The organism is Ignavibacteriota bacterium (genome assembly GCA_016212665.1).
GTDB lineage: Bacteria > Bacteroidota > Ignavibacteria > UBA10030 > SZUA-254 > FW602-bin19.
In genome coordinates, this window is the sequence record JACREZ010000016.1 from 1 (window position 1) to 57671 (window position 57671).

A 57671-nucleotide genomic window follows, 5' to 3' on the forward strand; every position below is an offset into this window, starting at 1 on the left:
ATAATGCTGTTCTGTCCTTCACCGAGAATGTATTGTGTAAACGTGAAGTCGTGGCTTGTCGTGTCTAACGTTGTCACATGAAGTATTGTGCCGCGCCCCGCTTTATATGTGTAAGTATGTTTCGGCAACAATTCTTCATCATAAATTACTGTATCAATTGGAGGGTGGAGAGTGGTAAGTAAACTATCATCCCGGTGTACCGTAAAATCATCGCTGCCGTTACTCATTGTAACACGGAGCCATAGTTCTGTTACACCGTTCTCCTCTAAGGTAAGTTGCGGTATTGGTATTATCTCTATTCCCGTTTCATTGCACGAAATACCAAGTATTGCAAGAGAGAGAAAAAGAAAAAGTATAGTAGGTCGAATTTTCATTTCAACCGTATCAAGTCGCCTCATGTTTACAAATCCCTTGGAGCAATTACTGTTATTCATTGTTCACCTATGGTTATGGATTCTCCTGTAAACATACGGACTGAATAGCACATTATCAATTTTATTTTTCTGCATTGTTCAAATTCGTTAATGACGCGGAGCGTCAACTTATTTCATTCCCACGCGCTGATAAATGATAGGAGCGTGTGAACGAGATTTCAAAAATTACGTTGCTTTACACTCATTATTCTTCACACAAAAGAAAGCGGTGAGCGTATCAACAGACTCTGTCAATCCACCGAATCCCCACGTAACAGAGTTGATGAAGTTTCCCTTAACCACTAATGTTCTCACCGCTATCAGGAAATGAATTCTTATCAAACTAAACCACCCCGGCATCTCCCAAAATTACCGGGGCGATAAAGAAAGGTGAGCCGACTTTTCCTAACCAGCTATAAGATAGGAATGGCTCACCTTTTTGGTTGTTAAAACCCCCTGTCCGGGCTCGCGTTAGTAGTGAAGTTTAATCCACGAAAACTTCGGTAGATGATGGTCTGGGGAGCGCTAATTTGGACAGTGTAAAGGAACGGAAATTCTGCTTGATTATCAATACGTAAACTACCCTATTTTTGGGTAGTAAATTACCCTCGCGTAGTAAAACTACGATATGAGGATAAAAGAGGAAGTGGAATAAAAGAGGGGGAAAAGAGGAAAAAACGAAAAATGCCGCTCCTGAGCGAGCGTCGTTACACTATAATGAGGCCTTTTTTGATTGCGTATTTTGCTAATCCGAAGCTGGTATGAATATGTAATTTGTCCATGATGTTCTGCCTGTATTTTTCGACCGTTCTGGGGCTTAAACAAAGTTTGTCGGCAATCTCTTTTGTACTGAATTCCTTGACAAGGAGTATCAACACTTCCTCTTCCTGTTGTGTCAGTGTTGGGTCTACCTCCGAGGGTTTTTTCCGTTCACCTGTTATTTCCTCTAACAGTACTTTTGATACCTCGGGGCTAAAAAAGGCATCTCCTCTGAAGACGGATTCGATGGCTTTTAGTATATCGCTCTGGGGCGCGTTTTTCAGAACGTACCCTTTCGCTCCGCATTGGAATATCTGCCGGATGTATTCCTTATCGTCGTGCATCGTGAGGATGATGACATCAATTGTCGGGAGATTTTTGTTGATGATTTTTGTCGCTTCCAGTCCGTTCATAACCGGCATGCTGATATCCATAAGGATGATATCGGGAAGCATGGTTTTTGCCCGTTCGATTGCTTCTTTGCCGTTGATTGATTCACCGATTACCTGTATCTGGGGATACTCGGCAAGAAAGGTTTTAATACCGGCAATTACCATCGGGTGATCATCAACAATAAGCACACGAATTTTTTCTGCAGTAAACTCCATAAGTTTTCTCAATAGTTCGGCAAGAAGGTAAGAAAAGATTTGCACGTTGCCAAGTTGCAGGTTCGCGTGTGTTGTTGTATTTTGGCTCGTTCTCAATTTCACGATACAGGTGATGCACGCTATTCTTGAACATGATTCGACTCTCGCCCTTCCGAACCTGACGCTGGTAACTGCCTCGGCAGGTTCCGGGAAAACGCACACGCTGACGCTGCGTTATCTCCAACTTCTCCTCTCGACGAAGATTCCGTTCAACAACCTGAAAAATATTCTCGCAATGACGTTCACCAACAACGCGGCAAGCGAGATGAAACAGAGAATCCTCGCGTATCTCAAGTACACAATTCTGCACCCCGAGAAAGAGGAAGTGAAACAACTGAGCGAGGTTCTTTCACTTGACAGAGAAACACTTCAAACCCGCGCCGCATTTCGTCTGAATGAAATCCTTGATAACTATTCCGACTTTCAGGTGCAGACGATTGACAGTTTCATTACGCGCTTGCTGAGAGTCTCCGCACTCGAACTCGGTTTCTCCCCCGATTTTCAAATCGTGTTTGATTCAAAAGCGATACTAGATGATGCGTTCGATGTGTTGTTCCGCGACCTTTCGTTCGATACGAGAAAGCAACAACTTGTCGAGCGGGTAATTCAACTTGTGAGCGAGGCGCAGGATGGGAAATCGAAATATCTCTGGGACCCGTTTCAGAAACTGACGAAGGAAGTCGGGGAAGTGCATCAACGGCTCTCTGCATTTGCATCGTTGCCGCTCATCGAAGAACAACAGGAAACGTTCCGGCAACTTCAGGCAGAAATCATCGAGAAAATAATTTCCATCGGAAGAGTTGCGGATACACCGGGCGTCATCGTTTCAAAAAATTATCAACGCATCATGGCAACTGCGGGAGAAGGAGATGTGGAGCGATTGCTCGGATGGAAACTCGGTCAGAAAGTTCTCAACAAATCTTCCCATCCTCAGTTGGCGAAGATTGAAGCCGAGATTGCACGCTTGCAGGATGAACTTGCGTTGATTGTCGGTAACTATTTTGAGGCGAAAGCGCGAGCGTATTATGTTCCGTTCGTGCAGACGCACCTGCAATTGCTAAACGCCATCGAACAAGTGAAGCGTCTGCGCGGCGAAGTCCATCTCGGCGACGCCAATAAATTGCTGGCAGGAAGATTGCGGAATGAAATTGTGCCGGAAGTCTATTTCACGCTCGGCGAACGTATTCATCATTTTTTGATTGACGAGTTTCAGGATACCGCGCCGATTCAGTGGGCAGTGCTTCGCCCGTTGATTGAGGAATCGCTTGCAAAACTCGGAAGCCTGTTCATCGTCGGCGATACGAAACAATCTATCTACACATTCCGCGGCGCCGATTGGCAAATCATGGCGCGGATGCTGAAGCGGGATGAGTTTCGTTCCGTTGCAACTCAGCGAAAAGAATTGACAACGAACTGGAGAAGCACGGAAGCGATTGTCGGGTTTGCAAAAAAAGTCTTTCACGAAATTATTCCGGCTCAGGGTTTGGGTGATGTTGCAAAGTTAAGCGGGCTTGTTTCGTTCGAGCAGAATGTCTATGAGAAAGGAAAGGGAAAAGGATACGTCGAGGTTTTCAAGTTCGAAGTTCCGGATGAAGAACCGTTAGAAACCGAATCGCCGGAGAGAGAAAAACTTCTCTCTGTTCTTCAGGATTGTATCCGTCGCGGCTACCGGTATTGCGACATCGCAATTCTTACTCCGAAAAATAATGATGTTGTAGAAGTCAGCCGGTGGTTGAATGAATCGAACATCAAATTCCTTTCGCACAGCAGTCTCGATATACGAACGAGAACACTGACGGGGGAATTGCTCGCGTTGCTTCGCTGGCTCGATTCTCCTGTTGATGATTTGTCGTTCGCGTCGTTCCTTTTCGGAGACATCTTCCGGAAAACAATGGAGCGCGGATTCTTCGAAGAGGATTTCCATTCCTTTGTTCATTCGTGCAGGGAGGAAGACGCACGTGCGCCGTTGTACAGTTCATTCAAACAATCTTACAGCGATTTGTGGGAACATTATTTCGATGAGTTGTTCACTCTCGTCGGTTACTTGCCGGTGTACGACCTTGTTGTCGAACTCTATCGGGTGTTCCGTTTGTTCGAGGTCTTCCATGAAGAAGAAGCCGCGCTGGTAAAGTTTCTGGAAGTCATCAAGAAATTTGAAGAAACGGGAAACAACAACCTGAAAGATTTTCTTGAGTATGCGGAGGAGAACGATGCCGATGCTTCGTGGGACCTCGAAAAATCATCGGGTGAAGATGCGGTGACAATCATGACGGTGCATAAAGCAAAGGGACTCGGTTTCCCCATAGTGATTGCTCTATTGTATGATAGCCGACCGAAGCCGAATACCATGGCAATCACAACCGGTGATGACGGTGTGCGGTTGATTCGCTCGACAAAACACTGGTCGGAATCGAGTGAACTGCTCGGTGCAATTTATAATGAGGATGCGGTGAAACGGAACGTGGACGAACTGAATAAACTGTATGTCATGTTGACGCGTGCGCGGGAAGAGATGTATGTTCTCAGCGTTCAATCAAAGTATGCAACGGAGCCGTCATCGTTCTTGCCGGAGAACGGATTCTCTCTCGGCTCTCCGATGAAGAGAGAGAAAAAGGTAGAGGAAAAAGTACATGAAGCATCGTTACTTCACCAACCGTCACAAGGATTGAAGCAAGCAACAAGCATTGAGAACATTCACCCGGAGGATACAACACGCGGGGAAATTATTCATGCCGTGTTATCAAACATTATTGTTGTTGATGAACGGCTCGATGCAATCATCGCGCGTTCATTGGATGCGTTGCAACAACAGGGCTATCAAATCATTGATAAAGAAACGATAGCAAAACACATCAAAGAATTTCTTGCAGTAAAAGAAGTGAAAGAATATTTCACGCCGAAGCAGGGACGAACGATTTTCACCGAGCAGGAAATTGTCGGAGCGAACGGGCAACTCCATCGGATGGACAGATTGATACTTGATAGCGACCGGGTTACAGTGCTTGATTTCAAAACCGGCGCGGAAAAGGAATCGTACATCAAACAGGTACAGAATTATTTATTTATGGTTCGTCAACTCTATCCAAAAAGAAAAATTGAAGGCGCGCTTGCGTATGTTGATGTGAAATGTGTCCGGAGGATTGCATGAATAACGTGACCATTCTTTCGCCGGAAGTCGGTTTACTTGAAGAAATACTTTCCCGTTTGAATTCCGATGAGCGGGATTACTCGAACACCATAATAGTGTTTCCCGGAAAACGTCCCGCACATGTCCTCCGGAAAATGATGGCCGAGCGGCATCAGTCGAGTTACATTCCACCGCGTATTTTTTCGTTTGAAACATTCATCGGGTTTCTGCATCGTGAACTGCTTGGCATTCACACAAAGAAACTTGAAACGGCAGATGCGCTATCGTTTCTCTATGATGTGCATAGTGAAGCGCAGGAAAAAGTCGGCGCTGAACATTTCGTTTCGCTCGATGCGTTTGTGCCGGTCGGGATGCAGTTGTTCCGTGAGTTGGAAGAAGTCGCTCTTGCAAATCTTCTGCTTCCAAGAGTGAAGGAGGTTCTTTCATCGGTTGAATTTCTGAAATTCCATGCGTTAAGTTACTACTACGAAAGTTTTTACAAGCGCGTCGTGGAGTATGGATATTCCACGAAGGCAACATCGTACAGAACCGTAGCAGGCAAAATTGGAGAAATCAATCTCGAACAGTTTCAGCAAATCATTTTTGCAGGATTCTACGCGTTCACAAACACGGAGAAGAAAATAATCACCAATCTTCTTGAACGGGAAAATGTTTCTTTCATCTTTCAGGATGGAATCGGTTTACAACAGCAGTTGCAACACATTGGAATACCAACAAAAGAAGGGAAACTCCAAAACTCCAAAACTCCATCACTCCACTACTCCACTACCCCGCTACTCCATTTTGTTAAGGCTCCCGACACGCACGGACAAACGTTTGCCCTCGCGGCTGAACTTCAAAAGAAGGTAGAAGAACAGCGTGTGGATGAGAAAACCGCGATTGTACTTCCGGGTTCTGAAGCGTTGTTTCCTGTTTTCCATCATGCTCTCTCGCTGATTCCTGATGAAAACTATAACATCGCACTCGGTTATCCGCTTATGCGAACTCCCGCCTACGGATTTCTTAACAGTCTGATGGAATTACTTGGCTCGGCGTTTCACGGGAAGTTTTCACCCAAGAGTTATTTGAAATTCGTCCTTCATCCGTACACGAAGAACATCCGTTTCGGAAAACGTTCGGATGTTACACGCATTCTTTTTCATTCGCTTGAGGAACATTTGCTTGAACATCGTTCGAAGGCGTTGTTCACGCTTGAGGAGATTGAAAACGATGCGGAGTTTTTTGAAGAGACATTAAAACGACTTGCGGGCATCGGTGAAGAAATATCAAGCGAACAACTTCGTGAACATCTCTGTACGATTCATCATCATACAATCAGGAAATTAAATGAATTCAGTTCCATCGGCGAGTTTGCGCGCCGGGCGATTGCAGTTCTTACCTACATCTTTGAACATAGCACGGCAAATCTTCATCCGTATTTCCGTCCGTATGTCGAGCGATTGATAGAAGCGTTGGATGGATTATCAACATCGCTTCTTGCAGGAAAACGATTTGAAGACCCGCTGGCATATTTCACTCTTGTGCGAAGTCTCATCGCATCCGAATCCGTTCCGTTCTCAGGAACGCCGTTGAAAGGATTGCAAACACTCGGTTTGTTGGAAACGCGCAACCTGAAATTCGACACTCTGTACATCCTCGATGCAAACGATGATGTTCTTCCCGGCTCACGAAGTGAAGACATGTTGCTTCCGCAACCTGTCAGGAAATTACTGGGATTGGAAACCTCCCGCGACCGCGAGCAGTTGATTGAATATTACTTTACACTTGCAATTCAATCAGCAAAAGAAGTACATCTCTTCTACACCGAAACAGAAGCAGGCGGAAAAGAGAAAAGCCGCTTCGTTGAAAAATTGCTCTGGCAGTTACAGCAACGAGATGGCAACGTGGATGTGAAATCGTATGAACACGTTGCCAAATACCATGTCCGGCTTGCAAACGAAAAACCGGAGCCAATCAAAAAGACAAGAGAAATGATTCATCGGTTGCGGCAACGAATTCAGTTCAGCGCGCACTCGTTGGATACCTATCTCAAATGTCAGTTGAGATTTTATTATCAGAATGTTTTGCGGTTGCGGGAACGAAGTGAAGCGAGTGAGGATGTTGACAATCTGGAAATCGGCAACATCGTGCATGGCGTTCTCGCGGAATACTTCAAACCGTTTGAAGGAAAACCAATTGCAATTGAACTTCTCACTCAGGAGCGAATGGTAAGTGTAGTTGGTGAATATTTCAAACAGAATTTTGGTGATGATTTAACCGGGACAGCATTTCTTCTTAAGCGGCAAATAGGAGCGCAACTTTGGCAGTTTATTGAAAAGTATCAATTACCGTTAGCTACAAAGGAGAATATCATCATCAGCGGTTTAGAGAAACCGGTGAGCGTTGAGAAAAACGGTTATACATTCACCGGAAGAATTGACCGTGTCGAGTTGCGCGGCGAGCGATATTACATATTTGATTACAAAACAGGAAAAGATGATTCGCATGTCAGCATCAAATTGGAAAAACTCAACCCGAATGATTCATCAACATGGTGCGAAGCGATTCAATCGTTCCAACTTCCGATGTACATGCTTCTCTATAATGAATTGACAAGAAAAGGAATTGATAAAATTAAGCCCGCATTTCTGTTTCTTGGCAAAAAAGAAATTGATGAAACGATTGAAGTCGGTTTGGGTGATGAGGAATTATCAGATGCAGAAGTGTATCGTAAGGTTGAGCCGCTCATCTTCAGAATTATTGAAGAAATCTTTGACGTGAAAGAAGAGTTTCTTCCAACAGAAGATTTGGAGAAACAGTGTCCCGATTGTCCATACAAAACAATGTGCGGGACGGAGTGGGTGCGGGGATGGAAAACCTGACCTGATGCCCGGTTAACACATCCACATCGTATCAAATCATACAGTAATCCTTCTGACTATCGAACAAGAAGAAGTCGGACAAGTGACCATTTAACAAGCCAAGCCCGTCCTGCTTCTCGTTCGAATAAACCATCTAACAAGCGGTCAGTAAAAAAACAGAGTTGCATAGAAATTTATTTTGCGTTATATTAAATCGTCCAAAACGAACATAACGCATAAACAAAATATCTATGGTAACGCCAACTCTTTCAACGCAAGAACTGTCTTCTCTTCTGAATGTCACCGAAACGACTATAAAGCGATGGGCAGAGGATGGAAAGATTCCGTGCACGAAAACACTGGGTGGACATCGGAAGTTTTTTATTCACGATGTCCTTGAATTTGCAGAAAAAAACGGAATCCCGGTCTCCGGAATTTCCCCGCCGCCGATGACGAATCAACAAATGGAGCAACTTCAACTTGGCATTTTTACTCAAAATTACAATAAGATTGCCGAGGTTTTTCTTCAGGAATCGCTTCAGGGGGATGACCGCGGGTTGCTCGAACTGCTTCTCTATCTGTCAAAACATCGAATTCGTCTTGCGACGATTACAGATGAAGTTATCAGACCTGCATTAGTTCATATCGGTGATAAATGGAAATCGGGGCAACTCGAAGTTCATCAGGAACACCGCGCATCACAGGCGATTCTTGAAGCGTTGGTTCGGTTTGCACCAAATGTCCATAGCAAGAAAACTAACAAACTTTCAGCAGTGTGTGCATGCCTGGAAGGAGAACATCACGAAATTGGTCTTCACGCATTGAAATTCGTTCTGGAAAGTGAAGGGTGGCATGTTCACTATCTTGGGGCAAATACTCCTACGGATACTCTGCTTTCTTTCATGAAAGCAATGAAGCCGGAATTAATTTGCCTCTCGTTTACTGTTGTGAATAAAAAGAAACAATTTGCACAGGACGTTATGAACATCAGTCGCTACGCCCGTTCATACGGAGCGAAAGTGATGGTCGGTGGTTTCTATTCTGCACTCTACACTCCCGAAGATTTCGGTTGCCATCATATTGCAAACTCAGCGACTGATGCATTAAGTTACATCAAAGAAGTGTTTCAATTAAAACCCGGACCAAGAAAACAGAAGCCTTCGGGTCAAGCATAAACGCACATTGTATCGCGAAGAAAAATATTACCAATCAAAGAACGCAAACAAAGGAATAGGTGAATTATGAATATCGTTATTGCAGGCGGAACAGGATTTATCGGAACGGCTCTGGTTGAATCCTTCATTCAATCTCAGCATCATGTAACGCTTTTATCTCGTAGTAAGCATGTGCAAAAACATTACCTGCCTTCTGTTGTTCTAAAACAATGGGATGGAGTAACGGTTGGTCAATGGAAAGATTGCATTAACAACTCCGACGCTGTCATTAATCTCTCCGGAGAACTTATCGCCGGGAAACGATGGACAGCAAACCAAAAGAAGAACATTCTTGAAAGCAGAATTAATTCTACGCGGGTGTTGGTTCAAGCGATAAAGGAAGCAGAACAGAAACCCAAGGTTTTTGTCAGTGCATCGGCAGTTGGTTACTACGGAAACGTGGAGCAGGGAGAGGTGACAGAAACACATCCAAAAGGAAATGGATTTCTTGCCGATGTTTGCGCAGTGTGGGAATCAGAATCTCAGAAAGCAACCGGGTTTGGAGTTCGTGTTGTCAATCCGCGAATCGGCGTTGTAGTAGCGAACGATGGTGGTGCGTTGCCGAAATTGCTGATGCCGTTCAAGTTCGGAGTTGGCGGTTGGCTCGGAAGCGGCAAGCAATGGTTTCCGTGGATTCACCGGTATGATGTTGTGAATGGAATGTTGTTCGCTATGGAAAATGAACAAATAAACGGGGCTGTGAACTTTGCCGCACCGGAATCTGTCACGATGAAACAATTCTGTCAACAACTTGGCAATGTCCTTCGACGACCATGTTGGGCGCCCGTCCCATCAAGCATACTTAAACTTGCGCTAGGTGAAATGTCGGAGATGTTGTTAACGGGACAGAATGTCGTTCCCGCAAAATTGTTGGACACCGGCTATCGTTTTCATTACCCTACATTGGAACACTCTTTACAATCAATTTTTCAAGAACAATAATATGACATTGATGAAACATTTTCTATTTCTTTTTGTTCACCTATTAGTAATAACCTCGGTGATGGTTTCACAGAAACAGAATGAAGATGCGAAAGGAGAAATCTCCGGGCTTATACTACACAAAGAAACACAAGAGCCTCTCTTCGGTGCGAACATAACTCTTTCGGGAACTAAACTTGGCGCATCAACGGATGATAACGGAATGTTTCGGATTCAGAATGTTCCTCCCGGTACGTTCAATGTTAAAAGTTCACTCATCGGTTTTGAACAATACATCATGACCGATGTTGTCGTGAACGGAATCAAACCGACAGAGATAACTATCCTGATGCAGGAATCGAGAATTCAATTTGAGGGAGTAGAGGTGAGCGCCGGTTATTTTCAAAAAAATTCCGAGACTCCGGTGAGTACGCAACAACAATCAGCCGAAGAAATTCGTCGTTTACCCGGAGGACAGGAAGATGTCGTGCGGGCAATTTCCATTCTCCCCGGTGTTGCGCAGGTTCAGGCAGGAAGAAATGATTTAATCGTACGCGGCGGCGCACCATCAGAAAATCTCTTTCTGATTGACAATCTTGATGTTCCCAACATCAATCATTTCGGAACTCAAGGGGCGAGCGGCGGTCCGCTGAGTTATGTGAATCTTGATTTTGTCGAAGCAACATCGTTTTCCACTGGTGGATTTGGCGTAAAATATGGAGATAAACTTTCGTCTGTGCTGAATATTTCTTTACGCGAAGGAAGAAAAGACAGGTTCGGAGGAAAACTTACGCTTGCTGCAACTCAGTTTGGCGCATCTATCGAAGGTCCGGTAAACGAACAAACGAATATGTTGTTTTCTGTCCGAAGAAGTTATCTTGATTTTCTTTTTAAGGCGGCGGGGTTCGGGTTTGTGCCGGAGTATTGGGATTATCTGGCGAAGGTGTCTTCTAAACTTGATTCAAAGAATCAACTTTCGTTTATCGGTATTGCCGCTATAGATAGAGTTCGCTTGTTCAATGAAACGGAAGACCAGAGGTTTAAGAATTCAAGAATATTAGCCGCCGATCAAAATCAAGTTGTTTCCGGTGCGACATGGAAACGCTTGTTTACTTCGGGCTATTCAACCGTTACACTGGGACAGCGATACAATGAATATCAATACCGGCAGAACGATTCTTTACTCAACCCGATATTTTTCAGTTCAACATACGAGCGCGAACTTTCCCTGCGCGGCGAAGTGGTTCTTCAACTGTCATCAATGTCTGACGCATCATTCGGTTTTCAAGCACGGAACATTGGATTTTCGACAGGATTAACACTTCCAAATTATCGTTCTTCATTTGGCGATAGTCTTAATCTGCAAACAGCACGGGAAACTACCGGTTGGAAAACAGGTTTTTACACACAACTTGCAACGACCTTTGGACATTTCAACCTCGTTGCTGGTACACGTATTGATAATTTTTCTCTTATTGAACAAGCATGGGTATTCGCCCCGAGACTCTCTCTCCGGTATGCTGTTACTTCAAAGATGAACATTAACACAAGCATTGGAAAATATTTTCAGGCTCCCTCGTCGGTCTGGCTTGTATCTGATGAATCGAACAAACAATTAACCAATATCAGAGTTGAACAAGTAATACTCGGGGCCGAATATCTGTTACTCGATGATTTCAAACTCAGCGCGGAAGGATATATGAAGCATTACTCAGATTATCCGGTAAGCCTTCGACGTCCGTATGTAGTTCTTGCAAATTCGGGGGCAGGTTTTGGCGGGAGTGAAGAGGGGTTCACTTCGTTCGGTGTTGAACCGCTGGGAAGTAGCGGAAGTGGTATATCCCGCGGAGTTGAATTGTTCCTTCAAAAAAAGTTGTCTGATATATCTTGCTATGGAACGGTAAGTTTGAGTTACAACGAATCGTTTTTCACCGCGCTTGATGGGATAGAACGACCGGGAAGTTTTGACCAGCGTTGGATATTAAACTTCGGCGGCGGATATGTTCTGAACGAACGATGGGAGTTCGGGGCAAAATTCCGATTTGCAACAGGTCGTCCGTACACACCATACGCACCGGATGGTTCTCAACAACCATTTTTATACAATTCAAAACGCGTCGGCATCAATCATAGTTTAGACATACGGGTTGACAGGCGATGGTCGTTCCCAAACTGGATATTGATTACGTACGTTGATATTCAGAATGTGTACAACAAAAAGCCCGCTGATATTCCGCGGTATAACACGCGGCTCGGGAAGGTTGAAGAAAATGACTCGATAGGAATTCTCCCTTCCATCGGAATCAGTGCAGAGTTTTAAGAAGATACATCTTTCACAGAAGAGGAATAGATGTCGGGCAATCAGGAATGATTTTCCCGTGAGACCGAGGTCAAAAGAGCATACCAACACAATAAACAGTTTTTGGGAAGAAGTATTTTTCGCTTTGGTACTTTCACGATTTTTGGTTATACTAATCGCTCGAATTTAGCAAATTCAAAGGATTTCCAACCAAATTCCCGATTTTAATCATGAAAGGATTTATTCGAATGAACTTCAAACATTATCTCATATTCATTGGCTTACTTGGCACATTGCTCGTCATTGGATGCGGCGAGAAAGAAGACCCGGTCGTTCTTGAAATTGGAGCGAAGAAAATCGGGTTGGGCGAGTATGAGAATTTCTTTGCAAAAAATACCGGCGGCTGGGATGCAGCAAAGAAAAGTCCGCAGGAAGACCGAGAAAAGTTTTTAGACCTACTAACAAATTACAAATTAAAACTCCTCGATGCCTACGACCGCGGGTACGATAAAGACCCGGAGATTCAGGCAGAGTTGAAAGAGTACCGTTCAAGTTTGGCGGCTTCGTATCTTGTCGAGCGGGAAGTGACTGAGCAGGGCGTCAAGAACATGTACGACCGTCGCAAAGAAGAAATCCGCGCTCAGCATATTCTTCTTGCTCTGAAACCGACTGCAACTCCCGAAGAAACATTGGCAGTGTACACGAAGGCAAAAGAAATTATCGCTCAACTGAAAGACGGCGCGTCGTTCGATACGCTCGTCATGCAGTACTCGGAAGACCAAACAGCAAAACAAAACTACGGAGATGTGTATTATTTCACCTCAGGACAACTTGCTTCATCATTCGAGGCGGCAGCGTATTCGATGAAGAAAGGTCAGATAACACAAACTCCCGTGCGCAGTTCATCCGGTTATCATATCATAAAAATATTGGATAGAAAACCATCCGAGTATCAAATCAAAGTACGACATATCATGGCGCGGTTTACCAATGCGAATGATTCCACCGACACAACAAATGCACTCGCGAGAATTAAAGGATTGCAGGATAGTTTGAAGAACGGTTGGAAGTTTGCTGACCTCGCTGTGAAACTTTCGGAAGATGCAGGTAGCGCACCGGAAGGCGGAGACCTCGGTTGGTTCGAACGCCGTCGCTGGGTTCAGCCGTTCGATGAAGCGGCATTCACATTGAAAGCCGGACAAACTTCGGGCATCGTGAAAACACCATTCGGGTTCCATTTGATTTATTGTGACAGCACAAAGAAACTTCCGCCGTTTGCTGAAATCAAAGAAGAATTAAAAAAGCGGTATCAACAATATCGCTTCAACGAGGAATACCAGCAATACGTTGAGGGATTAAAAGTACAGTACAAGTATTCATTTAATGAAGATGTGTTTCAGTTGTTCGCCTCGTTGCTTGATTCAAACCAGAGTGTTGATGATAGCGGATGGTCGGAAGCGGTTCCAACAGATGTGTTTACAAAATCACTCTTCACAATCAATAACAAGTCAGTCATTGTTGATACTATCGTCAGCATGTTTAACCGGAAAATGGAATTCCGGAGTACGATGCTTCGCCCCGCCGAACTACGCCAGAAAATTGGTCACATGGTTGAAGGATTTGTACTCGATGAAAAATCAATTGGCTTGGAAGCGGCGCATCCGGATTTCGCTTCATTAATGAAAGAATACGAGGATGGTATTATCCTGTTCAAAGCAGAACAACAGGAAGTCTGGAATAAAGTTTCTGTGAATGATTCTGCCCTGAAAGATTATTATTCAAAGAATAAAGAACGGTTTAAGTTTCCGAACCGTGTAGCGTACAGTGAAATTGAAATCGAATCGGATACGCTCGCTCTCATGTTGTATGATTCGCTCACGAAAGGTGCGGATTTTGCGGAACTTGCAGAGCGCCACAACAACGACCCTGAATTGAAAGCGAAAAAAGGCGCACACGAATTAGAGCCGGTTACGCAAGATGATTTCACAAAGTTGGCTGACTCAATGCAGGTCGGTGAAATTTCCGAACCGATTGAATTGATGATGGGCGGATTTGTCATCATGAAAGTGACGAAAAAAGAATCGGAACGAATCAAGACATACGAAGAAGCCGGTGCGGAACTCTCGAACGCGTTTCAGGAATACGAATCGAAGCGGCTCGAAAAACTCTGGCTCGACAAAATCAAAGAGCGATATCCGGTCAAACAATTTAAAGAGCAACTTAGCAAAGCGTTTTCGTCTGCACCGCCGAATTCATGAAACTGCTTTTTCTCATCGTTGCAATAGCTGTTGCTTTTGCAGGGTGTGAACAGCGACAGGAACAAAAACAAATTCTCGCGCGAGTCGGCGACGCCGTATTGACGTTGGATGAAGCCCGTTTAGATGTAGATACCACATCGGCGCTGTATGAACATCAGTTGCGGATGTATGTTACGACATGGATTCGAACCGAGATGTTGTATCAGGAAGCGGTTCGGCGCGGCATGGAAAATTCTTCCGCGTTTCAACGGCAACTCCATGATGCACGGAAGCAACTTGCAATTCAGCAACTTCTTGAACAGGTCGCAATTCAAGATACGACGGGAGTTCCGGCGGGCGAATTCGAACAATATTTTTCCCGGCACGCAGATGAATTTGTCGTTCGGGAAGATGGAATGAAACTGAACGTTATCGGATTTTCGACACGGGCACGGGCAAGCGCGTTTGCCGGGCAACTTGCGCGAGGTTCTTCATGGAACAAAGCCCTTGAGATGTTGATGAATGATTCCTCTGCCGCTGTGGAAATCACGACGGCATTTTCAAATCATTACTTCATTCAACGTTCGATGGTATTTCCCGAACTCTGGAAAGTGGCACAAACGCTTGATGTGAACGATGTTTCGTTCCCCGTGAGAACACCTTCCGGGTACGTTATCATTCAATTATTATCAACAGTAAAAAAGGGTTCAACGCCTCAGTACGAACTTGTGCAGGATGAAGTGCGAGCCCGGTATCTGAGAGAAAAAAAACAATTGCAAATAGATTCACTCATTGGAACTCTGCGCGCACAAACGACTGTTGAAATGCTACTGCCGACCGTGCAGGAAACCGATACAATTCAAAATGAAATTCATGATTAAAAAATACTTGTTTCCGCTCTGCTGTTCACTGATGTTGTTCCCGCTATTTCTCACAGCACAGCAGGAAGTTCTTGACCGTGTTGTCGCGTTGGTGGGAAAAGAAACGATTCTCCTTTCGGAAATGAAAGCCGAACTTGAGTTTTACGCCTTCAATCTGCAAACCGACCCCAACACACCCGGACTTGCGGAGAAAACCCTCGACGCACTCGTTGACCAAAAATTGATTCTCGCCAAAGCGCAAGATGATACAACCCTCTTCGTTACCGAAGATGAAGTTGACCGTTCACTCGAAGGAATGATTGCACAACGTTCGCAACAAGCGGGCAGTGAGCGCCGTCTCGAAGAAATGTACGGCATGACCATCGGGAGAATGCGACGCGAGTGGCGGGATGAAATGCGGAAATATATTCTCGCGGAAAAATTATCGAAAAAGAAAACGAGTGAAGTGCAATGCTCACGCCGGGAAGTCGAAGAATTTTTTGCACTCTATAAAGATAGTCTCCCACCGGTGAAGGAAGAACTTGAACTCTACCATATTTTCAAAATTCCCGTCATCAGCGATGCAGTGCGAAAAACTGTTATGACACAAGCACAGGCGATTTTAGATTCGGTGAAAGCAGGAGGTGATTTTGCAACGTACGCAAAAGAATTTTCCATTGATGGCGGTTCCGGCGCGAACGGAGGAGATTTGGGTTGGGTTCGCAGGGGGGAGTTTGTGAAAGAGTTTGAAGAAGCCGCGTTCGCTCTTAAAGATAGTCAGTTTGCTGATTTGGTTGAAACGAAATTTGGCGTTCACATTATTCAATTGTTGGAGCGCCGCGGCGATGCGATTCATTCACGACATATTTTATTCAGGATGGAGCGTGACAGTTCGTCCATCTACGAAACAATCAACTTCCTTTCCTCGTTGAAAGACAGCGTGAAGAACGGAACAAGTTTCTCTGAACTTGCAAAACGATATTCCGAAGATAAAGAATCGGCATTGCTCGGCGGTCTCATCGGCGCATACCCGATTGACCAATTCGAAGATGCGATGCTTGTCGCCATTTCGGATTTGAAAGAAGGAGAAATCAGCACGCCGCTGATGGTTGCCGACGGAAACACGAAAGGCTATCATATTGTCTGGCTGAAAAAACGCGTTCCCGAACACAAGATGAATTTGACAGACGACTGGAAACGCATTGAACAACTTGCGGTCGGCTATAAAGGAAACAAAGTCTATCGCGAGTGGTTGAAACAACTGCGTGAAGAAATTTATTGGGAGACGAGATTGTAAAAAAAAGTTGGAGGCAATGAAATTTTTCTAACACCCTAAATCCCTCTCTTAAAAAAAGAGGGACTTATCATTCTCCTTCTCTTTTTAAGAGAAGGAGAAGGGCATGAGTTAGTATAAACACGAACAGAATAACATAAAGATTTTTTAGGGAAACCATGACAGAACAACCACAACAAATAAACGATGTCGAAGCAGTTGCTTCTTTGAAGAACAACTTCGATGCGATGAAAAAAGAAATCGGCAAAGTTATCATCGGACAGGAAACGATTGTTGAGCATTTGCTTATTGCGATGCTATCACGCGGGCATGGTCTGCTCGTCGGTGTGCCGGGTCTTGCGAAGACGTTGCTCATCAAAACACTTGCGCAGGTGCTTGATTTACAATTCAGCAGAATTCAATTCACCCCCGACTTAATGCCGAGCGACATCACCGGAACGGAAATCATAGAAGATGACCGCGCAACCGGAAGCAAGGCGTTCAAGTTTATCAAGGGCCCGATTTTCGGCAATATCGTTCTTGCGGATGAAATCAACAGAACGCCGCCGAAAACACAAGCCGCGCTCCTCGAAGCGATGCAGGAACATCACGTCACTGCGGCGGGACAAACGTATCGCCTTTCCGAGCCGTTCTTTGTTCTTGCAACACAAAACCCCATCGAACAGGAAGGAACGTATCCCCTCCCCGAAGCGCAACTCGACCGGTTCATGTTCAACCTCTGGCTCGATTATCCTTCACACAAGGAGGAATTGGAAATCGTTAAATCAACAACGAGCATGTACGTGCCGACATTGAAGCATATTCTGAGCGGAAAAGAAATTGTGATGTATCAGGACTTGGTGAGGCGCGTTCCCGTTGCCGACCACGTCATCGAATACGCCGTCGGACTTGTCGCGAAGACACGAACGACATCGCCGACTGTTCCTCAGTTCATCAAAGATTGGTTGAGTTGGGGCGCGGGTCCCCGTGCTTCACAGTATTTGATTCTCGGGGCGAAGACGCGTGCAATCCTGCAAGGTCGGCACTCGCCCGATATTGAAGATGTACGTGCAATTGCAATTCCCGTTCTCCGTCATCGCATCGTTCCGAACTTCAACGCGGAAGCAGATGGCGTTACGGCAATTCAAATTGTTGAGAAACTTCTCTCCACAGATTAATCATTTGTATGTCACGCGCTGTTTTGACAGCATGGAGTCTTACTATCGTAATGATGGCAAGTCCGTTCGAGCATCTTCATGCTCAATCGCCCAAGAAATATTGGGTGTGGTTCACTGACAAAGGGAACGGAATTCCCGCATCAGGAACACTCAGCAAGAGCGTGAAAGCCTATCAAACAGCATTGGAAATTCTCTCTCCAAAATCATTGCAACGCCGCGCGAAAGTCCTTCCATTGGAATCGCTCATTGATGCGGCGGATGTTCCTGTTTTCCAATCGTACATCAAACAAATTGAACGGGCTGGCGGCGTGTTGCATCAGCAAAGCCGGTGGTTTAATGCGGCAAGTTTCACACTCACAACAAACCAAATCGAAACTGTATATCAATTCTCGTTCGTAAAAGAAATTACTCCTGTGGTTGTTTTGAAAGGCAAACCGTTGCCGCAGGAAAAAGAACAGCGAACATTTTCTCTCTCCAAACTCACTTCGTTTGATTACGGACCATCGCTCGCACAAGTTGATGCCGTGAATGTTCTTCCGTTGCATCAGATGGGAGTTACGGGAAACAATGTTCGGGTCGGAATGTTAGATTCAGGATTTAGATGGAAGATTCATGAATCATTACAGGAACGAAAAGTAATAGCCGAATACGATTTTATTTTTCATGACAGCGTCACCTCGAACGAAACAGGCGACGCAAGCAATCAGGATGGACACGGAACGTACACGTTCTCAACGCTCGGCGGTTTCAAAGAAGGCAAACTCATCGGTCCCGCGTTCGATGCGGAATTTCTTCTTGCAAAGACAGAATATATTCCGACCGAAACACGAATTGAAGAAGACGACTGGGCGGCTGGAATTGAATGGCTCGAATCGAACGGTGCAGATGTTGTCAGCAGTTCCGTTGCCTACAATACATTCGATGGTGGTAGCGGGTATTTATGGGATAACGGAGATTTCAATGGTCGCACTTCGATAACATCACGTGCAGCATTGCGCGCTGCACGGCTTGGTGTTCTCGTGTGCAATTCGATGGGGAACGAAGGAAACGGTGATGGAGTTGTGGGAACAATGATGACTCCTGCGGATGCGGATAGTATTCTTTCCGTCGGAGCGATTTCTGTTGATAAGTATCTCGCGTACTTCAGTTCAACCGGACCGACAAACGACGGACGCATCAAACCGGATGTTGTCGCGCCCGGGATGTTTATCTACTGCGCGAGACCGGGAACGAATTCCTACACAACACAACAAGGAACTTCACTCGCGGCTCCGCTTGCCGCGGGCTCTGCCGCACTGGTTCTTTCTGCCCGTCCCGAGTTGACGCCGATTCAGGTTCGTGACGCGCTGAGAAACACAGCCGACACATCGAACAACTCGAACATCCATCAGTTTCCAAATAATTTTCTCGGCTGGGGTTCCGTCAATGCGTTTAACGCCGCGCTGTCGTTCGGTCCGATTTTCAGCAATCAACCGACGATTACTTCCTTCGGAACAAGCAATACGATTTCCACCATCATCGTCAGTAAGTTCGGCATCAAATCTGATTCTGTATTTCTTTCCTATGCTATAGATGGCGGCACATTCACTTCCGTGCCGATGCAGTTTGATTCTTCAATGTTCTTCCCGTCGTCCGGTCGTTACATAGTTACGCTTCCTCCGATTTCGGCAAACTCGCTTGTTCAGTTTTTTATCGAAGCAAGAGACAGCAATGGAAATTCCTATCAAAGTCCCTCGCCTGCGCTGAACAGGAAATGGCAATTCTGTTGTGGAACGACCGGCGTATGGAGCGGCTCCGCTCTACCGAAACACGCGGAGTTGTTACAGAATTTCCCCAATCCGTTCAACTCCTCCACCACAATTTCTTTTGAAACGGAACGGTGCGAGCCGGTTGATGTAACCGTCTATTCGCTGAGCGGACAAAAAGTAAAAACATTGTACAACGCGCCTTCGCAACCGCCCGCGATGAACTTCCGTTGGAATGGCGACGCAGAAAACGGTACATCGGTTGCAAGCGGCGTCTATTTCGTTCGACTCACCACACCGACATTTTCATCCACCAAAACGATGCTTCTCCTCAGATAATGATTTTTGCCGAACTTTCTTTTTCGCTTCAGGGAAATATTCTTCTTCTGAGTTTGCTCTTCCTCATCGGTATCGGGCTGGCGTGGTTGTTTTACCGCTACACACTTCCGCCGCTTCCACCGAGACGGCGGTTCATACTTTCAACTCTGCGCGCTCTTACGCTCTCTCTTATTTTGATGTTGTTCTTCGAGCCAATTCTCCATCTCATACAACGGGATGAACAACCGCCTATTGTTGCAGTGCTGGTTGATAATTCACAAAGCATGACGCTGAATGACGGAAGTGAATCTGTCCGCCGTTTCCTCAAGAACGAACCGTTCAAGTCGCTCTCATCTCCTGTTGATGTTCGAACGTATAACTTTTCTTCAACTCTGCCGAAGGCGACGCTTGAATCACCCGACTCGCTCAGGTTCAACGGAGAGACGACGAATCTTTCGGAAGTTGTTTCGCAAATCAAGAAGCGACTCGTCAGCGAAAATATTCAATCGGTTGTGTTAGTGAGTGATGGAAATTTCAATGTCGGAAAAAATCCGATTTACGATGCGGAAGCATTAGGGATTCCGGTCTATACAATCGGCGTTGGCGATACAATCGAACAAAAAGATTTGTTGGTAGAGAAAGTTGTCACCAACAGCATTGCCTATGCTGAGACAAGAGTACCTGTTGATGTGACCATTAAAAGTTCCGGATTTGGCGGAGAGAATGTGGAAGTCTCGTTGCTTGAAGGAACGAACGTCGTCGAACGGAAAGTCATCATGCTGGAAAACGGAACGCGGGAATATCCTGTTCGTCTGAACTTCGAGCCGAAAGAAGAAGGCATGTCAAAATTCTCCGTCACTGTTTCGGAATTACCCGGAGAATTGACAACGAAGAATAATACGCAATCGTTTTTTGTGAAAGTGCTGAAAAGTAAACTACGTGTGTTGCTCCTTGCCGGAGCGCCAAGTCCCGATGTTCCTGCCATCCGACAGGCGCTGACGGAAGAACAACATTTCAGCGTTCAGGCGCGCATTCAAAAGAGTTCTTCGGAATTTTATGAAGGAGAGGTGACGCCCTCTCTCTTTGATAGCACCGATTGTTTTGTGCTTGCCGGATTTCCTTCAGCACAAACTTCGTCTCAACTCTTGCAGGAATTGAGAAACAGCATCGAACAAACAAAGAAGCCGCTCCTGTTCGTCAACGGAAAATCTACCGACTACCGGAAATTAGAGCAACTCGAACCGCTTCTTCCGTTCGGTTGGACAAATCATAGCACGATGGAAGCGCTTATCTTTGCCACCGTTCCCGAACGACAGAAAACGAACACGCTTGTTCGTTTGGAAGGAACTGTGAGCGCAGAGACGTGGCAACAGATGCCGCCGATTTACAAAACACAAACGATGTTCAAAATCAAACCGGAAGCGGAGATGCTTGCGGCAGCGCGAATACAAAACATTGTTCTGCCCGAACCGTTGGTCGCGACCCGGAATGTCAACCGACTCAAATCATTTGCCATCACCGGCTATGGTGTGTGGCGATGGAGTTTACTTGCCGATGAACGGAACGAACAGAGCGAGTTTCTCCCAATGTTGTTTGTCAATGCGGTGCGATGGCTGACAACAAAAGATGAAGGAAAAAATGTTCGTGTGAGTCCGACGAAAGAAATGTTTACCACTGCCGAACCGTTGGAGTTTACCGCGCAAGTGTATGACGAACAACTTCGCCCAAACGATGACGCAGAGGTAACGGTAACTCTTCACAAAGGAAACGAGACAAAAGAACTTGCTCTCACTGCGCTTGGTAACGGTTTGTATGAAGGCGCGAGCGAAAGTATCGGCGAAGGAGATTATACGTTTGAAGGAACGGCGGTTGCTGACGGACGCACGCTCGGCACAGACAAAGGAAAGTTCACCGTCGGACAAATGAACGTGGAGTTCCTTGAGACGAAAATGAACAAGCAACTGCTCGAACAACTTGCGTTCAGAACAGACGGAAAGTATTTCCCGCTTGCATCTGCACAACGGTTTGCGGATGAAATCAAAACACAACAGCAATTCACATCAAAAGAAATTGTTCAATCCTCCGAAATCGAATTGTGGAACTGGTATTATCTTGTCGGCGTGATTGTTCTTTTGCTTGCAGTGGAATGGTTCTTGCGGAAGCAGAGCGGGATGATATAAAATTGACGATGTACGATTGAGTCATTGACGATTCTCAATCGGTTATTTTCTCACTGCCCGAAACTGCATTTCATACATCTCTCCGGAAAATTGTTCCTCAGGCGTAGATGATAGTTCTTGAACGGTGATGGTGTACTTTTCATTTGATTGTGTAAAATTACGCACCGGGATTTCAATTTTCAATCGCACGCTCCCTCCTTCGTTAGAATAATTTTTCAGAGTATCAATAAGCGGAATTGCTACTCCACTTGGTGGAACAAGTTGAACGGAATACCATGATGCTTGTGAAGGTTCCGGAACAATAAGCGTTGCTTCAACCATCGTTACATCCTGAGAAAGATTTAATTCCGGCAACCGGTTTCCATTATTCCCGCGCGGAACAGACTGATACTCAAGAGTCACTGAAACACTTCGTCCAATTTGTTCCAGCTGTCTGTTGATAATTATGACAAAGAATATCACTGCAATAATTCCCACCGGAACAGCAATGACCGGTTTGAACAATTGACCGAAGAGACGTTCAAACAAGGAGGTAACTTCTTTTTGATTTGGTCTCTGAACTTCTGATGCAACCGGGAGAATTGTTTTTCTCACTAATGCAACTTCATCACTGCAAGAAGTGCATTGATTGAGATGTTGCTCAACAGTTTCTCGTTCGCTTTCCGATTTGATTGTTCCCTCAGCGTAAGCGGTAATGGTTTCGGACGCTACATGTCCTTCCTGCAAATATTCGAAGTGAGATTCCGTAGCGACGCGGGCGTGAAGCCAAAATGATAATTCTTGTCGCAATTCATCAGAGGTTTTCAGTTCGTGATCAACCAATTTTTTTTCATCCTGTGAAAGCGTGCCGGCAACGTACGGCGGTATGAGGTGTTTCAAATCTTCAATATTCATAGTTGTCGCAGTCTGCCTCTCATTGTATAGTCGTTTGAAAAGTGAATTCGTTTCATGAGAGTTTCTTCCGTAGTTCGATTGCTTGTTCTTTGCAACGGAACACGCGCATTTTAATCGTTGCCTCTGTTGTCTCAATCCTTGCGGCGATTTGTTTATACGTGAGTCGTTCGTTCAGAAGAAACTTCCAGAGTTCCCTGCATTGTGTTCCGAGATGACTGACGATGCGGTTAAACAACAATAATTCTTCCTGTTGCAAAAATTCTTTCTCCTGATTGTTCGAATCAGGGAATTCTTCATTTAATGTTTTGAAACGAAGTTTGGCGCGTTTGAAACTCCTGATGCAATCTATCAATGTGTTTCGTGTAACAGTTTGAACAAATGCTTTCAAGTTTGATGAAGAAACGAAAGAATCCTGGCGGAAGATGAGCAGGAGTTTGAGTTGAACATCGGAAAATATCTCTTCCGGTGAAATATTCTCCACCCAAAGTTTTCGCGAGATGATTTCCCGAATCCATTCCTCCACCACGCGGAACGAATCCCTCTCGCCGCTGATAAATCCTTTGATAATGCGTTCGTCGGTCACGCTTCGATATATTTTACTTGAATAATCATTGGAATGAAAGTACAGATTAGATTGAAGAATTCAAAAACGAAAAATGCTTGACTTTTTGACAGAAGAAAAGTACATTACCCGAAATTCTTATTCAAGGTGTTGAGTATAGTTACATTTATAGGAGAACAAATCATGAAAAGGAAACTTGTTGTATTGTACGTAACAAGTATGATGTTTGGCATATTTGGGGTCAACCGGAGATTAGTTGTTTTGCTAACTCTTTGGGTGCTTTCCCTTAGTCAGATATATTCTCAAACTACTCAGGAAGAGTTCAATGTATTATTCAAACGAGCGCAAGAATACTCCGCGCATTATATGTTTGATTCTGCTATCACGCTAGGATATTTAGGATATAACACACTTACGAAGATGTACGGAGAGAACGATACAAGTGCATCGAAGTTTCTTCAACAAATAGGTGTATATCACCTCCTAGCGGGAAAGCTTGATTCTGCGGAGATTCTTGTCAAACGCGCCATTGCAATGCGTGAAGCGGCTGTCGGAAAATCTCATCGCCTTTTGTTTGTTCCCTTGGGAAACCTGGCAAACATTTACTTCCAAAGGGGGATGTATAAAGAGGCTGGCGCTTTATTCATTCGAGCCAAAGATATTTGTATCAATGTTTGGGGAACGAAACATGCTAATTATGGCAGGATTCAAAAAGATATTGCAGAATATTATGTGCAATATGGAAAATATCAGGAAGCAGAACGCGCATTCATCGAAGCAAGTACGGTAATGGAACAAACTCTCAAGCCGAATCAAGCATGGGACTTAATTCAATGCCTCAACAATATGGCAACGATGTACAGCAATCTCAACCGGGACAAAGAAGCTGAGGTTGCATACACAAAAGCGCTCTCTCCAAGTTTCACTTCACACCAAAGTAATAGTCTATTCATCGCAAACACCAAAATACATTTAGTGCGTCTTGCTCTCAAGCGCGGAGAAACTTGCCGTGCGGAATCACTGCTCGTTGAGGCGCAGACATTCCAACAGGCAGCGTATGAAGGAGACCATCCTGATCTGGCTCGAAGCACACTGCAATTGGCTGAATACTATCATACAATAAAGGAAGAACATAAGGCGGATTCAGCATATAAAAAATCTCTCAATATGTTTTCTTCATCCGTAGGCGAACAGAACCCATTAACCGCAAAATGTCTGCTCTCGTACAGTCGTTTCTGCCGTGACATGAATCGCATAGATGATGCTATTGCCTATTCAGAGCGAACAATAAAAATACTTGAGAAACTGTTTGAGCGTAACGCTGATATCCTTTCTGAAAACGACCTCTTTACTTATGCTGCAACTCTCAAATCCGCTTTTGATGAATATTTGACAAATGTCCAAATGCATCTTGCTATTGATTCCGTTACAATGAATTATTCAAAGATTATTCTTTCTACCAAAGCAATTTCCTCAGAAATACTTCTTAACAGACAACAAATTCTGAGCGCTCAAAATAAAAATGAACTCAGTGAACTGTTCTCACGGTATAAAGCCGTTCGCTGGCAGATTGCTCAATCCTATGTGAAGGGATTCTCAGAACAAACCGTTTCTCAAATGACAAACAAACTCGACTCCTTAGAGAAACTATCAAGGAATATCGAATCTGAACTAATTCAACATTCTCCAAACCTGTTTACCAACAGGGTCGCGACAGAATTCACTACCAAGCGTATTTCCAGTTCACTTCCTAAAGATGCTATGCTCATCGAGTATGTTACGTACAACGATGTATCAAAGGGAGAGGAAAAGGCGCTCCCGCGTTATCTCGTCATGATAATGGATGAAAAAGGGAGAGCCAAAATTACGGAAGTTGGAAATGCGGTAGATGTAGAACGTGTTGTTGAAGGTTATCGCCTTCTTCAGAAAAAAATTCAATCCATGAAGGATGAATCCGCCAAACATGTAGAGGAGTATCAGAAGATTGGTTCCCAAATGTACGATTTGCTTTGGAAACCCATCGCTCCCCATGTCAAACAAAACTCCACCCTCTTCATCGCTCCCGATGGCGCGCTCAATCTCGTTTCGTTCGCCGGATTGATTGATGAAGATGGGAAATACTTCATTGAGAAACACCCAATTCATTATCTCTCTGCCGGTCGTGATTTGCTTCGGCTCAACAAAAAAGAAAAATCAAACCAAGGTTTGCTTGCATTCGGAGACCCGGATTACGATGCGCCTGCAATTGCCCGACTTTCCCATGAACAACAAGAATACGTTTCCGGTCATGTTCCCTCCGACCCGTACTCGTACAGAAACGTTCGCTCGGAGTGTGACATTCTCCGCAACTTAGATGTCGTGTCGCTACCCGCCACACGCCGGGAAGTGAGCGCAGTGAAAGAATATTGGGGAAAGAAATACAAACGGGAAATTCCCACCGTCTATTACGGAGCGGATGCAAGCGAAGAACACTTCAAACAAAACGCCGCCGGGCATCGCGTTATCCATCTTGCAACGCACGGCTATTTTCTCAATCCCGATTGCAGAAACGACACGACTCTCCACTCACCAATTAACCAATCACTAATTCTCAAGGAGAATCCTCTTCTCCAATCCGGTCTCCTTCTTGCCGGCGCTAATCTTCGAGGCGCCGATGCAGATTCGCTCGGCGCGGAAGACGGAATCCTCACTGCGCTCGAAGTTTCGGCGATGGATTTACGCGGCACCGACCTCGTGGTGCTTTCTGCGTGCGAAACCGGACTCGGAGAAATCAAAGCGGGAGAAGGCGTCTATGGACTTCGCCGCGCGTTCCAACTTGCGGGAGCGAAAACAGTCGTCAGTTCGCTCTGGCAAATTCCCGATAACGAAACGGTGAAGTTCATGAAAGACCTGTACGCGCAAACGGCAACTACCTATCCCGAACTGATGCAGAAGGTGATGGTTCGAAGATTGAACGAACTCCGCTCCAAGAATCGCTCAACCCATCCGTACTCGTGGGCGGGGTTTGTTGCAGCGGGGGAATGGTTTATGACTCGGTAGAGCGTATCAAGTAAAAATTCAAAATGCAAAAGGAAAAATAAGTTCTCTGTTATCAGTTATTTGTTAATCGTCAATTGTTTATGCAGACAAGGAAATGAAAAAAATGGTTGTACAGTACTGATGGAGTCCACGTAAACCTTTAAATTCAAATAAATTCTCCAATCGTTTACGCCTATTCAGAAAGGTGGACTCCATCTTTCCGTCTCGTATTTCTAATTTCAGCCACTCCACCATTGCATGACCGTAAACGGTCACGCTAAGAAAAACCAGGGGCTGTCTCAAAAGTCTAAATAACGAGTAGCCGCAGACTTTATGTCTGCGTTTTTGATGTGGAAACGCAACCATGAAGGTTGCGCCTACAGTGAAATCTAACTTTTGAGACAGCCCCACCAAATCACTCCACCACTCCATTTCCCGATTCTCTCATTCTCCCTCGCGCTCCTCTCCCGTGCGCCCAAGCGAAAACCCTCTACCATCCAAAGGCGAACAAGCCTTCCACCTAAGACCTAAAACCTACAATCTAACAAGTCCGTTACCTTTTCCCCTCACGAACGACTACTATAAAAAGGATAGTTCGTTTATCAGGAGAAACTGTAGTGAAAAAATCAGAACCGGTGGTTCAAGCGATTGAATGGATACAGGAACACTGGAAAGAAGGAAAATCATTAAAAGAAATTGCAACGATGTTTCAGGTCAATGAAACAACATTAGAACACGCGTTCCACGAATCGGTCGGAATGACAGTGAAGCATTTTATTGATACCAAGCGAAAGGAATTTGTTCTTCAGGCATTGAGGGATGGATATGATTTCGGGTACGAGGTCGGTCAGTTGATAGGCTTTAAATCCGACCGCGCGTTCTACCGATGGACTGAACGGGTGTTCGAGAAAACGTTATGGGAATTACGGAAGAAATAATTAAGGGCAGGAATACAACCCCAAGAAATAGGGACTTTTTTCTCTTGAATTCCCAACAGAATTTTATGAAATTTGACCTGACTTTTTACTCTGAAAAGTTTCTCCCATTGGCGACATAAAGAATTTCAAAAAAATCATGAATGATTCAGACAAACAGGCAAAAGTTCTTATCGGAAACAGAACTGTTTCCGACAGAACCAAGACTGTTCCCGACAAGAACAGGACTGTTTCCAACAAGAACAGGACTGTTTCCAACAGAATCATGACTGTTTCCAACAAGAATACGACAGTTTCCAACAGAACCACGACTGTTTCCGACAAGAATACGACTGATACCAACAGAACCACGACTGTTCCCAACAGAATCAGGACTGTTTTCGACAAGAACAGAACTGTTTCCGACCGAAATAAGACTGATTTCGACAGAACCAATGTCATTTTCTGCAAAATCGGAATTGAAGTAAACGAAAAAACAAGAGTTATTCACAAATCAACCAATTAACCAATTAACTATTCACCACTAACCAATAATAAACACTATGCACAAATATCTTCAACAAACATTCGACAGATTACAACAACAGGCAAACGGTATGTCAAACCATGCCGATTTGTGGCAGAACCAACCGGTCAATGCAGACCTCGTGAAAGCGGATGCCGCAACGCTTGAAACAACTGATTCCGACCTGACAACTTCCGAGCAACAACTCTCTGCGAAGAAGAAAAACGCAAGGGAACTTTCCGCATCGCTCAACGAGAAGGCAGACCAGAACGAAAACCTCATCAAGTTTATTCATAAAGATGACCCGGACAAGTGGATTGAGTATGGCATCGCACCAAAGAAGACGCCCGAAGCCGGGATGTCGCCCACACGCCCGCTGACGCTCACCATCAGCGACGATACCGACGGACAGGGATTCATTGTTCGTCTTACGGCTTCCGACACCGATGCGAAAATGTATCTCTGGGAACGGGGAACAAGCGCCGACCCGAAGGCGACGCAACCCGATTCGTTTGTGCCGCTCCGCGAGACAACAAAAATCAGCATTGTAGATGACGACGTACTTCCTGGCGTTCGATATTTCTACCATGTCCGCGCCTTTAACAACAAGGGCTACGGTCCCTGGTCGAATGTTGTGAGTAAAGTACAGTAAGTATCAATGCAAAATGAACACAACCTTGCGAAGGTTACACCGCATAGAAATGGAAAGTTGTAAATCTATGATTCCTGTTTTGGAAAGGAAAACCTTCGCAAGGGTAATTCACAAATTAACTAATCACCAATTAACTACTCACTAGTTAACCAATATCAAGCGTCAAGAAAGATAAGTATGGGACTATGAGTTTACGCTACAAGGAAATCATCAGGTCGAATGTTTGCCTGTTTCAGGATCGCACGCAGGGTGCCTTCAGGAATATCTCCGGTATGATTGGGAATGGTTGTATATCGGCGGGTCTCCGGGTTGAACCAGATTTCATGGCTTCCTGCTGCCTGCCTGTGGAAGTTGAAGCCAAATTGGCGCAACCGGTGAACCGTCTCACGGTACGTGAATCCGCCAAGCCGACCCATGTCAGGATGCGACGATTAAGGGATAATCGAACGATTCTGCAATCTGGCATGTCTCGGTCTGTTCTGTTTGCGCTTCCAACAGTTTTCGACAGACATCGCGTGCAATTTCAAGCGTCTCACTTGCCGTGCGACCTTGGGCAACAAGTCCCTGAATATCGTCCGACGTTGCAAGATAAACGCCTTCAGGCAGTTTTTCAATGTGGATGTTGATCATGCGTTCCATGCTGGTTCTCGTGTATAAGACAATAACGATGTGACTGATTTTTTCTGAAAGAATATAGACAATGGCAAGTACATTTTCAAACACCGTTCATCTATGAGTTGACAACCTTGCGAAGGTTATGCTAAATCTATGATTCAATTTTTTTACAAGAGAACCTTCCATGCCTGCGGTTTACAACTCGTAGAGCAGGCAGGCGCAAGGTTACACTTTCTAACACGGAGCGGGACAGAACTAGTACTCCTTGGTTTAGGGAAGAGATTGTTACTGTTTCGCTCCGGGATTTTTGAAAACAAACAACAAATGTGCGACTCACTTTTTCAAACAGATAAATCAAAAGATTGAGAGTATTGAAAAATTTACACAAAGAAGTGAGTCGCACATATCACTAATTCACTATTCACTAATTAACCAAAAATATATGGAGTTACTATGAAAAGTATTCTTACATTTTTACTAACGCTTTGTTGTGTGGTGAGTATCTCTGCACAACAAAAATTTCTCGTTACGCCTGATAACGATGCAATACCACTGAAGAAGGGGGAACGGGCAGAAAACATTATACAACAAATCAGCGATGAGCGGATGCAGACCGCAATGGCATGTAGCCCAACTCGACAGTACGGTTATGATACTGCCGATTATCCGCTTTGGGGACAGTTTAATGCCAAACATAAAGATGTCGTTGCCCAATGGTTTGTAACGCCGGCAAGCGGACAAATAAATAAAATATATTGGAGGGCTGGTGATCAGGTTAGCAATTATGACTCTACTGTTTATATCAGAGTTCATAAGGCTAATATCGGACCCAATAGCGGACCGGGAATTAATTTCCCATCGCCATGTTTCGATTGGGGATACTATCCAAACTCAAGCGATCTTGACCAAGGTGTGTCTGCATTTTCAGATTATGCAACTGGTCCATGGATTTCAACAGCGCAAGCACCCTATACTTCATTTCCTCTGGCAGGTAATGACCTTTGGGGTTTTGGTGGTTACCCAGTGATGATGCAACCTAATCAAGTCAACAGTGTTAATTTAGAAGAATTCTTTCCCCCCAATGTTACAGCAGGCGATTCATTTTGGATTTCGATGATAGTATCTGGACCTCAAGGTCATATTGATGATCTCACAACAAGATGGTTAACATCTATCGGCGGACCATCGCCTTCCCGTGTTTGGAAATTTTATGAACATGCGGGTACAACTTGTGGTGGTGCGTCGGTTCCCGGTTGGAAAGCGCGCGGCGGCGGGGACATACCCACTGACTATGTTTTCGATTGGTGGTATGAGATGTCGGTAACGTCAAATGTCGCGCCTACAATTTCTAATGTTACAGAACTTCATACAACTTTCAGTACATCTGACCGAATTGTTGAAGCAGAAATTGTTGATTGTAATTTTTCTAATCCGGGAGATATAGGAATTGCTTCTGCATTATTACAATGGTCGGTTAACGGGATTCAACAAACAGATGTACCTATGACAAATATAGGAGGAGATAGTTACAGAGGAATCATTTCCGGACAACCCGCCGGAAGTACAATACGATACTCACTGAAGGCTACCGATATTCATGGATTCATGGAAGAAGGCGCGCCAATAACGTATCGGGTAGTTGGATTAAACAACCAGATCTATCAAATTGATACGGCAACAGTGTGTTCAAAGAAAAGCATCAGCGCTACCGGAACCTCTATTCCGCCTTCTCAATTCTTTCTTGGGACACCACAACCCTATCATCCGGCTGACGATGGAACGGCAGGTCCGTTTGATATTGGCGGTGATATGAACTTTGCAGGTACAACCGTTCGTTACGCGTGGGTTGGAGTCAATGGCGGAATAGCACTTTCAGCAAGTGCTACCGATACGCAAGATGTTAATTCAGCCGGCTTATATGCTGATTGGACTTTCCCGAATTCAATACATCATGATGGTCGCCCTGATGTAGGTGGCGTCAATGGTATTCCGAAAAATTTCATTGCCGCTTTCTGGAATGACTTAATTCTCACTGACGGTTCTTTCACTCATGGTAGGATTCTTACACAACAAGGATATGCAGGCGACCCTTGTTTATTTATAGTAGAATGGGATTCTATCGCTGCTTATGACAATGAGGGATTATTCTATTTCGATAACACAACATTCAGAATTATTTTGAACCGATGTACAGGAACTTTTGAATATCAATACGATAATGTTGGAACGCTTGGGCTTGAAAATAGCGCGTTGGTAGGGTATGAAGCTGATTCATCCGGAAGTGTTCCGGGAAACTGGTTACTTGTCAATGACAATGGGTATCCCGTAGAAACAAAACTTCAAAACAATAAATGTATCGCTGTCAATTCGTATGTCCAGCCTCAGAACGAACTCACTGTGAGGAAGTTTGAAGATACAGACGGAAACTTCAATACCAGCGATGACCGTTCTGCAAAAGCTTGGCATTTGGAAATCCGCCAGGGCTCACCGACAGGAACTGTTGTTGCTTCAGGAAACAGCACAACGGTAACTGCAACGGATTTGGACGACGGAGTTTACTACGCAGTCGAAGTTGATAGTACTGACTGGTTCCATCTTGGTTACCTTTTCAATAGCACACCAACCGCAAGCGAGGATAACACTATCTCAGTCAATCTTACCAACGGTGATACTGTTGTCGTTGATTTCATTAATGCGCCCCCTGCTTATGGTAATGAGTATCGTTCCGCCACTTCCGAAGATTGGGCGCTTTCAAAAGATACGAAAGGCAAATTCACATCGTTGAAGAAAAAAGCAGACCGAGTGTTTTTCAAGTTCAATCTTATGGCTGATAATACAAGAAATCTCATCCTCGATTTCGGTATGTTTTCTTCCGGTGCGATTACAAAAGGGAAAACAAAATTAGATACTGTCGCGACATTCACAAATATTAAGAAGCCGGGATTTAATCTTATCGCGAATGTCGCGACGAACGAAACAATTCAGGTGGAAGGTGTTGGCTACATGGGAAAACTGATGAAGGCAAAATATATCTGGGGAGTGGCAAAGGCGGCTCTTGTTTCTTCCTACAAGCGGAATGAACTCGGCTTACCGATGCCGAACTATCACAACGTCGGCGAGGAAGTTTTTGCGCAAGGCGCGTTCCCGAATGGCTTAGTCGTCGGTATTCCGCAAGGGACGAAAGGAGCGAACTCGGTACTGCATAAAAAATATGCCGATGTACAGAAATCGTTGGTGAAGATTATCAAAAAGATTCCCGTTCTTCACTCCGATACACTCTCGGCGCGTTGTCTTGATTCACTCGATGGAACAAAAAAGAAACCGATTGATAAACAGCAAAAGAGTTTGCCACCGGATAAGCAGAACAACAAACTCTTCGCTGAAGCGCTTGCTTTGGAATTAAACGTCGCCGCAAGTGCGAGAGAAAAATTCCCTATCGGGTTGGGAGAGTTGACGTTTGAAGATACGGTTGCCAATCCGTTCAACGGAAAACCTATAAGCCAAATTTCTACATTGGCGGATTCGATGCTTTCGTGCTTGCCGCTTGCATCAATAATCGGTGAAACGTACGACGATTTGTATTCGGCAATCAGGATGATAAATAAGGCGTTCAGCGATACGTTGGTGGATACTCTTTCGTTTGGTTCGAAGACGAAACTGACCGGAGTGAAGCGACTGATTGATGTGTATTACCTCCATGTTACGCCAGGACTTGAACCTATTTCTCTCGCTTCTTTCGATGAACAACGTTCGGAAGAGCCGGAAGGATTTGCATTGTATCAGAACTATCCGAATCCATTCAACCCGACGACGAATTTCGGATTTCGGATTGCCAATTTCGGATTGGTGACATTGAAAGTGTTTAATCTTCTTGGTCAGGAAGTTGCAATATTACTGAATAACGAAGCGATGGAAGAAGGCGAGTACGAAATTCCATTCGATGCGTCTTCGCTTCCGAGCGGCGTCTATTATTATCGTCTGAATGTGGAGACACTGAATGACGAAGGTATAGCGGAGAACATGACGAGTGTGAAGAAGATGATACTTCTTCGATAACAATGTTTCACATTCCCGCAAGTTACCGTTTCAGGTTTACACAATGTTCAACAAAGTATGAATTTGAAAGAAGAACTTGCGGGAAGGTGTACGGTTTGTCATGCACTAATTACAATCTTGGAATTGATAAGAATCTACAAATGTAAGTATGTGGCACATACAATAAACGTATCACAAATTAACTAATCACCAACCTACGGTTGCCGTAGGCAATTAACTACTCACAAACCGGAGTTACTATGAAACACTTTTTAACATTTTTCATTTTTATTTTTGCATTTTTCATTCTCAGTGAAGCGCAGATTCCAAACAAACTCTCCTATCAAGGATTGCTGACGACACATGCAGGCGTGCCTGTGCAGGATGGAAGTTACGACCTCAAGTTCGACCTGTATAACGCACTTACGGGAGGAACGCTCCGGTACTCTGAAACACAAACAAGCGTGATTGTGCAAAGAGGAACGTTCAGCGTTTCGATTGGGACAGTAACGCCGCTCTCCTCAGTTTTTTCCGAGCCGTTGTTTGTGGAAGTCTCCTCGTTGGCTGGACCGGGAATTTCCTCGGTGCAAACGTTTTCTCCACGCTCCGAGTTGACGAGCGCTCCGTATTCTCTCGCGCCGTGGGTGCCGAACGGAAGTAGCATTTCTTACACGCAAGGGAATGTCGGAATTGGAACCACTAATCCATTATCAAAAGTCCATATTGGACTTGTGAACAATCTGGAAACGGATAACATGCTTCTTGGCGGACGCCTCCCTGATGAACCCCGAAAGTTCAACATAGTAGATAGTTCAGGAATTTATGCGGTTGGGATTGCTATCGAAAACAGAGGTACAGATTTGGATTTTGGAGGAACGATTATCTCCATGCGTAATCCAAATGTTCTTGGTGGTGTTAATGGAGAGATAGATTTTGGAATAAACTCCTTTGGAACAGGGAATCCGGGTGGGGCTGTTGGAACTACTTCCAATCATCCTTTTGCATTGCAAACCAATACATTACCACGTCTTTATGTTGACGCAAATGGTAATGTCGGTATCGGGACCACAAGCCCTGCTGATAAATTAACAATCGTTGATAATGCTAATATTCAACAGTCACTTCGCTCAACGGGAGCTACGAGTGCCGCGACGTTCAGAATAAACAATAATGCTGATCAACCTTTTGATTTTTTTAGTTACGGTTCTTCTTATGCCGGTACCCGTGTTGGTATTGCCGCGGCAGGTTTAAATGAACTCAGTAGTCAAGGGGCGAATGGATTACTTATCCGAAACTGGTCGTCAGTCCCTATTTATTTTGCCACGAACAGTTCTGAGCGCATGCGTATTGATGGGAGTGGAAATGTAGGTATCGGTACAACATCTCCGTCCTACAAACTCGATGTCAACGGCATCATTAACGCAACGGATATTTATAAGAACGGAGTTCCGCTCTCCGTCGGAGGCAGTCAGTGGACTACAAGTGGAAATGATATTTACTACAATTCAGGGAATGTGAGTATTGGTTCCGCTTCATCTCCTCCCGGTGGTGCAGGCAGGGAAGTACTCATTTCAGGGAGTTCGACGTTTAGCCGTCTTGAATTACAGCGCACACCTGCTGTAACGAGCGGCGACATAGGAGTCATCAATGCTTACAATGGTTCAACAAGTGTGACAGAAGTAAGTACGCAGTCAGACGGCGCTACAGATAACGGGAGACTAACGTTCTGGACTAAAGCATCAAGTAGTGCTATCGCAGAACGTATGCGTATTTCAAGTAATGGTAATATTGGAATCGGGACAACAAATCCTGATGGGATTCTTGCAATTGTAAGTGATGCTAACATCAATCCACCAACAATTCGAGACTCTCGTTCTGCTGCAGCGAACGTCGGTGGCATATTGTCTCTTACCGGCTATGTTACAGGCACAACAAATGCAGCTACGTTCGCGCGCATAAGAGGAAACAAAGAAAATTCTACTTCAAACGACTCTTCCGGCTACTTCGCTGTGGATACACGACCAACAGTCGGTTCGCTTTTGGAACGACTCCGTATCACTAGCGCAGGCAATGTCGGCATCGGTACAACTTCTCCATCATACAAGCTCGATGTCAACGGTATCATCAACGCAACGGATATTTACAAGAACGGCGTTCCGTTCAACGGAGGTAGTGGTGGGATTTCAAGTTCATCGAGCGTTGACCTCAGTGCAGACTTTTTACTTTCTTCGGGTAGTTTTGTGTGGAATGATGTCACCGGTATGAGTATTACGTTAGCGGTTGGTTCGAACGGTACGGCGCAAATCAATTTTATGGGGACTGTATGGAATTGGGATGGAACAGGTTACCCAAGCGGTACGCCGCCAAGTCTTGCAACTCCTTCTTTCGGAATAAAAGTAGATAGCGGTACAGAAGTTCGATACTCAAGTGTGCAGGTAACTGTATCCGGAAACTCACAGTATCTTAATCCATCGTTTTCAACTCTTATAACAGGACTTACTCCCGGTACGCATACGTTTCAATTACGGTATCTCCGGGAAACGGCAACGACATCTACACTTATGGCTCAATCGGGCACGGGCTGGATGTGCCGGTTAAGCGGTTTCGCTCTCAATTGATGTTTTGATTCATTGAAAGGAATTCTTATGAACAAGAAATTACAATTGCTGATTGAACTCCATACTCAAGTTCTTTTTTGATAGCGAATCTTATGGTGGTCAATAACAATGGAAGCATGTTCCCATGTTTCAACCGGATGCCGTTCGAGCAGTCTGAGCAACGCCTCCTGAGTTTGCCGGATGCCTGTCGGATAAACATTCAAACGAACAACTCCGAAGCCGGGAAGGTTGGGAATCTTCAATGGATTCTGGAAATCTTCATCGTACGTTATAATCACCATGCGATGTTGTTGAGAAAAGAAAAAGATTTCTTCATCCGTCATTCGTTGTTGACCGAGTGTTCTGGTCGATGTGATCTCAGCCCGATTTCCAACTTGTTGCTGAAGCCAATTAGCGATTGGTTCAGGAATATTTTGGTCAAGCAAGATTGTCATTACGCGGGAAGGTGGATGCTGAGTTGTGTTTCATCCACTAACTCGATTGCGTATGCAATGGCGGCTTCAATATCGTCAATGGAAAGTTCAGGGTAATTCCTGATGATGTCTGTGATTGTTTCTCCGCCAGCGAACGAACCAAGAATGTTCCGCACCATAATGCGGGTGCCGCGTATAACAGGTTTACCATGACAGATATTCGGATTTGTTTCGATTCGGTTATCCATTTGTATTGAAGAATATTGAGAACGTATTACTATCTGGAAAAAAGTAACCAAAGAAATTGAATAATTCAAATATAAAAAGGATTTTTTATGAACATGAAATATCATATGCTCATTGTACTCTGTACTCAACTACTTTGTACTCAACTTCTCAACACACAAACGATTGTTCATCCGTGGAACGTGAACGACCGCGGAGGGGGGCGATCTACTTCAAGTCAATTACAACTTCATTCATCGTTCGGACAAAACGTTGTTCTGCGCATGAGTTCCGAAACGGCAACATTGGAAAACGGGTATCTCCCCGGTGTGCGAACTTTTGCTGATGAGCAAGTACCGGCATTTCCACAACTTCTTATCATTCATTCAAGGAACAACATTCCGGTATTTTCATATCCGCTGAAGAATGGCGTAAGATATAAAATAACGGTTACTGGGACATATAGTTTTTGGAACGAATACGAGAGTTATGGAATTGATGCAAAGTATTTTTATGATGTACCTCCGACATATCCCGGTGAAGGGCAGGAACCATTCTTGTCCACCATAGAAGGCGGGTTGACAATTAATGGAGATACGATGTGTGCAATTCCTTCCGGGTATCATCCTGCACACGCGTACACAATGTTCATACTTGGAGCGGATACTTCGGTTGCATTTGTCATCAACGACTATTATCTGGGTGAGCCGTTGTACGAAGACAACTCAGGGTTTCTTCTTGCTCTTATCGAGCAGGAGAATATAACTATGACTATGCAAATGGAACAACGTTGGAATTTGATTTCCATTCCGTTATCAATTCCCGATTTTCGGACAACGGCTGTTTTCCCCCAAGCCGCTTCCCGTGTGTTCTCCTATTTTCAGAGATATCAAAACAACGATACGTTGGAAACCGGAAAAGGATATTGGGTAAAGTTTGATTCATCAGAAAACATTGAGTATGTCGGATCAACGATACTCGAAGATACCTTGGAAGTACAGCCAAGATGGAATCTCATCGGTTCTCTTTCAGAATCTGTTCCGGTCAATACTATCGGCTCAATTCCCGGTGGACTTGTTACCTCTCAATTTATTGGATATGATGGTACATATTATTCGACAGATACACTTGAACCGGGTAACGGATATTGGGTGAAAGTTGCTCAGGAGGGACAACTGATTCTTTCTTCGATTGCAACAATCGCACCTACATCAATGAATAATATCAAAATTATACCAACTACCGAATTACCTCCGGCTCCACCCTTACGTGGTAATACAGATGAACAATTGTCTACAGAATTTTTGTTAGGTCAGAATTATCCCAACCCATTTAACCCAAAGACAGTTATAAGTTATCAGCTAAAAGTTAAAAGCGATGTTTCATTGAAGGTGTACAACATGCTTGGGAAAGAAGTGGCAACTATCGTTGACGGCGAGCAGGAAGCGGGATACAAGTCGGTGGAGTGGGATGCATTGGATGTTCCGAGCGGCGTCTATTTCTATCGTTTGGAAGCCACGAGCGTCTCCGATGCGAATCGTTCGTTCAGGGATGTGAAGAAACTTCTGTTATTACGGTAAAGTACGTTGTCTAAGTAAATAACTAAAGTTGCGTTTCAACAGAGCCTGCATCAACAGCGTTTTCTTTCCACTGTTCTGAAATGCGGAGGTCAGCCGAATCCAAAAAAGTACCGGCTTGTTTTCTATTTCATTTCTTTCTTCCTACATTTCGGAGGTTTTTGAGACTCCTTCGTCTCAACTTGTTAGCATTGTCCATCATACAAAAGTAAAAACGCTTAAAAATTGTTTCATTCATCATTTGTTCGCAGTCTACAATATTTCGTGCTGAGCGGAATATTCGCTTTCCTGTTTGTGCAGTCTACTATTGCCGGAACAGATACACCCCGACGGGGAATTACTTCTGAGTATAAGATAGATTCATGGGGAATTGATAACGGACTTCCACAAAATAGCGTCAATGCAATTCTTCAAACGCGGGATGGTTTTATCTGGCTTGGAACATTTGGAGGACTCGTTCGCTTCGACGGTGTTAACTTCACAGTGTATAACCGGGGAAATACACCCTCTATGCTATCGGACAGAGTGTTGACGCTCATGGAGGATAAATCGGGAATGATGTGGGTAGGAACAGAGGGTGGCGGCGTTATGAAATTCGCTAACGGCAAATTTACTTCATACACAACGAGCGACGGACTGGCAAATACCACGGTACACGCTATGTTGCAGGATAGCGCCGGGTCAATCTGGATGTCTCATTACGAAGGACATGTCACACGATTTGTGAATGGAAAATTTACTCCCTATAAAACCGGCTTTCAACAGGGGGGATATATCATGCTTGATTCGCGTGGTGAGATGTTTTATCATTTCAATGATAGTGCGCTTCGGTTTCAGAATGAACAATTTGTTTCAAGTATTCCCGACAGTGTTTTCTTCGGGCTTCGGACAATTTCTCCCTTGTGGGATAAGCAGGGAAGGCTCTGGATTTGTAAAAATGGAGATATTCTGCTTTGCTATGTTGGAGGAAAACTTGAAAAGAAAATTTCAATCAGGGAGAACCTGCGGGTAGTCGGTGAACGCAACATGAAAATTGACAACGACGGAAATATCTGGATGTTATCCACAAGCGGAGTCATTCAGTATAATGGAATATCGCTCAGGTTATATTCGATGAACGACGGACTTTCTGCTCAGCAGGTTGTTTCAATGATGGTGGATAAGGAAGGAAATATCTGGTTTGGAACTCTCACTGCCGGTGTTAATCGTTTTCGGAAAAAATTAATCACCGTTGTTTCATCAAATGAAACAGGCGCTATCAATAATGCAACCTCAATTTCTCAACTTCATGACGGGACAATTATTGCCGGGTTCAACTGCGGCAAGTATAAATTGTTGAAGAATAATTCCGTTGTGAATTCGGTTGCCTACCCTGATTCGCTCAATTCATGCATCTGGTCTGTGCTGGAAGATTCCCGGAAGAGACTGTGGCTCGGTACATGGGGGAGCGGGTTATTTCAATCCCGCGTTGAATCTGATGGAACGATTACATCGGCAAGTAAATTTACTAAGATTCCAAGTCGGAATGTATTGGCATCGTATGAAGATAATGAAGGAAGATTATTGTTCGGTACGACAGATGACGGACTCTTCACTGTGGCAGGCGATTCTGTTTTTCAGTTCTCAACAACGAACGGACTTTCGAACAACGATGTGCGGGCAATTCTTCAAGATAGCCGCGGAGAACTATGGGTTGGAACCATGAATGGCTTGAACAAACTCTCCGACGACGGCATTCAAATTTATCGTATGAACGACGGGCTGAGGAGTAATTCCATTCGGGCGCTCTATGAAGATGAAGAACATATTCTCTGGATAGGAACATACGGCGGCGGGTTGAGCAGAATTGAAAATGGCAATATTGTTTCTTTCACTACTGATGAAGGACTGTTTGATAATCTTGTTTCTCATATCATCGAAGATGATGACGGTAATTTTTGGATGGGCTGTAACCGGGGAGTTTTTCGTGTAGCAAAACAAGAGTTGAACGAAGTTGCACATGGGAAGCGTACAACGGTGAATTCAGTATCGTTCGGGAAGGATTATGGCTTGGTGAATGTGGAAACGAACGGTGGATTTCAACCGAACGCGTTGAAATCAAAAGACGGGAGAATCTATTTTCCGACTGTTGAAGGAGTTGCGTGGCTGGATCCGAAGGATGTTCGGCTCAACACGACGATAATTCCTGTTCACATAAATTATGTAGAAGTTGACCTACAGCATTTGGAATTTTCTTCAACAATACACATTGGTCCCGACCAAAACAATCTTGTCATCGGATATACCGCGCCAAGTTTTATCGAATCGAAAAAAGTCCGTTTCAGATACATGCTACACGGATATGACCAAACATGGATTGATGCAGGAACTCGGCGCGAAGCATACTATACAAAACTTCCGCAAGGGACGTACAAGTTCACAGTCATTGCGGCAAACAGCGATGGAGTGTGGAATGAAACCGGCGCTTCGTTTACGCTCGTTGTTGTTCCTCCGTTTTGGATGACGTGGTGGTTCAGGGGAATCGGCATTATGCTGTTTCTTTCCATCGGTCCCATCCTCTATGTTCGTCGTGTCAGAAAATTACAGTATGAGAAAAATATCCGGGAACAATTTTCAAGAAATCTTCTCGCCAATGTTGAGCAAGAACGAAAACGCATCGCCACGGAACTGCACGATAGTATCGGTCAACATCTTCTTGTCATTAAGAACCGTTCGTCGTTTGGGCTACGACTTCTGCCGGATGAACAAAGAGTAAAAGAACAGTTAGATGGAATTTCTCTGGGAGCGTCCGATTCGTTAAAGGAACTTCGACACATTGCCTACAATCTCCGTCCGTTCGAACTTGACCGGCTGGGTTTAACAAGCGCATTGCACGGAATGATTGATAAAATACGCGAGTCATCTCAGGTACACATCGAAGCGAATATTGCCGATGTGAAAGGAGTGTTCCTGAAAGAGAATGAAATCAACGTCTTCAGAATTGTGCAGGAATGTTTAAATAATATCATCAAACATTCCGAAGCGACGAAGGCAACGGTAACAATAGAAAGAAATCTTCAAACTATTTCCATTTTAATTAGTGATAACGGAAAAGGATTTGACATCAGGAAGTTAAGTAGCGTTCATAAAAAACAAGGACTTGGAGTTTCCGGCATCGAAGAACGGGTACGAATATTAGGAGGGGAAATGCAACTCTTCTCTGAACCTGCCATGGGTACGTCTATCAAAGTCAATATTCCTGTTGAGCAACACAATAAATAATATTAAACTGCAATGAAACTACACTCACAACAGCGTACTTACCACTCACCGGTCACCACCGACGAATCTCCAATCTCAATTATTCTGGCAGATGACCATCCCGTTCTCCGGAAAGGTATGCTTGATATTCTCAGAAGTGAATCGAGTGTCAGAGTGATCGCGGAAACAGGAAACGGAGATGATGCGCTTCGACTCATTGAATCGGAGAAGCCGAACATTGCTATTCTCGATGTTGAGATGCCGAAGAAGAGCGGAATCGAAGTTGCCAAGTCCGTTCAGGAACAAGGACTCCCGACCGATGTCATTATTCTTACGCTGTACGATAGCGAAAATTTCTTCAATCAATCGTTGGATGTCGGAGTGATGGGGTATGTATTGAAAGATAGCGCGGTGGAAGATATTCTTGAGTGTATTCAATCGGTGATGGAAGGAAAACACTATATCAGTCCGCAACTCTCGAACTTTCTTCTCCGTCGTCGAAACCGTTCCTCAGCCGGTATAGAAAAGAAACTGGGCATTGATGCTCTCACAACAATGGAACGAAAAATTCTCAAGCATATCTCGGAAAACAAAACAACGAAAATCATCGCCGAGGAATTATTCCTCAGTCCGAAAACAATAGATACACACCGGCATAATATCTGCACAAAACTCGAAATCACCGGCACAAACGCGCTTCTCCGCTTCGCGCTCGAACATCGCGACAAACTCTAACCCCTTCAGGTAATAGGTAATTGGTTGTAGCACCTACTACCTACTACCTATAACCTTAGAATAGCTACACCCCTTCCTGTAGATAATTACAAGTCTTTCCTTATTGAATCACTCCTTCGGTTGGTGTACATTTATACTGTGGAAAAAGTAGTGAAAAGGCAAGAATGAGAATTATGATTGTAGAAGACAGCCGTGTCATGCGGATGATGATTCGCAATGTTCTCGGAAACGAAAACGAGTATTTTGAATTTGAAGATGGTGATGAGGCGGTTTCCGCCTATGCTTCCGTTCACCCCGATTATGTTCTGATGGATATCAGTATGAGACGGATGGATGGTATTACGGCGACGCAACGGATAAAGGACATGGATAATAATTCTCAGGTAGTTATTGTTACAGATTTTGATAATAAACAGTTTCGTGAAAATGCCGCAACCGCAGGAGCCGTTGCTTATATCACCAAAGAAAATTTATTCGATATCCAAAACGTGTTAACACCGAGATAGTCATACATCGGTGAGCGTTGAAAATTTTAGTCATTGTAATTAGTTCTCTCATCAATTATTTAAGGTCATACTATGAAATCTTTCTATTTCATTCTATCATTGTTTGTAGCACTCCTCCTGTGTTCACAGGGAAATGCACAAAATCTTACCACTTCCGTTCAGGGTGTTCTGCGCGATGCAGTCGGACATTCTGTGGAGGATGGCGCGTACACATTAGTCTTTAAGCTATACTCTGTTGATAATGGTGGAACAGCCCTCTGGACAGAAACACAGGAAAATGTTGTTGTAACCCATGGTGTGTTTTCCGTTGAACTTGGAGCCGTAACCTCACTTCCGAATATTGATGCCGCGACCGTGTACTACATTGGAATTTCTGTTGAAGGGGGCGCTGAACTACAGCCGCGTCTCAAACTCCACAAAGCATTCACTGCGAATGTTACCGCCGCAATGGCAGGATTTACGAATAATGTTCCTTCTACCGGGACGGCACGTCTTGATGCGGTGCAGTTTCCTGACAATACCACACTCTCAACTGCGGACCCGAATAAACTCGGCATTCCCATCGGAGGTATTATTATGTGGAGTGGAACTTCCGCTTCCGTGCCTTCGAACTGGGCGATTTGTGATGGGACAAACGGAACACCTGACTTGCAGAACAGATTTGTCGTCGGGGTGGGAAGTTCCTATGCGGTTGGAAATACCGGTGGCTCGGCTTCTGTTACACTCACTACTGCTCAGTTGCCAGCACATAATCATACTGGAAATACAAGTACAAATGGTAACCATACTCATGGTTCTAACTCAACTGACAGATTGGGTTTTGCGGCACGGGTTTTCAACTCTACCGTAACTTCGCTGGACAACACCGGGGACGAAATAAGTCAGTATATCACAACGCGGTTGCAGATATCTGAAGCGGGAGACCATAGCCATTCATTTACAACTAATTTTACCGGTTCAGATCAAGCACACGAAAATCGTCCCCCCTATTATGCTCTCTACTACATCATGAAGATTAGTAATTAATAAGTACAAGTACATCCTTAAATCACTTATTAATACTATTACTCAATGAGGTAGTTATGAAAAAAATATATCTTCAAGTGTGCGTGTTGGCGCTCGCTTGTTTGATGAGTACGTCCGTTGTGTACTCTCAAATTTGCGACCCGACAAAAGAACTATTTCCTGTGCAAGCGCAGGTAAATTCCGGGGGTTCGAGCAGAATCTCTAACAATAATTTTCAGATGGCGACGACGATTGGAAATGCGTTAATCGGTTCGTCGCGAAACAATGTAATTCAACCGGGATCTTACAGCATGGAATTCGGTTTCTGGGCGTTCATGATGCTTGAGCCGAATATTCCTGTTGTCTCTGCTTCCGATGGTGATTTTCCCGACCGTATCGAAGTACGGTGGGATCCGATAAAAGACCCGATTGGTCCTCCGGTGACTGAGCAAAAACTGTATCGCGACAATCAATTTCTTGGTTCATTTCCTATCACGCAGAATGCATATTTGGATTTCAATGTCATTCCCGGAGTTTCATATAAATATGATGTAGTGACGACAAACCGTTTCGGCAACAGCGAAAAAGGAACAGATATCGGGTTTGTCAATCCGAACGGAATCATTACCGGAACAATTCAGACTGGCTCAACCGTGCCGGTGCCGGATGTTGAAGTAGTTCTCACTCCGACGATTTCTTACTCAGTTCAGTTCAATGGTGATGATGATAAAATCGTTCTTACTGATAGTGCAATCAATAATCTTCGCCAAGGGACAATCGAATTTTGGGTTTACCCTACCAAGTTGACACAATCAACTTTGTTTTCGAAACGCCGTGTTATTGCTGAAGCAAATCGTCCTCTCAACTTATACAGTGTTGTTTCCATAGGTTCGTATCCCGGTAACAATGGAATTCCGGTTGATAGCACACCCGGGAAATTATTCTTCTACGCGAAATCCGGAACACCGGTTGCATCGAGCAAAAGAAATTTAAGCGCCAATACATGGACGCATGTGGCAATCGTATTTGATTCAACGAATGCAAAAATCTATATCAACGGCATGTTCGATAATGAAGTACTGGGTGATTTTACCATACCGGACGACCGCTCTCCGCGTGACGCCCGACCTGTGCGAACCTACGTCGGCTATTGGGAAGGAATTGGAAATTACTTTGAAGGGAATCTTGATGAAGTCCGCTGGTGGAAGTCTATTCGCTCGAACGAGAAATTAATTGAAAATAAAGACCGAACGATAGATGCTGACGATACGGATTTATTAATTTATTGGAAATTCGATGAAGGGAAAGGAACTCGGGCATACGACTTATCAAAGAGTAAACATCATGGCTTGTTCTGTAGCCCGATAGTGTTTTCAGTTTCCAATAAAGCATCGGTGTACACGAGTGGAATCACGAACCAGCAAGGAAACTATATTATCAAAGGAATCAATTACGGCTCTGGTACCACGTTCGCCGCGACGCCAAGAAAATTATCAATTATCGGCAGAGCATTGGAGATGGATGGCGTTGACGATTGGGTTGAGATACCATCTGTCGTCGGTGATACTGCGTTGAATACCGGAACAATCGAAGCGTGGGTCTATCCCCGTTCTGTGACCGGGATACAACCCATAGTTACGTTACGCAATCGGGCGACGAACCCGTCCGGAATTTTATATATCGAGAACGGGAGATTCAAATTCCTGTCAACAGGAACAATGATTGCAACCGATACGACGCCGCTCGATACTGCGTTGTGGTATCATGTTGCGCTCAAGTATAATTCTACCGGTGCGACATTTTACATCAATGGCGAAGCAGGCGCAGTCGTGAACGGAGATTTTTCAATTGATACCGGAAGTATCGGAACAAAAGCGACGATTGGAAATGTGAACTCCAATTATTTCTATGGGCGAATTGATGAGGTTCGTGTGTGGAAATCGGAGCGAACACAGCAGGAAATTCAAGCAAATATGAACGCTCCGTTCACCACCGAACAGGATGGCTTACAGGCATATTGGAAACTGAATGAAGGTGGCGGATTGGTTATCTCTGACGAGACAATCAATTCGTATGTTGGCAATATCATCAATGCCGATTCCACTATCTGGACGAAGCATATTCCCATGGATGAGAAATTTACTCATGTATTTTTGCCGGAAACACGCGATGTTACTCTTGCGCCGAGCAGTACGGTTGTATCGAGAATTGATTACACGGATATTTCACTCCTCTCCGTTGTCGGGTTCGTGAAGCATATCAATACGAATTGCTTTGCTGACAGCGTCGAAGTGTTGGTTGACGGATTTCCAGCGCGTCCGCCTGCACTCACCGGGGTGGACGGGAAATTTACTGTCGAGTTTGAACCCGGAAGCACACATACGCTTTCGTTCAGGAAGTTTGACCATCAATTCGTTCCTGCATCGTGGGATATCAGAAACATTTCTCAGCCGGTTGTCATTTCAAGAACATTCGAGAATACCGTAACGCGGGATATGAGAATCAACGTCGTCGGCGGCAAGTGCGAATATTCACTCGGAAAATCGAAAGTGAAAATTACAAGTACGAACAATTGTTTTGAAACAATCGTGTACACCGATTCCCTTTCAGGAAGAGTGACGGCGGCCTCGTTGCCCCCGATGAATTTCAACGTCACTGTTATGGCTATTGATAACAATCCCGTTCATCCGTTCGTTGATGATTCAAAAATAATTTTGATGAAGGAACACAACGATACGGCAACATTTCTCTACCGCGCGCCTATTCAGGTGGAAATTAAGACCGGGTTCCCGGAACAAACTTCTGCTTGCGGTGATGTTGTGATGAAACAGGGAGAACGTGTGAAACTTACACTCGACATTTTTGAAGATTACAACGGCAGACGTTGTCCGGTGGATACAGGAACAATTACAAAAAATGATTTCGTCAGTCAAGTGCTGGACAAAACATTTTCGTTTACAAATGGCGTTGCGTATGACACAATTGTCGCGATGGGTCCCAATCCGTTAGCGCCCTACACATGGGGAATTGAATATGTGGCTGTTGACACGTTGGGGAGCGGGAGAACCGCTTCAACTTCACAAAATGTAATTGTAACGGGTCACCGCCCGCGTCCGCAACGGTTCACAACAATTAACCCGCTCCGTCCGATTATGATTTTGCACGACCCGCCGGGCGACAGAAGTTTTTCATCATTCATAAAAGACTCTACCTACTCAACAAAACAAACCGGTTCGTCTCTTCATGCCCATGGCGGTGGAGTCGAAGCGAATCTTGCGCTTGGAGTTTCGACAACAACCATTATCGGTCTTGGTTCGGCAGTGAGTTTTGAGTCCGGATTTAAGCATACAATTTCTCTCGGCGGTGATTTCAACTACACGTATCTCAATGACCATGAACTTGTCCGTTCTGTTACGTTCAATTCAACGTACTCGACAAGTCCTGAAGATGGGTATATCGGAGATGGCGGTGATGTTTATATCGGGTACGCATCGAATATGAATTACGGTGTTGCCGACGTTATCAAATACGATACGGCAACATGCAGTGTTCAACTTTCCAAAGCGCTTTCAATGAACGAATCAAATGCGTCAACGATGTATTTGTATTCCGAAAGTTATTTGAAGGGAACAGTTATTCCGCAACTCGATTCGTTGGGTGTTGCTCCAACGTTGACTGATTCCGCACGGAATTTCTACAAAGACCAGGCGAAGCGATGGCGTCAATGGGTAACGCTGAATGAACAGCAGAAAAATGCCGCAAGCAACCCCAATAATATCTCGTGGGACGCAGGCGCTATCATAGATAATTCGGTAACGACATCATCCGAAGAAACCTGGAATTGGTCGGAAGAGTGGGAAGTGAATGCGGAAGTCGGACTTGAATTAGGGTTTGAATTCAATAAGGCAGGATTAACGACAAGTTTCAAACAACACAACACGGTCAGCGGCTCGTTCGGTGGCGGTGAGGTGAAGGCATCGTCGAAAACGTATGCGTATCATCTCGAAGATGATGACGCAGGTGATGTTCATTCTGTGGATATTTATGAGCCGCAAGGCGGTTCGCCTATTTTCAAACTCATCGGCGGCGCGACAAGTTGCCCGTGGGAAGAAGGAACCGCAAATCGCGAAGGAGTTCAGGTGATGATTGCGCCGAACACCGCAATCAATGTTCCGCCGGACGAACCTGCAGTGTTTACATTGAATGTCGGCAATATCAGTAGCACGGACGAAGATGGCACTTATCAAATCACGATTCCTCAGGAGAACAATCCTGACGGAGCGGTGATCAAAGTGAACGGCATTACTATTGAGACTGCGTTGCTGATTGATATTCCGGCAGGACAACAAGTCCCGCTCACGCTAACCGTTGAGCGCGGTCCGGTTGCATACGACTATGATAATTTAGTCGTGCGACTTTCTTCAACTTGCGACGACCAAATTGCACATGATGCTATGTTCAGTGTTCACTTTGAAGTGCCATGCAGCGAAGTTGCTATTGTTGAACCGACGAACAACTGGCTGATAAATTCTTCAGACCCGGATTCTGTGTTTATTACCATCAACAAATATGACAGGAACAATCCGGATTTGAATGAAATCTGGTTCCAATACCGATCTGTTGCAACGGCAACTACTTCAAATACGCTCGCACTTGATAGAAGCATATTGAGATACGAACCGTTGAAGTCGGTAACGATAAACGAAATCCTTGTAGATGATTATCGCACACACGTCATGGAATCTTCGATGAACAAGAACGGAAAAACCGTATTTGATAATCCATGGATAACGGCAATCAGGATTCCGAAAGATAGTCTGCCGACTGCACAGAATTTCTATCAGTTTGTTTGGGTAATTCCGCCCGATGTTGTTCCTGACGGGAATATGGAAATCCGCGCGGTGACAACATGTTTCTCTCAAACAATTAAAGGTTCATCTGTTATCATCAAAGGAAGAATAGACAGAAGTCCCCCCGCGTTACTTGGTTCAACGGAACCGGTGGACGGTGTTCTCGGTCCGAACGACCAAATCATCGCGCACTTTAACGAAAACATTGATTGCGGCTCGCTTCATCCGCTGTTGAATGTGAAACTATTCTATTCTGCAACCGGGCTCGAAATTGATAAAACAATTTCCTGCAACGAAAACACGGTTGTGGTGACTCCGAATATTCCAAATAGGTTTTTGGAGAATCAGGTGCTTCGCCTGACATTTGAAGATGATGGTAGCGCGCCTGCTTACGGCGTTCGCGATTTATACGACAATCGAATTACAAGAAGTCTCAATTATGAATTCTATGTTGATAGAAATTCAATGCGATGGAGCGACCCGACATTCCAGACGATTGCAAATCAAGGACAAACGCTGACGTTCACGCGACAAATATTAAACAGCGGAACGTTCGCACAAAGCTTTACCATTCAGGATATCCCTTCGTGGTTGACTGTGAGTCCGGTGAACGCAATTATTCCTGCTGGTTTTACTCAGGAAGTAACATTCACCATCAGTCCGCAATTGACCGGCGGATTTTACAAGGATACAATCTTTGCAAGCACGGCAAACGGCGAGGAAGATTTACGGCTCGATTTCCGCATCCTCTGTCCCGCTCCGCAGTGGGCTGTGGATGAAGCAGAGTATCAATACTCAATGAATATTGATGCGCGGTTGTTCGTTGATGGCGAAGCAACATCGGATGGATACGATGTCGTTGCTGCGTATGTCGGGAATGAAGTGCGCGGAATGGGTAGCGTTCAATATGTTGAAGACGTGAATGATTCAATTGCGTATCAGGTATTCCTGACAATCTTCAGTAATACAACACAAGGCGAACAACTCAGCTTTAAAGTGTGGGACGCATCTACTTGCCGTGAACTCGGATATATCGAAGAAGAATATACGTTCACCGCCGATGCAGTGTACGGCAGACCGGATAATCCCGTACGGCTGACTGCGACAAGTCAGGTTTCAAAACAACTTGCGTTGAAACAAGGATGGACATGGTTCTCTCTCAATCTTCAGGCTTCAGACATGAGTGTGAATCCGATGATGAGTTCCATTTCACCGACGACGAATGATATTATCAAGAGTCAAACTTCGTTCAGCCAATATGCTTCCGGGTTGGGTTGGGTTGGAACGCTAAGTACGTTGAATACGAAATCAATGTATCAGGCAAAACTCACGACGAAAGATACAGTAGAGTTCGTCGGTTACCCTGTGAATCTGACATCGAACAAAATTCCGATTGTGCAAGGATGGAACTGGATTTCATATCAACCGCAGGCAGGATATGAAATCAACCATGCATTGTCGAATCTGAATCCGTTAAATGGGAATCTTATCAAGAGCCAGACAACGTATGCGATTTTTGTCGCGAATCTCGGATGGGTCGGAAGCCTGACATTTATGAGTCCGGAGAAAGGATACTTATACAAATCAGGAAATCCTGATACGTTGAAATATCCGGCGACTGCGGTTATGGCAAAGGCAGTTCAGAAGAAAGATGAATTTGTTCCGCTTGCGATGAACGGCTGGACGTACGACCCGTATCAATTCCAATTCAATATGCCGGTCACCGGTGTTGTTGAAAAGGACGAAATGGAAATTACCGATAACGAAGACCTTGTCGGAGCGTTTGTAAACGGTGAGTGCCGCGGCGTTGCACAAGCGCTGTACATCGAACCGATGAACAAACATATTTTCTTCATGCTGGTGTACAGTAACATTGCGTCGGGTGAAACAATCGAGTTCCGTTTCCTCGATGCGAGCAACGGAACTACCTACGCACTTGCTGAACAACTTCCCTTCTCGCAGGATGGAATAGTCGGTACAGTATCGTCTCCGTTCGCGTGGAAAGTATCGCATCCGCTTGCTGTTGGTAACGGGAAAGAATTGCCGACGGAATTCGGGCTGAGCCAAAACTATCCGAATCCGTTCAACCCGACGACAGTTATCAGTTATCAGTTACCGGTTGATTCGTGGGTGACGCTGAAAGTGTATAATGTTCTCGGTGAAGAAGTTGCTACGCTTGTTGACGGGTTGCAGGTTGCAGGTTACCGCATGTATGAATGGAATGCGACGAGTAGTAACGGACAACCGCTTCCTTCGGGAATATATTTCTACAAACTCAGCGCAGGGAATCCTTCTTCTGGCACAGGACAAGGGTTCACTGATACGAAGAAGTTGATGTTAATGAGATAGAAAAAGGAATGTGCCACTCACTTTTTTCGTGAGAGTGTTGCTGAACGTCATTGCGAGCCCGCTTCCTGCCCGTCCGGCAGGCGGGTAGCGGGAGAAGCAATCTCCTGAAACGAAACTACACGTATTGAGGAGATTGCTTCATCCCGTCCTGATAAATGATGGACGGGATTCGCAATGACAGTGTTATGGAATTTGGCAACAGGGCAATTGATAGCAATAGCAAGAAAGCTGATTCCCCTGAAAAGGAGTCGGCTTTTTTGTTTCCCTTCTTTTCTGTTTGTACATTCTCCCGCGACGTTCTTTCTATCATTCCTTAGCATTTGTTCTAACCAAACTATTTCAGCATGAATCATTATCCTTAACTAAAAAAATACTTGTTCGTTCGGCAAAGCATCGAATGCTACTTTACTGTTACATACGAAACGCAACCTCCTTCATTGCAATCTTTTTGCAATCGTTGTTCTTTTTACATTCTCATGCTTCTGCACAACATCGTTATACGTTCGGAAGAATTACATCAGATAATGGCTTGTCTCAAAACTCCGTTCATTGCATTATACAGGATAGAAAAGGATTCCTCTGGTTCGGAACGCAGGACGGGTTGAACCGGTACGATGGTTATACTTTCAAGGTGTATCGTAACGAGCCGTTCGATTCGAATTCAATCTCCAACAATTCTATTCAGGCGCTCATTCAGGATGGCGATGGATTGTTCTGGGTGGGAACTCTTGGAGGACTCAACCGTTTCGACCCATCAACAGAATCATTCAAACATTATAAGCATAGTGACGTGGATGAAAATTCATTGAGTGACGATAATATCACCACAATATTTGAAGACGTGCAATCTCCTCTTATCAAGAACAGAAAGAAAATATTTTGGATAGGAACGCAACGAGGAGGATTGAATAAACTTGTTGTCTCATCAGCGGAGGAACAGGTTACAAGATACCAACATCAGGAGAATGATGTTCGCTCGCTAAGAAGCAATAATGTCCTCAGCATTTTTCGGGATAGTGCCGGAACTTTATGGATTGGTTTGGAAAACGCGACCCTTGCACGATACGACGAGACGACAGAAACGTTCTCACATTATCTGGTAGCGGATTCCAAGATTCGGAGATTGAAAACGCCAATCGAAGATATCGGGACAATCTATCAGGATTCAAAGGAACGACTGTGGATTGGAATGATGTCGGGGGGACTGTTTCGTGTGAACTACAATCTACAGAATGTTGATTCGACAATCCGGTTCAGGCACAATTGTCCGTTCGATACAATGAACACATCGTCACTGCATCCACAAATAAATGTTGATAACGTTCGGTCCATTGGTGAAGACCGCGACGGAAACCTCTGGTTGTGCCAAAACAATTATGGATTGTGCAGGGTATCCTTTGATTCATCCGAACAATTATCCTTTCAGTATTACTTGTATGATTCCTTGACAATCTCTTCTGCGTTGGGTGGTTTGCCGATTAGTTCGCTCTGGTGTTCCTTTATTGATAACAGCAACAAGTTATGGCTCGGAACGAATGGCTGGGGGATTCTTTATTCAACGATGCGGGAGAACAACTTCCAACTCTATCGTCATGACCCGGATAATCCAAATAGTTTTTCAAGTCCGAGTATCAGAGGGATTTATGAAGATGAATCGGGAATACTCTGGGTAGGTGGATATGCAGGATTAAATCGCCTTGAAAGAACTACGGGAAAGGTGACCGTGTTTTCAAGAAATATTGGGACGAAGGTGGCGAATGCAATTAATAACGTCTATGTGGTTTCCGATTTTCCGGGAAGTAACGGAACAAAACTCTGGCTGGGGCAGGAAAATTTGGGTTTATTTTCTTTCAATAAAGAAACAGGCGTACTCACCAACATGAATACGAATGCGGAGAAGACCGATAGTCTCCTCAGCACGTGGGTGTATGCGTTGATGCCTGAAGACGACGGTTCTCTCTGGGTTGGAACCCGCGAAGGAGTTGATGTTGTACGATTTGAGAAGAACGGAAATCCACGCTACACACATTTTAACCATGACCGACAGAATCCGAAAAGTTTTTCCGGCACTCGTGTAAATGCGTTTCTGAAGGATTCAAGAAATGTGTTGTGGATTGCTACGCAAGGCGGTGGACTCAATGCGGTTGATTTGAATACACAGGAAACGACATTTGTTCATTACGTGTATGATGAGAGCAACCCGAAGTGTATCAGTTCCAATCAGGTGAAATGTATTCTTGAAGATGGGAACGGAATTCTTTGGTTCGGAACGGATGGCGGTGGGTTAAATCAATTCAACAGGGAGGATGAATCGTTTGTCCATTTCACACAGAGAGACGGACTCCCGAATAATGTTGTCTATGGAATTCTTGAAGATAGAGAAGGAAATCTCTGGTTAAGCACGAATAAAGGTCTTTCAAAATTTTCGCCTTCGGAACGGACCTTCAGGAATTATACTGTGGAAGACGGGTTACAGGCGAATGAATTTAACACGGGTTCGTATTTCAAATCGAAACGGGGAGAGATGTTCTTCGGCGGCATCAATGGGTTGAACGCGTTCTTTCCTGAGAGTATTCATGTCAGTTCATTCCTGCCACCGGTTGTACTGACAGACTTCAAATTATTTAACAAAACAATTTCTCCGGGTGAAGTAGTGAATGACCGCGTGTTGCTTGAGAAACACATTTCTGAAATACCGCTTGTCGAACTTACATACGACGAAAATGTTTTCTCCATCGAGTTTGCATCGCTTGATTATTCTGCGCCGGGGAAAAATTTATACTCGTACATGCTTGAAGGATTTGACAACAAGTGGACATTAACAACAGCAGAACGTCGTTCAATCACATACACAAATCTTGACGCAGGCGAATATCTCTTCCGTGTGCTCGGTTCAAACAGCGATGGCGTGTGGAATCAACAGCCGGCATCGCTCAGGATTATTATCACCCCACCGTTCTGGGAGCGATGGTGGTTCATCGTGTTTTCCGTTCTCTTTGTCGGAGGAACAACGTTCGGACTTGCACATTCGCGCTACATCCATTTGCGGCGGGCGAAAGAAGAACGCGAGCGGTTTTCCTATCGCCTGATAGAACAAACAGAAGAAGAACGGAAACGCATCGCGGCAGAACTGCACGATAGCGTTGGGCAGGGAATTCTCATTATCAAAAACCTGGCGAACCTTGTCCATCAACCGCGGGGGAAAATAAAACTACCCGACTCGTCAGAACTCCTTACCGATATTTCCACGCAAGCATCCGAAACGCTCGATGAGGTGAGAAGGATAACTCACAACCTGAGACCGATTCACTTAGACCGATTGGGATTGACGGAAACAATCAACACCTTTGTACGCACCATCGAGCAGGGAACAGGAGTACGGTTCCGTTCCGAGATTGATATGATAGATAAACTTCTTCCGAAAGAGTTGGAGATAAACGTGTTCAGGATTGTTCAGGAAAGCGTGTCGAATATTCTGAAACACGCCGCGGCGACGGAAGCAGTTCTCTCGGTAAAGAAAACAGAACGGACGCTTTCCATTTCGATACAGGATAACGGAAAAGGATTTTCCGTAGAAGCAGTAACGGGGAAAACACATCCGGTGAGTTTCGGACTCATGGATTTATCCGAGCGGGCGCGCGTACTTGGGGGAAATCTTTCTATTGATACATCGCCGAACAAGGGAACAACAATCAACGTCATTATTCCATTACCATAATACAAGACGAGACAGCCATGACAGAGCATACACAAACACCTATACGAATTCTTGTTGCAGACGACCATCCTGTGTTCCGGAAAGGACTGAAGCAAATCCTTGAGGGGGACGGGACATGCCGGGTTATTGCCGAGGCGGGCGATGGCGAAGTAGCGCTTCGCATATTGCGTGAACAGGAAGTTGATGTTGCCATGCTTGATTTGGATATGCCGCGCCTGAACGGATTTGACGTGATGAAACATGTTGAACATGAACACATTCCGACAGATTGCGTCGTCATTACAATGCACAAGGATGAACCGATGTTCAACCGTGCGATGGACCTCGGATGCAGGGGATACGTTTTGAAAGACAATGCTATTGCCAACATCCTCGAATGTATCAGCGCGGTGCGGGAAGGACGCTACTATGTTTCACCTTCAATCTCCGATTACCTTGTACGTCGAAGCGGAAGAACGACGTTGCTCTCGCATCAATATCCAAGCATCGAACGTTTGACGGGGATGGAGCGAAAAATTCTCAAACTGCTCACCGGGCTGAAATCAAATAAAGAAATAGCAGACGAACTCTTCATCAGCGTGAAAACGGTCGAGACGCACCGCAACAACATTTGCCATAAACTCGACCTTCATGGTACCAATGCATTATTGAAGTTTGCTTTGCAACATACGATGGAATTGTAACTATCAAAAAGCCAATTCCACTGAGTCATTGCGATCCCGCTTTAGCGGGAGAAGCAATCCCCCGACCTGTATGATGAATTCAGAGGATTGCTTCATCCCGTCCTGATCCGTGATGGACGGGCTTCGCAATGATTCTTCATCTTATTCTGATACATGATGAACGGGATTCGCAGTGACTCGCACTTCAGTGTCATTGCTTCATCCTGTCCAAAGTCTATCAGGACAGGATGAAGCAATCTTCTCCTCGCTTCACGCTACCAATGAATCGAAAGAGTGGTTCATTAGTAGTTCGTTTTAGCGGATGAAGCAATCTCCTCAGTTCATTCAAAAGAAGAAGGTTGAGATTGCTTCACCCCGCTGAAGCGGGATTCGCAATGACGCACACTTATTCACTTCAGATATCTTTGGTCAACGCATCAAATAAATCTTTCCATTCAGGATTCATATCATCTATCAATTTTACTTTCTTTGCCCGCGACCCTGCTTTGATTTGTTTCTCCCGTGCGATAGCATTGTACGCATCCTCAAAGAATTCATAATACACAAGCTTATGTACGTTATATCGTGCAGTGAAACTCTGTCCTGAAATTTTCTCCCGATGTTCATACACTCGACGCACTACATCATTGGTAACTCCGGTATACAGTACAGTGTTATGCTTATTGGTCATTATATACACAGCGAACATTGGCTTGAATCCTTCATAAGATAATGTAAACGAATGTAAAATATGAAATGAAGTTAAGCAATTTTCTCCACCTCTCTTCATCCAAGTCATTGCGATACCGCTTTAGCGGGAGAAGCAATCCCCCGACGTAGTACGTAACGACAAACTCAGGAGATTGCTTCATCCCGTCCCGATCCATGAAGGACGGGATTCGCAATGACTTTTCATGGGTTACGTTCCTTCAAATAAGGACAAGTACCTACATAAATGAGAACATTTCCCTATGGTTTCACCTTCCTTTTCCTCGTACCTTGTGACTGTAAACGTGTGTAACCGATGTATGAACAGAGTACCATCATGAAAGTCCTTCTCGTTGACGACAATGAAAAAATGAGGGGAATGATAAAATTGTACCTGAATGGTTTTGCCGACGAGATTATCGAGTGTGATGACGGAGCGGAAGCGATTGCGCTCTATGAAAAAACACTCCCCGATGTAGTGTGTATGGACATTGTCATGAAACATCTCGACGGCATTTCGGCGACGCAGAAAATAAAACAGGCACACCCTGATGCATGCGTCATCATCGTCAGTCAGTATGACGACATGTCGTTTCGCGAATCTGCCCGCCGCGCCGGCGCGTACGGCTATGTGCTGAAAGATAATCTCACCGCCCTCTTACAATTAGTTGGAGCGGCAACAATGGTGGTGCATCCCCAAGAGGGGAAGAAGAAATGAGGTTTGTCAATTCAAACGGGCGAATACGTCAGCCCCGGATACCGTGGTTTCTGCAATTCGGACACACACAGAGCGGAATTGGCGCTATGAGAGAAGGTGTCAAAACAACGCATTTTCACGGTTTTCAAAATCCCCTTAAAACAGCACAAATTGGCAGGTTGAAAGTAATATCCCCCTTTTTGAAGCGAACGGAAGGGTTGTCCCAAGTGACGGAACGGTTTGCACTCGCGCGGAAAGGGTTTGCACTTGTGCCGGAACGGTTTGCACCCGCGCGGAAAGGGTTTGCACTTGTGCCGGAACGGTTTGCACCCGCGCGGAAAGGGTTTGCACTTGTGCCGGAACAGTTTGCACTCGCGCGGAAAGGGTTTGCACTTGTGCGGGAAGGGTTTGCACTCGCGCGGAAAGGGTTTGCACTTGTGCGGAAAGGGTTTGCACTTGTGCGGGAACGGTTTGCACTCGCGCGGAAAGGGTTTGCACTTGTGCAGGAATGGTTTGCACTTGTGCAGGAACAAAACGAATCAAGATTGTATGAATTTATTTTATCACCAATTACTAACAACAACGAAAGGAAATCTGTCATGAAACAGATTGCAACTCTCTTAGTATTCAGCATTATTCTGTTCTGTGTAAGCGCGCAAAGCGTGTTCGCTCAAAGCCCGACATTTTCCGTGCAGGGCGTGTTACGCGACCCGAACGGACGCTCGGTCACCGATGCAACATATTCAATTACATTCAAACTGTATGAAGTAGAAACGGGCGGAAATCATGTCTGGGCAGAAACGCAGACAAGCGTTCCGGTATCGCACGGCGTGTTTGTCGCAGAGTTGGGTTCGGTAACTCCTCTGCCGGTGATTGACGCAAGCAAAACATATTACCTTGGATTTACCGTTGCAGGAGGAACGGAACTGACGCCTCGTGTCGAACTGACAAAAACGCTCGCCACGATTACAACGCTTTCCCTCACGGGAGAAAGTAACGTGATGCCTTCTTCCGGCAATGTCGGCATTGGAACGAAAACGCCGGCAAGCAAACTTTCCGTTGTTGGCGATGTGGATATTAGCGGGAGTCGTCTCCGTGTTGGAACGGATGGGAAGGTCGG

General features: G+C 44.8%; 38 protein-coding genes (1 of these 38 running past the window's edge). 26 read left to right on the forward strand and 12 right to left on the reverse strand.

Going from position 1 to position 57671, the window contains the following annotated elements; genetic code table 11:
- The 3 genes from HY960_04980 to HY960_04990 all read right to left on the reverse strand — a co-directional run.
- Window positions 1-434, reverse strand: a 434-nt coding sequence (locus HY960_04980; protein MBI5215085.1) for a hypothetical protein, incomplete at its 3' end; no start/stop codon positions are given.
- Window positions 435-599: 165 nt separating this feature from the next.
- Window positions 600-773, reverse strand: a complete 174-nt coding sequence (locus HY960_04985) for a hypothetical protein (protein MBI5215086.1) — start codon at window positions 771-773, stop codon at window positions 600-602.
- A 347-nt stretch (window positions 774-1120) separates the two neighbouring features.
- Window positions 1121-1882, reverse strand: coding sequence for a response regulator transcription factor (locus tag HY960_04990; GenBank protein ID MBI5215087.1), 762 nt, complete (start codon window positions 1880-1882; stop codon window positions 1121-1123).
- Between the two features lie 10 nt (window positions 1883-1892).
- Here HY960_04990 and HY960_04995 point away from each other — a divergent pair, with 10 nt between their 5' ends.
- The 11 genes from HY960_04995 (at window position 1893) to HY960_05045 (ending at window position 22032) form a co-directional block, all read left to right on the forward strand.
- Complete coding sequence (locus HY960_04995) at window positions 1893-4967, forward strand: UvrD-helicase domain-containing protein (GenBank protein ID MBI5215088.1); 3075 nt, start codon at window positions 1893-1895, stop codon at window positions 4965-4967.
- On the forward strand, window positions 4964-7828 hold the full coding sequence (locus HY960_05000; protein ID MBI5215089.1) for a PD-(D/E)XK nuclease family protein: 2865 nt from the start codon (window positions 4964-4966) through the stop codon (window positions 7826-7828). The genes HY960_04995 and HY960_05000 overlap by 4 nt, the downstream gene beginning before the upstream one ends.
- Window positions 7829-8058: 230 nt before the next feature.
- The gene (locus HY960_05005) at window positions 8059-8982 is read left to right on the forward strand and encodes a cobalamin B12-binding domain-containing protein (GenBank protein ID MBI5215090.1); all 924 of its coding nucleotides are present in this window, start codon (window positions 8059-8061) and stop codon (window positions 8980-8982) included.
- Window positions 8983-9048: 66 nt separating this feature from the next.
- Complete coding sequence (locus HY960_05010) at window positions 9049-9963, forward strand: TIGR01777 family protein (protein MBI5215091.1); 915 nt, start codon at window positions 9049-9051, stop codon at window positions 9961-9963.
- 61 nt (window positions 9964-10024) lie between these two features.
- On the forward strand, window positions 10025-12262 hold the full coding sequence (locus HY960_05015) for a TonB-dependent receptor (protein MBI5215092.1): 2238 nt from the start codon (window positions 10025-10027) through the stop codon (window positions 12260-12262).
- 227 nt (window positions 12263-12489) lie between these two features.
- Window positions 12490-14499, forward strand: coding sequence for a peptidylprolyl isomerase (locus HY960_05020; protein MBI5215093.1), 2010 nt, complete (start codon window positions 12490-12492; stop codon window positions 14497-14499).
- Window positions 14496-15359, forward strand: coding sequence for a peptidyl-prolyl cis-trans isomerase (locus HY960_05025; protein ID MBI5215094.1), 864 nt, complete (start codon window positions 14496-14498; stop codon window positions 15357-15359). Before HY960_05020 ends, HY960_05025 begins: the two co-directional genes overlap by 4 nt.
- Complete coding sequence (locus HY960_05030) at window positions 15352-16635, forward strand: peptidylprolyl isomerase (GenBank protein ID MBI5215095.1); 1284 nt, start codon at window positions 15352-15354, stop codon at window positions 16633-16635. Before HY960_05025 ends, HY960_05030 begins: the two co-directional genes overlap by 8 nt.
- A gap of 155 nt (window positions 16636-16790) precedes the next feature.
- Window positions 16791-17789 carry a MoxR family ATPase gene (locus HY960_05035; GenBank protein ID MBI5215096.1) on the forward strand — a complete coding sequence of 333 codons (999 nt, stop codon included), beginning with the start codon at window positions 16791-16793 and terminating at the stop codon, window positions 17787-17789.
- A gap of 8 nt (window positions 17790-17797) precedes the next feature.
- Window positions 17798-19873 (forward strand): S8 family peptidase, encoded by a 2076-nt coding sequence (locus HY960_05040; GenBank protein ID MBI5215097.1) that lies wholly within the window; start codon window positions 17798-17800, stop codon window positions 19871-19873.
- Entirely contained in the window at window positions 19765-22032 is a 2268-nt protein-coding gene (locus tag HY960_05045) for a VWA domain-containing protein (protein ID MBI5215098.1), read from the forward strand. Before HY960_05040 ends, HY960_05045 begins: the two co-directional genes overlap by 109 nt.
- Window positions 22033-22074: 42 nt before the next feature.
- Here the strand turns inward: HY960_05045 and HY960_05050 are convergent, their stop codons facing one another.
- Both HY960_05050 and HY960_05055 read right to left on the reverse strand, forming a co-directional pair.
- Window positions 22075-22911, reverse strand: coding sequence for a zf-HC2 domain-containing protein (locus HY960_05050; GenBank protein MBI5215099.1), 837 nt, complete (start codon window positions 22909-22911; stop codon window positions 22075-22077).
- A 67-nt stretch (window positions 22912-22978) separates the two neighbouring features.
- Complete coding sequence (locus tag HY960_05055; GenBank protein ID MBI5215100.1) at window positions 22979-23509, reverse strand: sigma-70 family RNA polymerase sigma factor; 531 nt, start codon at window positions 23507-23509, stop codon at window positions 22979-22981.
- A gap of 162 nt (window positions 23510-23671) precedes the next feature.
- Between HY960_05055 and HY960_05060 the strand changes: the two genes are divergently transcribed.
- Together HY960_05060 and HY960_05065 are read left to right on the forward strand one after the other, a co-directional pair.
- Complete coding sequence (locus HY960_05060) at window positions 23672-26527, forward strand: CHAT domain-containing protein (protein MBI5215101.1); 2856 nt, start codon at window positions 23672-23674, stop codon at window positions 26525-26527.
- A 596-nt stretch (window positions 26528-27123) separates the two neighbouring features.
- Window positions 27124-27444 carry a helix-turn-helix transcriptional regulator gene (locus tag HY960_05065; protein MBI5215102.1) on the forward strand — a complete coding sequence of 107 codons (321 nt, stop codon included), beginning with the start codon at window positions 27124-27126 and terminating at the stop codon, window positions 27442-27444.
- 145 nt (window positions 27445-27589) lie between these two features.
- Here the strand turns inward: HY960_05065 and HY960_05070 are convergent, their stop codons facing one another.
- Window positions 27590-27931 carry a hypothetical protein gene (locus HY960_05070; protein ID MBI5215103.1) on the reverse strand — a complete coding sequence of 114 codons (342 nt, stop codon included), beginning with the start codon at window positions 27929-27931 and terminating at the stop codon, window positions 27590-27592.
- Between the two features lie 52 nt (window positions 27932-27983).
- On the opposite strand from HY960_05070, the gene HY960_05075 reads away from it, so the two are divergent.
- Window positions 27984-28598 carry a fibronectin type III domain-containing protein gene (locus tag HY960_05075; GenBank protein ID MBI5215104.1) on the forward strand — a complete coding sequence of 205 codons (615 nt, stop codon included), beginning with the start codon at window positions 27984-27986 and terminating at the stop codon, window positions 28596-28598.
- Between the two features lie 191 nt (window positions 28599-28789).
- Here the strand turns inward: HY960_05075 and HY960_05080 are convergent, their stop codons facing one another.
- Complete coding sequence (locus tag HY960_05080; GenBank protein ID MBI5215105.1) at window positions 28790-29014, reverse strand: type II toxin-antitoxin system HicA family toxin; 225 nt, start codon at window positions 29012-29014, stop codon at window positions 28790-28792.
- A 1-nt stretch (window position 29015) separates the two neighbouring features.
- On the reverse strand, window positions 29016-29237 hold the full coding sequence (locus HY960_05085; GenBank protein ID MBI5215106.1) for a DUF1902 domain-containing protein: 222 nt from the start codon (window positions 29235-29237) through the stop codon (window positions 29016-29018).
- A 429-nt stretch (window positions 29238-29666) separates the two neighbouring features.
- Here HY960_05085 and HY960_05090 point away from each other — a divergent pair, with 429 nt between their 5' ends.
- Together HY960_05090 and HY960_05095 are read left to right on the forward strand one after the other, a co-directional pair.
- Entirely contained in the window at window positions 29667-33269 is a 3603-nt protein-coding gene (locus HY960_05090; protein ID MBI5215107.1) for a T9SS type A sorting domain-containing protein, read from the forward strand.
- A 239-nt stretch (window positions 33270-33508) separates the two neighbouring features.
- Window positions 33509-35866, forward strand: a complete 2358-nt coding sequence (locus tag HY960_05095; GenBank protein ID MBI5215108.1) for a hypothetical protein — start codon at window positions 33509-33511, stop codon at window positions 35864-35866.
- A gap of 65 nt (window positions 35867-35931) precedes the next feature.
- Here HY960_05095 and HY960_05100 read toward each other — a convergent pair whose 3' ends face one another.
- Entirely contained in the window at window positions 35932-36300 is a 369-nt protein-coding gene (locus HY960_05100) for a DUF5615 family PIN-like protein (protein MBI5215109.1), read from the reverse strand.
- Window positions 36300-36527, reverse strand: coding sequence for a DUF433 domain-containing protein (locus HY960_05105; protein MBI5215110.1), 228 nt, complete (start codon window positions 36525-36527; stop codon window positions 36300-36302). The genes HY960_05100 and HY960_05105 overlap by 1 nt, the downstream gene beginning before the upstream one ends.
- A gap of 87 nt (window positions 36528-36614) precedes the next feature.
- Between HY960_05105 and HY960_05110 the strand changes: the two genes are divergently transcribed.
- The 6 genes from HY960_05110 to HY960_05135 all read left to right on the forward strand — a co-directional run bounded on the left by HY960_05110 (window position 36615) and on the right by HY960_05135 (window position 50766).
- Window positions 36615-38084 (forward strand): T9SS type A sorting domain-containing protein, encoded by a 1470-nt coding sequence (locus tag HY960_05110; protein MBI5215111.1) that lies wholly within the window; start codon window positions 36615-36617, stop codon window positions 38082-38084.
- A gap of 222 nt (window positions 38085-38306) precedes the next feature.
- Window positions 38307-41342, forward strand: coding sequence for a hypothetical protein (locus HY960_05115; protein ID MBI5215112.1), 3036 nt, complete (start codon window positions 38307-38309; stop codon window positions 41340-41342).
- A gap of 12 nt (window positions 41343-41354) precedes the next feature.
- Window positions 41355-42056: a response regulator transcription factor gene (locus HY960_05120; GenBank protein MBI5215113.1), complete on the forward strand. Its 702-nt coding sequence runs from the start codon at window positions 41355-41357 to the stop codon at window positions 42054-42056.
- A 173-nt stretch (window positions 42057-42229) separates the two neighbouring features.
- Entirely contained in the window at window positions 42230-42562 is a 333-nt protein-coding gene (locus HY960_05125) for a response regulator transcription factor (GenBank protein ID MBI5215114.1), read from the forward strand.
- Between the two features lie 501 nt (window positions 42563-43063).
- A complete protein-coding gene (locus HY960_05130; GenBank protein ID MBI5215115.1) occupies window positions 43064-43588 on the forward strand; it encodes a hypothetical protein in 525 nt (174 codons plus the stop codon).
- A 56-nt stretch (window positions 43589-43644) separates the two neighbouring features.
- The gene (locus HY960_05135) at window positions 43645-50766 is read left to right on the forward strand and encodes a T9SS type A sorting domain-containing protein (protein ID MBI5215116.1); all 7122 of its coding nucleotides are present in this window, start codon (window positions 43645-43647) and stop codon (window positions 50764-50766) included.
- 47 nt (window positions 50767-50813) lie between these two features.
- Here the strand turns inward: HY960_05135 and HY960_05140 are convergent, their stop codons facing one another.
- Complete coding sequence (locus tag HY960_05140) at window positions 50814-51119, reverse strand: hypothetical protein (protein MBI5215117.1); 306 nt, start codon at window positions 51117-51119, stop codon at window positions 50814-50816.
- A gap of 44 nt (window positions 51120-51163) precedes the next feature.
- Here HY960_05140 and HY960_05145 point away from each other — a divergent pair, with 44 nt between their 5' ends.
- A complete protein-coding gene (locus tag HY960_05145) occupies window positions 51164-54484 on the forward strand; it encodes a hypothetical protein (GenBank protein MBI5215118.1) in 3321 nt (1106 codons plus the stop codon).
- A gap of 17 nt (window positions 54485-54501) precedes the next feature.
- Entirely contained in the window at window positions 54502-55167 is a 666-nt protein-coding gene (locus HY960_05150) for a response regulator transcription factor (protein ID MBI5215119.1), read from the forward strand.
- A 394-nt stretch (window positions 55168-55561) separates the two neighbouring features.
- Here the strand turns inward: HY960_05150 and HY960_05155 are convergent, their stop codons facing one another.
- Window positions 55562-55837, reverse strand: a complete 276-nt coding sequence (locus tag HY960_05155) for a GIY-YIG nuclease family protein (GenBank protein ID MBI5215120.1) — start codon at window positions 55835-55837, stop codon at window positions 55562-55564.
- Window positions 55838-56191: 354 nt separating this feature from the next.
- On the opposite strand from HY960_05155, the gene HY960_05160 reads away from it, so the two are divergent.
- A complete protein-coding gene (locus HY960_05160) occupies window positions 56192-56572 on the forward strand; it encodes a response regulator transcription factor (GenBank protein ID MBI5215121.1) in 381 nt (126 codons plus the stop codon).
- Between the two features lie 179 nt (window positions 56573-56751).
- Window positions 56752-57671, forward strand: the 5' end (the start) of a protein-coding gene (locus tag HY960_05165; GenBank protein MBI5215122.1) for a tail fiber domain-containing protein. The gene runs 2143 nt beyond the window's last position; the window shows 920 of its 3063 coding nt (coding positions 1-920); it begins with the start codon at window positions 56752-56754; the stop codon falls past the right edge of the window.

What these genes read in the sequence shown, in the direction of transcription:
- HY960_05150 (MBI5215119.1), top strand. Translation starts at nt 54,502, where the DNA reads ATGACAGAGCATACACAAACACCTATACGAATTCTTGTTGCAGACGAC.
- HY960_04985 (MBI5215086.1), bottom strand. Translation starts at nt 773, where the DNA reads ATGCCGGGGTGGTTTAGTTTGATAAGAATTCATTTCCTGATAGCGGTG.
- HY960_04995 (MBI5215088.1), top strand. Translation starts at nt 1,893, where the DNA reads ATGCACGCTATTCTTGAACATGATTCGACTCTCGCCCTTCCGAACCTG.
- HY960_05030 (MBI5215095.1), top strand. Translation starts at nt 15,352, where the DNA reads ATGATTAAAAAATACTTGTTTCCGCTCTGCTGTTCACTGATGTTGTTC.
- HY960_05140 (MBI5215117.1), bottom strand. Translation starts at nt 51,119, where the DNA reads ATGATTCATGCTGAAATAGTTTGGTTAGAACAAATGCTAAGGAATGAT.
- HY960_05095 (MBI5215108.1), top strand. Translation starts at nt 33,509, where the DNA reads ATGAAACACTTTTTAACATTTTTCATTTTTATTTTTGCATTTTTCATT.
- HY960_05160 (MBI5215121.1), top strand. Translation starts at nt 56,192, where the DNA reads ATGAAAGTCCTTCTCGTTGACGACAATGAAAAAATGAGGGGAATGATA.
- HY960_05085 (MBI5215106.1), bottom strand. Translation starts at nt 29,237, where the DNA reads ATGGAACGCATGATCAACATCCACATTGAAAAACTGCCTGAAGGCGTT.
- HY960_05125 (MBI5215114.1), top strand. Translation starts at nt 42,230, where the DNA reads ATGATTGTAGAAGACAGCCGTGTCATGCGGATGATGATTCGCAATGTT.
- HY960_05080 (MBI5215105.1), bottom strand. Translation starts at nt 29,014, where the DNA reads ATGGGTCGGCTTGGCGGATTCACGTACCGTGAGACGGTTCACCGGTTG.
- HY960_05015 (MBI5215092.1), top strand. Translation starts at nt 10,025, where the DNA reads ATGGTTTCACAGAAACAGAATGAAGATGCGAAAGGAGAAATCTCCGGG.
- HY960_05145 (MBI5215118.1), top strand. Translation starts at nt 51,164, where the DNA reads ATGCTACTTTACTGTTACATACGAAACGCAACCTCCTTCATTGCAATC.
- HY960_05035 (MBI5215096.1), top strand. Translation starts at nt 16,791, where the DNA reads ATGACAGAACAACCACAACAAATAAACGATGTCGAAGCAGTTGCTTCT.
- HY960_05025 (MBI5215094.1), top strand. Translation starts at nt 14,496, where the DNA reads ATGAAACTGCTTTTTCTCATCGTTGCAATAGCTGTTGCTTTTGCAGGG.
- HY960_05135 (MBI5215116.1), top strand. Translation starts at nt 43,645, where the DNA reads ATGAAAAAAATATATCTTCAAGTGTGCGTGTTGGCGCTCGCTTGTTTG.
- HY960_05155 (MBI5215120.1), bottom strand. Translation starts at nt 55,837, where the DNA reads ATGACCAATAAGCATAACACTGTACTGTATACCGGAGTTACCAATGAT.
- HY960_05020 (MBI5215093.1), top strand. Translation starts at nt 12,490, where the DNA reads ATGAACTTCAAACATTATCTCATATTCATTGGCTTACTTGGCACATTG.
- HY960_05120 (MBI5215113.1), top strand. Translation starts at nt 41,355, where the DNA reads ATGAAACTACACTCACAACAGCGTACTTACCACTCACCGGTCACCACC.
- HY960_05105 (MBI5215110.1), bottom strand. Translation starts at nt 36,527, where the DNA reads ATGGATAACCGAATCGAAACAAATCCGAATATCTGTCATGGTAAACCT.
- HY960_05005 (MBI5215090.1), top strand. Translation starts at nt 8,059, where the DNA reads ATGGTAACGCCAACTCTTTCAACGCAAGAACTGTCTTCTCTTCTGAAT.
- HY960_05010 (MBI5215091.1), top strand. Translation starts at nt 9,049, where the DNA reads ATGAATATCGTTATTGCAGGCGGAACAGGATTTATCGGAACGGCTCTG.
- HY960_05090 (MBI5215107.1), top strand. Translation starts at nt 29,667, where the DNA reads ATGAAAAGTATTCTTACATTTTTACTAACGCTTTGTTGTGTGGTGAGT.
- HY960_05060 (MBI5215101.1), top strand. Translation starts at nt 23,672, where the DNA reads ATGAAAAGGAAACTTGTTGTATTGTACGTAACAAGTATGATGTTTGGC.
- HY960_05075 (MBI5215104.1), top strand. Translation starts at nt 27,984, where the DNA reads ATGCACAAATATCTTCAACAAACATTCGACAGATTACAACAACAGGCA.
- HY960_05000 (MBI5215089.1), top strand. Translation starts at nt 4,964, where the DNA reads ATGAATAACGTGACCATTCTTTCGCCGGAAGTCGGTTTACTTGAAGAA.
- HY960_05100 (MBI5215109.1), bottom strand. Translation starts at nt 36,300, where the DNA reads ATGACAATCTTGCTTGACCAAAATATTCCTGAACCAATCGCTAATTGG.
- HY960_05040 (MBI5215097.1), top strand. Translation starts at nt 17,798, where the DNA reads ATGTCACGCGCTGTTTTGACAGCATGGAGTCTTACTATCGTAATGATG.
- HY960_05110 (MBI5215111.1), top strand. Translation starts at nt 36,615, where the DNA reads ATGAACATGAAATATCATATGCTCATTGTACTCTGTACTCAACTACTT.